The organism is Streptomyces sp. NPDC029674, assembly GCF_044903205.1.
In the GTDB taxonomy this organism is placed as follows: domain Bacteria; phylum Actinomycetota; class Actinomycetes; order Streptomycetales; family Streptomycetaceae; genus Streptomyces.
On the sequence record NZ_JBJDPY010000004.1, the window covers coordinates 298148 to 354090 of the forward strand.

Annotated in this window: 51 protein-coding genes and 4 pseudogenes (1 of these 55 cut by a window edge); 31 read left to right on the forward strand and 24 right to left on the reverse strand. The window is 71.4% G+C overall.

The genetic code is table 11. The features are described 5' to 3' along the window. Positions 1–223 precede the first annotated feature (223 nt). The gene (locus ACI2L3_RS11880) at positions 224–889 is read left to right on the forward strand and encodes an ArsR/SmtB family transcription factor (RefSeq protein ID WP_404752198.1); all 666 of its coding nucleotides are present in this window, start codon (positions 224–226) and stop codon (positions 887–889) included. Beyond that, positions 886–2223 (forward strand): MFS transporter, encoded by a 1338-nt coding sequence (locus tag ACI2L3_RS11885; protein ID WP_404752199.1) that lies wholly within the window; start codon positions 886–888, stop codon positions 2221–2223. The genes ACI2L3_RS11880 and ACI2L3_RS11885 overlap by 4 nt, the downstream gene beginning before the upstream one ends. Positions 2224–2250: 27 nt before the next feature. Here the strand turns inward: ACI2L3_RS11885 and ACI2L3_RS11890 are convergent, their stop codons facing one another. After that, positions 2251–2760 carry a hypothetical protein gene (locus tag ACI2L3_RS11890; RefSeq protein WP_404752200.1) on the reverse strand — a complete coding sequence of 170 codons (510 nt, stop codon included), beginning with the start codon at positions 2758–2760 and terminating at the stop codon, positions 2251–2253. A gap of 61 nt (positions 2761–2821) precedes the next feature. Beyond that, positions 2822–3603: pseudogene (locus ACI2L3_RS11895) on the reverse strand (alpha/beta fold hydrolase). Between the two features lie 118 nt (positions 3604–3721). Between ACI2L3_RS11895 and ACI2L3_RS11900 the strand changes: the two are divergent. The 6 genes and pseudogenes from ACI2L3_RS11900 to ACI2L3_RS11925 all read left to right on the forward strand — a co-directional run bounded on the left by ACI2L3_RS11900 (position 3722) and on the right by ACI2L3_RS11925 (position 8350). Beyond that, entirely contained in the window at positions 3722–4627 is a 906-nt protein-coding gene (locus tag ACI2L3_RS11900; RefSeq protein WP_404752506.1) for a helix-turn-helix domain-containing protein, read from the forward strand. A gap of 227 nt (positions 4628–4854) precedes the next feature. After that, a complete protein-coding gene (locus ACI2L3_RS11905; RefSeq protein WP_404752201.1) occupies positions 4855–5562 on the forward strand; it encodes a methyltransferase domain-containing protein in 708 nt (235 codons plus the stop codon). 141 nt (positions 5563–5703) lie between these two features. Further along, a complete protein-coding gene (locus tag ACI2L3_RS11910) occupies positions 5704–6033 on the forward strand; it encodes a sigma factor (protein WP_404752202.1) in 330 nt (109 codons plus the stop codon). Next, entirely contained in the window at positions 6002–6454 is a 453-nt protein-coding gene (locus tag ACI2L3_RS11915) for a hypothetical protein (protein WP_404752203.1), read from the forward strand. Before ACI2L3_RS11910 ends, ACI2L3_RS11915 begins: the two co-directional genes overlap by 32 nt. Positions 6455–6527: 73 nt before the next feature. Next, the gene (locus ACI2L3_RS11920) at positions 6528–7682 is read left to right on the forward strand and encodes an NAD(P)/FAD-dependent oxidoreductase (protein ID WP_404752204.1); all 1155 of its coding nucleotides are present in this window, start codon (positions 6528–6530) and stop codon (positions 7680–7682) included. Between the two features lie 230 nt (positions 7683–7912). Beyond that, a pseudogene (locus ACI2L3_RS11925) lies at positions 7913–8350 on the forward strand (glutaredoxin domain-containing protein). A 116-nt stretch (positions 8351–8466) separates the two neighbouring features. Here ACI2L3_RS11925 and ACI2L3_RS11930 read toward each other — a convergent pair. Together ACI2L3_RS11930 and ACI2L3_RS11935 are read right to left on the reverse strand one after the other, a co-directional pair. Continuing rightward, positions 8467–8862, reverse strand: a complete 396-nt coding sequence (locus tag ACI2L3_RS11930) for a GNAT family N-acetyltransferase (RefSeq protein WP_404752205.1) — start codon at positions 8860–8862, stop codon at positions 8467–8469. A 218-nt stretch (positions 8863–9080) separates the two neighbouring features. Continuing rightward, on the reverse strand, positions 9081–9671 hold the full coding sequence (locus tag ACI2L3_RS11935) for a hypothetical protein (protein WP_404752206.1): 591 nt from the start codon (positions 9669–9671) through the stop codon (positions 9081–9083). A gap of 113 nt (positions 9672–9784) precedes the next feature. Between ACI2L3_RS11935 and ACI2L3_RS11940 the strand changes: the two genes are divergently transcribed. Then, positions 9785–11998: a DUF262 domain-containing protein gene (locus ACI2L3_RS11940; protein ID WP_404752207.1), complete on the forward strand. Its 2214-nt coding sequence runs from the start codon at positions 9785–9787 to the stop codon at positions 11996–11998. A 44-nt stretch (positions 11999–12042) separates the two neighbouring features. Here the strand turns inward: ACI2L3_RS11940 and ACI2L3_RS11945 are convergent, their stop codons facing one another. The 3 genes from ACI2L3_RS11945 to ACI2L3_RS11955 all read right to left on the reverse strand — a co-directional run bounded on the left by ACI2L3_RS11945 (position 12043) and on the right by ACI2L3_RS11955 (position 14985). After that, the gene (locus ACI2L3_RS11945) at positions 12043–13056 is read right to left on the reverse strand and encodes a glutathione S-transferase family protein (protein WP_404752208.1); all 1014 of its coding nucleotides are present in this window, start codon (positions 13054–13056) and stop codon (positions 12043–12045) included. Further along, positions 13053–13361 (reverse strand): hypothetical protein, encoded by a 309-nt coding sequence (locus tag ACI2L3_RS11950; protein ID WP_404752209.1) that lies wholly within the window; start codon positions 13359–13361, stop codon positions 13053–13055. Before ACI2L3_RS11950 ends, ACI2L3_RS11945 begins: the two co-directional genes overlap by 4 nt. 85 nt (positions 13362–13446) lie before the next feature. After that, a complete protein-coding gene (locus ACI2L3_RS11955; RefSeq protein ID WP_404752210.1) occupies positions 13447–14985 on the reverse strand; it encodes a cytochrome P450 in 1539 nt (512 codons plus the stop codon). Between the two features lie 108 nt (positions 14986–15093). Here ACI2L3_RS11955 and ACI2L3_RS11960 point away from each other — a divergent pair, with 108 nt between their 5' ends. Continuing rightward, the gene (locus ACI2L3_RS11960; protein ID WP_404752211.1) at positions 15094–15702 is read left to right on the forward strand and encodes a TetR/AcrR family transcriptional regulator; all 609 of its coding nucleotides are present in this window, start codon (positions 15094–15096) and stop codon (positions 15700–15702) included. On the opposite strand, the gene ACI2L3_RS11965 is transcribed toward ACI2L3_RS11960, so the two are convergent. After that, positions 15692–16381 carry an HAD family hydrolase gene (locus ACI2L3_RS11965; RefSeq protein ID WP_404752212.1) on the reverse strand — a complete coding sequence of 230 codons (690 nt, stop codon included), beginning with the start codon at positions 16379–16381 and terminating at the stop codon, positions 15692–15694. The two genes, ACI2L3_RS11960 and ACI2L3_RS11965, sit on opposite strands and share 11 nt — an antisense overlap. A 4-nt stretch (positions 16382–16385) precedes the next feature. Then, on the reverse strand, positions 16386–17144 hold the full coding sequence (locus tag ACI2L3_RS11970; RefSeq protein ID WP_404752213.1) for a DeoR/GlpR family DNA-binding transcription regulator: 759 nt from the start codon (positions 17142–17144) through the stop codon (positions 16386–16388). Positions 17145–17217: 73 nt separating this feature from the next. Between ACI2L3_RS11970 and ACI2L3_RS11975 the strand changes: the two genes are divergently transcribed. Together ACI2L3_RS11975 and murJ are read left to right on the forward strand one after the other, a co-directional pair. After that, positions 17218–18459 carry an MFS transporter gene (locus ACI2L3_RS11975; RefSeq protein ID WP_404752214.1) on the forward strand — a complete coding sequence of 414 codons (1242 nt, stop codon included), beginning with the start codon at positions 17218–17220 and terminating at the stop codon, positions 18457–18459. 94 nt (positions 18460–18553) lie between these two features. Further along, a pseudogene (murJ, locus tag ACI2L3_RS11980) lies at positions 18554–20137 on the forward strand (murein biosynthesis integral membrane protein MurJ); the annotation flags it as partial. A gap of 72 nt (positions 20138–20209) precedes the next feature. On the opposite strand, the gene ACI2L3_RS11985 reads toward murJ, so the two are convergent. The 3 genes and pseudogenes from ACI2L3_RS11985 to ACI2L3_RS11995 form a co-directional block, all read right to left on the reverse strand. Beyond that, positions 20210–20809, reverse strand: coding sequence for a DinB family protein (locus ACI2L3_RS11985; protein ID WP_404752215.1), 600 nt, complete (start codon positions 20807–20809; stop codon positions 20210–20212). Between the two features lie 67 nt (positions 20810–20876). Further along, a pseudogene (locus ACI2L3_RS11990) lies at positions 20877–21182 on the reverse strand (hypothetical protein); the annotation flags it as partial. Between the two features lie 23 nt (positions 21183–21205). Then, positions 21206–21625 carry a VOC family protein gene (locus ACI2L3_RS11995; RefSeq protein WP_404752507.1) on the reverse strand — a complete coding sequence of 140 codons (420 nt, stop codon included), beginning with the start codon at positions 21623–21625 and terminating at the stop codon, positions 21206–21208. A gap of 122 nt (positions 21626–21747) precedes the next feature. Between ACI2L3_RS11995 and ACI2L3_RS12000 the strand changes: the two genes are divergently transcribed. Next, positions 21748–22674, forward strand: coding sequence for a LysR family transcriptional regulator (locus ACI2L3_RS12000; protein WP_404752216.1), 927 nt, complete (start codon positions 21748–21750; stop codon positions 22672–22674). Positions 22675–22771: 97 nt separating this feature from the next. Here the strand turns inward: ACI2L3_RS12000 and ACI2L3_RS12005 are convergent, their stop codons facing one another. Next, entirely contained in the window at positions 22772–24847 is a 2076-nt protein-coding gene (locus tag ACI2L3_RS12005; RefSeq protein ID WP_404752217.1) for an ATP-binding protein, read from the reverse strand. A 334-nt stretch (positions 24848–25181) separates the two neighbouring features. Here ACI2L3_RS12005 and ACI2L3_RS12010 point away from each other — a divergent pair, with 334 nt between their 5' ends. From ACI2L3_RS12010 to ACI2L3_RS12020, 3 genes are all read left to right on the forward strand, one after another. Then, positions 25182–26966 (forward strand): ABC transporter ATP-binding protein, encoded by a 1785-nt coding sequence (locus ACI2L3_RS12010; protein WP_404752508.1) that lies wholly within the window; start codon positions 25182–25184, stop codon positions 26964–26966. A 113-nt stretch (positions 26967–27079) separates the two neighbouring features. Then, positions 27080–27892, forward strand: a complete 813-nt coding sequence (locus ACI2L3_RS12015) for a maleylpyruvate isomerase family mycothiol-dependent enzyme (RefSeq protein WP_404752218.1) — start codon at positions 27080–27082, stop codon at positions 27890–27892. Between the two features lie 396 nt (positions 27893–28288). Continuing rightward, positions 28289–29458, forward strand: a complete 1170-nt coding sequence (locus tag ACI2L3_RS12020; RefSeq protein ID WP_404752219.1) for a serine hydrolase domain-containing protein — start codon at positions 28289–28291, stop codon at positions 29456–29458. Positions 29459–29482: 24 nt separating this feature from the next. Here ACI2L3_RS12020 and ACI2L3_RS12025 read toward each other — a convergent pair whose 3' ends face one another. Then, positions 29483–30403, reverse strand: a complete 921-nt coding sequence (locus ACI2L3_RS12025) for an NADP-dependent oxidoreductase (protein WP_404752220.1) — start codon at positions 30401–30403, stop codon at positions 29483–29485. A gap of 30 nt (positions 30404–30433) precedes the next feature. Beyond that, the gene (locus ACI2L3_RS12030) at positions 30434–31063 is read right to left on the reverse strand and encodes an NADPH-dependent FMN reductase (protein WP_404752221.1); all 630 of its coding nucleotides are present in this window, start codon (positions 31061–31063) and stop codon (positions 30434–30436) included. 261 nt (positions 31064–31324) lie between these two features. Between ACI2L3_RS12030 and ACI2L3_RS12035 the strand changes: the two genes are divergently transcribed. Further along, positions 31325–32188 carry an ABC transporter substrate-binding protein gene (locus ACI2L3_RS12035; protein WP_404752222.1) on the forward strand — a complete coding sequence of 288 codons (864 nt, stop codon included), beginning with the start codon at positions 31325–31327 and terminating at the stop codon, positions 32186–32188. Between the two features lie 26 nt (positions 32189–32214). Here the strand turns inward: ACI2L3_RS12035 and ACI2L3_RS12040 are convergent, their stop codons facing one another. After that, positions 32215–32961 (reverse strand): MerR family DNA-binding transcriptional regulator, encoded by a 747-nt coding sequence (locus ACI2L3_RS12040; RefSeq protein WP_404752223.1) that lies wholly within the window; start codon positions 32959–32961, stop codon positions 32215–32217. A gap of 145 nt (positions 32962–33106) precedes the next feature. Between ACI2L3_RS12040 and ACI2L3_RS12045 the strand changes: the two genes are divergently transcribed. Then, on the forward strand, positions 33107–33493 hold the full coding sequence (locus tag ACI2L3_RS12045; protein ID WP_404752224.1) for a PPOX class F420-dependent oxidoreductase: 387 nt from the start codon (positions 33107–33109) through the stop codon (positions 33491–33493). Here ACI2L3_RS12045 and ACI2L3_RS12050 read toward each other — a convergent pair. Next, complete coding sequence (locus ACI2L3_RS12050) at positions 33483–34520, reverse strand: tetratricopeptide repeat protein (protein WP_404752225.1); 1038 nt, start codon at positions 34518–34520, stop codon at positions 33483–33485. The two genes, ACI2L3_RS12045 and ACI2L3_RS12050, sit on opposite strands and share 11 nt — an antisense overlap. A 175-nt stretch (positions 34521–34695) precedes the next feature. Then, the gene (locus ACI2L3_RS12055; protein WP_404752226.1) at positions 34696–35868 is read right to left on the reverse strand and encodes a hypothetical protein; all 1173 of its coding nucleotides are present in this window, start codon (positions 35866–35868) and stop codon (positions 34696–34698) included. Between the two features lie 143 nt (positions 35869–36011). On the opposite strand from ACI2L3_RS12055, the gene ACI2L3_RS12060 reads away from it, so the two are divergent. Then, positions 36012–37979, forward strand: coding sequence for a M13 family metallopeptidase (locus tag ACI2L3_RS12060; protein WP_404752227.1), 1968 nt, complete (start codon positions 36012–36014; stop codon positions 37977–37979). Positions 37980–38037: 58 nt separating this feature from the next. Here the strand turns inward: ACI2L3_RS12060 and ACI2L3_RS12065 are convergent, their stop codons facing one another. Beyond that, the gene (locus ACI2L3_RS12065) at positions 38038–38895 is read right to left on the reverse strand and encodes an alpha/beta fold hydrolase (protein ID WP_404752228.1); all 858 of its coding nucleotides are present in this window, start codon (positions 38893–38895) and stop codon (positions 38038–38040) included. 80 nt (positions 38896–38975) lie between these two features. Beyond that, entirely contained in the window at positions 38976–39740 is a 765-nt protein-coding gene (locus tag ACI2L3_RS12070; protein WP_404752229.1) for a PIG-L deacetylase family protein, read from the reverse strand. A 379-nt stretch (positions 39741–40119) separates the two neighbouring features. Here ACI2L3_RS12070 and ACI2L3_RS12075 point away from each other — a divergent pair, with 379 nt between their 5' ends. From ACI2L3_RS12075 to ACI2L3_RS12085, 3 genes are all read left to right on the forward strand, one after another. Continuing rightward, positions 40120–41007: a VOC family protein gene (locus tag ACI2L3_RS12075; RefSeq protein WP_404752230.1), complete on the forward strand. Its 888-nt coding sequence runs from the start codon at positions 40120–40122 to the stop codon at positions 41005–41007. 92 nt (positions 41008–41099) lie between these two features. Then, the gene (locus ACI2L3_RS12080; protein ID WP_404752231.1) at positions 41100–41972 is read left to right on the forward strand and encodes a SigB/SigF/SigG family RNA polymerase sigma factor; all 873 of its coding nucleotides are present in this window, start codon (positions 41100–41102) and stop codon (positions 41970–41972) included. A 169-nt stretch (positions 41973–42141) separates the two neighbouring features. Further along, the gene (locus ACI2L3_RS12085) at positions 42142–43824 is read left to right on the forward strand and encodes a metallophosphoesterase (RefSeq protein WP_404752232.1); all 1683 of its coding nucleotides are present in this window, start codon (positions 42142–42144) and stop codon (positions 43822–43824) included. Here the strand turns inward: ACI2L3_RS12085 and ACI2L3_RS12090 are convergent. Beyond that, a complete protein-coding gene (locus ACI2L3_RS12090) occupies positions 43814–44428 on the reverse strand; it encodes a TetR/AcrR family transcriptional regulator (RefSeq protein WP_404752233.1) in 615 nt (204 codons plus the stop codon). The two genes, ACI2L3_RS12085 and ACI2L3_RS12090, sit on opposite strands and share 11 nt — an antisense overlap. Before the next feature lie 103 nt (positions 44429–44531). Between ACI2L3_RS12090 and ACI2L3_RS12095 the strand changes: the two genes are divergently transcribed. After that, positions 44532–44729 (forward strand): hypothetical protein, encoded by a 198-nt coding sequence (locus ACI2L3_RS12095; RefSeq protein WP_404752234.1) that lies wholly within the window; start codon positions 44532–44534, stop codon positions 44727–44729. Beyond that, positions 44726–45625 (forward strand): SDR family oxidoreductase, encoded by a 900-nt coding sequence (locus ACI2L3_RS12100; protein ID WP_404752235.1) that lies wholly within the window; start codon positions 44726–44728, stop codon positions 45623–45625. Before ACI2L3_RS12095 ends, ACI2L3_RS12100 begins: the two co-directional genes overlap by 4 nt. 27 nt (positions 45626–45652) lie before the next feature. On the opposite strand, the gene ACI2L3_RS12105 is transcribed toward ACI2L3_RS12100, so the two are convergent. Further along, the gene (locus ACI2L3_RS12105) at positions 45653–46258 is read right to left on the reverse strand and encodes a Dps family protein (protein ID WP_404752236.1); all 606 of its coding nucleotides are present in this window, start codon (positions 46256–46258) and stop codon (positions 45653–45655) included. Between the two features lie 239 nt (positions 46259–46497). Between ACI2L3_RS12105 and ACI2L3_RS12110 the strand changes: the two genes are divergently transcribed. After that, positions 46498–47898 carry a dihydrolipoyl dehydrogenase family protein gene (locus tag ACI2L3_RS12110; protein ID WP_404752237.1) on the forward strand — a complete coding sequence of 467 codons (1401 nt, stop codon included), beginning with the start codon at positions 46498–46500 and terminating at the stop codon, positions 47896–47898. 5 nt (positions 47899–47903) lie between these two features. Further along, entirely contained in the window at positions 47904–49049 is a 1146-nt protein-coding gene (locus tag ACI2L3_RS12115) for a low temperature requirement protein A (protein WP_404752238.1), read from the forward strand. A gap of 85 nt (positions 49050–49134) precedes the next feature. Here the strand turns inward: ACI2L3_RS12115 and ACI2L3_RS12120 are convergent, their stop codons facing one another. Next, complete coding sequence (locus ACI2L3_RS12120; protein WP_404752239.1) at positions 49135–49857, reverse strand: alpha/beta fold hydrolase; 723 nt, start codon at positions 49855–49857, stop codon at positions 49135–49137. Between the two features lie 68 nt (positions 49858–49925). Beyond that, a complete protein-coding gene (locus ACI2L3_RS12125; RefSeq protein ID WP_404752240.1) occupies positions 49926–50921 on the reverse strand; it encodes an alpha/beta hydrolase in 996 nt (331 codons plus the stop codon). Positions 50922–51221: 300 nt separating this feature from the next. Between ACI2L3_RS12125 and ACI2L3_RS12130 the strand changes: the two genes are divergently transcribed. The 5 genes from ACI2L3_RS12130 to ACI2L3_RS12150 all read left to right on the forward strand — a co-directional run. Next, positions 51222–53147 carry an amidohydrolase gene (locus ACI2L3_RS12130; protein WP_404752241.1) on the forward strand — a complete coding sequence of 642 codons (1926 nt, stop codon included), beginning with the start codon at positions 51222–51224 and terminating at the stop codon, positions 53145–53147. An 82-nt stretch (positions 53148–53229) separates the two neighbouring features. Then, positions 53230–53892, forward strand: a complete 663-nt coding sequence (locus ACI2L3_RS12135; protein WP_404752242.1) for a hydrolase — start codon at positions 53230–53232, stop codon at positions 53890–53892. Between the two features lie 10 nt (positions 53893–53902). Then, positions 53903–54433, forward strand: a complete 531-nt coding sequence (locus tag ACI2L3_RS12140) for a DoxX family membrane protein (protein ID WP_404752243.1) — start codon at positions 53903–53905, stop codon at positions 54431–54433. Next, positions 54414–55151, forward strand: a complete 738-nt coding sequence (locus ACI2L3_RS12145) for a YoaK family protein (protein ID WP_404752244.1) — start codon at positions 54414–54416, stop codon at positions 55149–55151. The genes ACI2L3_RS12140 and ACI2L3_RS12145 overlap by 20 nt, the downstream gene beginning before the upstream one ends. Before the next feature lie 74 nt (positions 55152–55225). Then, positions 55226–55943, forward strand: the 5' portion of a protein-coding gene (locus ACI2L3_RS12150; RefSeq protein ID WP_404752509.1) for a pirin family protein. 188 nt of this gene lie beyond the right edge of the window; 718 of the gene's 906 nt are visible here — the first part of the coding sequence; it begins with the start codon at positions 55226–55228; its stop codon lies beyond the right edge, outside the window.

Here is a 55943-nt window from a genome sequence, read left to right on the forward strand (position 1 = left end):
CGCCCACCGGCCGGGCAACTGCCAGCGGCAGCCCGGCCCCGGGGCCGCGGAGTCGTGAGGCCCGGCCCAGCCTTGAAGCTCTCGTTGACGGAGGGCGTCGAGGCGATGGCTGGGGGGGCGTAGATGAGCAGTGGCACAGGGAAGGCCAATAGGGCCTGGACCGCCAAGAGTTGTTCGCAAAGAGACCTTTGCGAACAACTCTTGGCGGTCTAGGGTGCTCGGCATGACTGATCCGAACGTGAGGCCGGACGGCCCGCAAACCGAAGCTGACTCTGTTGTTCTGGATGCCAAGGGGCTGCGTGCCCTGGCGCATCCCGTGCGCGTGCAGTTGGTGGGGCTGCTGCGGAAGTACGGCCCGTCGACGGCCACCCGCCTCGCGGAGCGGCTGGGCGTGAATTCCGGTACGGCCAGCTACCACCTCCGGCAGTTGGGCGCGGCCGGCTTCGTCGAGGAGGACACCGAACGCGGCAACGCGCGAGAACGCTGGTGGCGGACGGTGCACCGGACGACCTGGTTCAACGATCCGGAGCTGGCCGAGCGGGAGCCCGAGGCCGCACTGGCTTACCAGCAGTCCATCGCCGCCCTCTACACCCTGCGCACGCAGCAGACCCTGAGCGGGCTTCAGACGATGCCCCGCGCATGGCGGAACACCTTCGACATGAGCGACTGGGCCCTGCGGCTCACGCCCGAGGAAACCGCCGCCCTGTACCGGGAGTTGGCGGAAGTCATCGCGCGCTACCGACGAGACGCGCCGGAGACGGCGGCAAGCGCCCCCGAGGGAGCCGAGCGGGTCGCCGTGATCACGCAGATCCTGCCCGAACTGGATGCGCCCGCCGGGCCGTCGCTCCCTTCCGGCTCTCAGAAAGAGGAAGGAGGCCCGACGCCGTGACCGCCGACGCCTCAGAGTCCGACGGCATACCCGGCAAGAGGTCCTTACGGCCGCTCGGCGGGGTGCTGGCGGCCATGGCCGTGTCGCTGACCGGCACGCGGATCTCCGTGGTGGCACTGCCCTGGTTCGTCCTCGTCACCACCGGCAGCGCCACGCAGACCGGACTGGTCGCCTTCTGCGAGATGGCTCCCTACGTGGTCGTCAAGGCGTTCACCGGACCGCTGGTGGACCGGGTCGGCCCGCGAGCCGTTTCCTGGACCACCGATCTGGTCAGCGCCACCGCCGCCGCCGCGGTTCCACTGCTCCACGCCCTGGACCTGCTCCACCTTCCCTTGCTTCTACTCCTCGTCGCGCTGATCGGCGCAGCCCGAGGCCCCGGCGACCTGGCCAAGGAGGTGATGGTCCCGGAGGCGGCCGAGCGCGGCCGGGTGCCGCTGGAGCGGGCCACCGGCCTGTCCGGCGTGATCGAGCGACTCGCGTCCACCGTCGGCCTGGCGGTCGGCGGATCCCTGGTGGCGCTGCTCGGCCCCCTGACAGGGCTCGCCGTCAACGCGGGATGCTTCGCCCTCGGGTCGGTGATCATCAAACTCGCGCTGCCTCGAGGCATGGGCCACGCGGTCGGGGAAACCCCCTCGCCTGCCGGAGCGCAGAAACCGGGTTACTGGCGGCGGTTCGGCGAGGGCTTCACCTTCCTGCGTGGCGACCCACTGCTGATCACCGTCATCGTCATGGTCGGCATCACCAACCTGCTGGACGCGGCGTTCAGCTCGGTGCTCATACCCATCTGGGCCAGAGAGTCCGGTAACGGGCCGGCCGTGATCGGCTTGATGGGCAGCGTCATGGGGGCAGCGGCGGTCGGCGGAAGCCTGATCGCCGCGGTGGCCGCGCACCGGCTGCGGCGACGGGTGGTGGTCCTCACCGGGTTCCTGCTGGCAGGGGCACCGAGGTTCCTGATCCTCGCCCTCGACGCCCCGCTCGGGGCGGTACTGGCCGTCTTCGCGATCAGCGGGTTCGGTGCCGGCTTCGTCAACCCGGTGCTGGGAGCCGTCCTCGTCGAGCGGGTGCCGCGCCGGATGCTGGGCCGGGTCAACGCGCTCGGTGACTCGCTGGCCTGGGCCGGTATCCCTCTCGGCGGGCTGCTCGCCGGGGCGGCGGTGACTGTCGCCGGACTCGTGCCGGTGCTGCTCGCCTGCGGCGTCGCGTACTTCCTCACCACGAATCTGGCCGGACTGCGGCCGGAATGGCGCGAGATGGACCGTACGCGGGGACGGGGCGCCCTGAAGTCGCAGTCCGAGGAACACGCCTCACGAGACAGCGCGAGCGTAGTGACATGACCCTCCCGGGGGAGGGCGCACGACGGGTCAAGTGCGAAGCAGCGAGGCGTGGATGCGGGCGATGGCCCGCAGTACCTCGTCGCGGTTCTTGGCTTGCTGCATCCATGCGGGCAGGCGGGCGAGCACGGTCATCCTTCGGCCGTTGTCGTGCCAGGGAATCCCTTCACGCAGCGATGCCTGGACGAATCGTCTGATGACGTCCAGGTGTTGCAGGTTGTAGGCCCACACCCACCCGTGCCGGGTCTCGGTCTGTAGCCACAGAGGGAGATTGAAATACGGGTCTGTGGCCGGCGCGTACCAGTCCCGGTGCAAGGACACACATCCACCGCCCCATTCCTTCGACGTCCCGCAGTTCGGGCAGACGAGACGCCTTGGCGCGAAGAGGCCCTGGCCCTCGGGCACTCTGTCCGGGTCCCGTGCTGTTTCGACGTGCGCGGCCTTCTCGCAACCGGGGCAGCACACGAGGACAGGATCGAGGAAGTCGTACTTCGTGCTGCGCGGGTCCCGGAACCGGGAGGCCGGGGAGTTCGGACTCATCAGTCCAGTATGCGAGGAGTGAACCGGGAAGCCGGGTGCAGCGTCGTCTAGCCGCGGATAGTCAGGCTGTTGACGCGAAGGCGAAGGCCGTGAGGGCGTCGGCGAGGTCGGTCGGAGCCTCCAGCGGGATCAGGTGACCGGTGTGCGGGATCACCATGAAGTCGGCTCGGGAGAGATAGGGCACCAGGTTGCGACGGAGCACATCGACAGGCTCGACCTGATCGTTCTCTCCGGCGACCACGAGGGCGGGAACGTCGACCATGCGCGTGTGTTCGGTGATGTCCTGAGCGATGCCGCGCAGCGGCCACTCGGTGCGGGCGGCTTCGGCGACGGTCCGCGAGTCGGTCACGATCTGTGCCTTGACCGACGCGGGCAACTCGGTCGCGGTGAGGATGTGGTCCCGTGCCCCGGCGACGGACTCGGTGGAGTCGTAGGCGTGGGAAAGAGCTTCCCGGTACTCGGCGGTGATCTGTGCGGCGGGCTTCGCCGGACCGGAGCCGACCAGGACGATGCCGCGCAGGCCGGCGGGCCTGGTGGCCGCGACCAGCTGTGCGACCTTGCCGCCCATCGAGTGCCCCACCAGGACGTAGTCGGTGACCCCGCGTCGGTCAGCACGGCGAGCGTGTCGTCGGCGAGTTGACCGAGCGTGTAGGGGCCGGGCAGACCGCTCGACCGGCTCCATCCGCGGAAGTCGACTGTGAGCGTGTCACGGCCGGTGAGACGGTCGACGACGAGCTCCCAGGTGCGGGCGGAACCACCCCAGTAGTGCAGGAACACAAGGGTCGGCCCGGTCCCGGGCCGGTGATCGTAAGCGGGCAGGTGCGTCTGCTGCGTCATGTTCACAGTGAGCTCTTCCGGTCGGCGTGCTGGGCGATTGCCCCTTGTGTTCATCGAACTCTCCGTACCGGGGCAGGGCATCGGCGCGACTGGTCCCCTGATGGTGAAAAATGGACTCGTGAGCGTGAGCGTGATCCGGCAGATGACCTATCAGCCCTCGGGGCACGGCGCCGCCGCAGTCGAGACGATGACGTTCGACCGCCTCCGCGAGCTGAACGACGGCGGCACACAACGTGCCGACTTCCATGTCCTCGCCGTCGTCGACGCCGGGCGAGGCACGGTCACGGTGGACTTCCTCCAACACCCGCTCAAAGAGCGGTCCGCGGTATGGATTCCACCCGGCGCGGTGCACCGGTGGGACGACATCGCCGATGTGGCGGGACACCTCGTGCTCTTCGTGCCGACCGCACCGGTCACCCACGCCACCCGGGAACTCGTCGCGTCCCCGGACCTCGTCGCGCACTGGAGCGTCTCCGACGCCGACTGGCCCTTCGTCGAAACGGCGCGCGACCATCTCCTCCTGGAGGCGTCCGCCCCACCCGAGAACGCCCCGACGGAGCTGCCCCAGATCCTGCTCTCCGCGCTCATCGCCCGGCTGCGGCCACCGCACGCCCAAGCACGGTCCACCCACCCGGTGTTCCTGCTGTTCCGCTCCAGCGTCGAAGCGCACTTCCGGGAGCACCACGCCGTCGGCTACTACGCCCGTACCTTGGGATACGCGCCCCGCACCCTTTCACGAGCCGTGCAGCAGGTCACCGGCCGCACCGCGAAGGCGTACATCGTCGACCGGATCGTCCTGGAGGCCAAACGACTCCTCGCACACGACCACCTCACCGCGGCTCGCTGCGCCGCCACGCTCGGCTTCCCCGACGCGTCGAACTTCTCGGTGTTCTTCCGCAAGGCGACAGGCATGCGCCCGGGTGCGTGGCAGACGGCGAGACGGCCCGGGTCAGTCCCACCAGAGCACGACGAGGAGGTGCCGTTGCGACGCACCCCGGTAGAAGTCGCGCATCGCGTTGAAGTGCCGTAGCAGGTACTTCTTCGGGCCGCCGACGATCCTGTCTGCGCCGTTGCCCAGCAAGGAGGCGGCCTCTGCTTCGTCCGTCGGGAGGCCCTACTGGGTCTTCTCGGTGGGGTTCAACCAGCGACAGAGCCATGCCCCGACCGACGCCCGCCGGGGCATGGCCATGGCACACGGCCGGGTGAGGTCGACCGAAACCATCCCGACGCCGGCCCGCACCCGCCAAGCTGGTGCGGATGACAGCCACGGCAGACCTCTGGCACCACTACGGCCGCACCCGCGCCGAGCGCGACCGCGCTGTCCCCGATGCCTTCCACTGGGCCTGGAGTCAGGACGGCGGCCCCGGCTGCGAAGTGCTGGGGGATCTGACGGGACGAGTGGTCGGTGACCTCGGTGCCGGAGCCGCCCGGCATGCCGCACATCTAGCCGTCCACCACGAGCCCGCCGTAATCGTCGCCGTCGATGCCTCTCCCGCACAGTACGAGATGGCCACCGACTTGTTCGGCCACCTCGCCCCACGCCTGCGTATCGCATCGTCCGACGCCGTGCCCCACCTCCAGGCGGCGAAGGGGGCGAAGGCGACGAAGAGCGGCTACGACGTGCTGTACAGCGTGTTCGGAGCCGTCGATTTCACTGATCCGCGCGAGCTGCTGCCGGCAGCAGCCGCCGCGCTGAAGCCGGGCGGGCGACTGGTCTTCTCCACCTTGGCCCATTACGCGAACGGCGCTGCGCCGCAACCGGACTTGGTGGCAGCCGACGTCCCCGCGAAAACCCCCGAGGGCGAGACGGCCTCGCTGCGTCGCTGGGTCCTCCAAGAGCAGGTATGGGTGAAAGCCCTCGACGAGGCCGGATTCACCAACATCGCCGTTGACAGGCTTCCAGCGAGGTCCAACGGGCCGCGAGCGGCGGTCACGCTGCTCGTGACCGCTGACCGGCAGCGCTGACCTGTTCGGCTGTTGGAGCCGAACCTTGTACGGCCGCTCCGGGTCGGCCGTTCCGCTCGGGGGCCGTTCCGCTCAGCCAGCAGATCGGTTCTGTCTAGAGTTGACGGCCGATGACGGTGCCGAGGCGGCTGGAGGCCGCGAATGGTGCTGACTGGCATGTTGGCGGAGGCGGACTGGGAAACGCATCGCCCTGCGGTATTCGGGGCGGCCTACCGGATCCTCGGCTCTGTGGTCGAGGCCGAGGACGTGGCGCAGGAGGTCTGGTTGCGCGCCGCCGGCGCCGACCTGTCCGAGGTGCGGGATTTGCGGGCCTGGCTGGTGACTTTGGCCGCCCGGATGTCCTACAACGTATTGAAAATCCGCGCGGGTACGGCACGAAACCTATGTCGGGCCCTGGCTGCCCGAACCACTGCTGACCGGGCCCGACGCTTCGGCCGAGGTGCTCGGCAACACGTCCGCTGCCAGCCGTAAGCTCGCCTCTCGGGCGCGAGCGCGGGTCGCCGGGGCCGAGGATCCGCCCGGCGCCTCCCGGGCCGAGGCCAAACGTGTGCTTGAGGCGTTCAAGGCGGCCGCCGATGCGGGGGACGTCGCCGGGCTCGTCGAGCTCCTGCACCCCGGGGCCGTCTATGTCGGCGATGGCGGCGGCAAGACGACGGCCGCGCGCAGGCCGGTGCACGGCGCGGAGGCGATTGCCCTGCTGATGATCCGGCAGGTCCAGATCAGGTGCCCCGACGCGTTCCGGATCATCGAGGTGAACGGGCGGCCGACGCTGGCCACTTACCGCGGCGGCGAACTGGTCTGGCTCGACACCGTTGAGATCGCCGCTGGGCGGACCACGACGTACAGGCGGCTGGTCAATCCTGAGAAGCTCGCCGGTCTTGGTCACGTCTGAGCCTGCCGTCTTGTCTCCCTGTCGCCTCCTCCGATGCCCGGAGGGGGCGGAGTCGGAAAGAGAGGCAGACACGATGGCGCACGTTGTGATCGTCGGAGGCGGTTTCGCGGGTGTGTGGAGCGCGGCGGGAGCATCACTGGCGCGCGGGGATGCGGGTGTGGATACGGATACGGATGCGGATGCGGACCTGCGCATCACGCTCATAGCGCCGAACGAGCACCTGGTGCTGCGGCCGCGCCTGTACGAGCCGGAGCCGGATCTGGCCAAGGTGGAACTCAGGAGAATCCTGGAGCCGATCGGCGTCGGGCATCTGCGGGCTTCGGTGAGCACGATCGAGACCGGCCGCCGCGTGGTGGTGGCCGACGGCGAGGAGATCGGTTACGACCGGCTGGTGCTGGCGGCGGGCAGCAAGCTCGTTCGGCCCCGAAGCCTGCCCGAGGCCGAACGGCTCTTCAATATCGACACCCTGGACGGGGCCCGGCGGCTCACCGACCACCTGCGTGAACGGGACAACTATCGTGCCGTGGTGGTCGGCGCCGGGTTCGTTGGCCTGGAGGCCGCGACCGCACTGGCCGCCCGGGGTCGGGTGCTGCTGGTGGACCGGTCGGAAGTGGTCGCGGACCAGCTCGGTCCGGGGCCACGCCGGGAGATCGAGGCGGCGCTGGAGGAGTTGGGCGTGGAAACCCGCCTCGGGACAACGGTGACGGAGGTCGGTGACGGATACGCCGTCCTCTCCGGCGGCGCCAGGGTCGAGGCGGACGCTGTCGTCTGGTGCGCGGGGATCGAGGCCAGTGACCTCACCCGGCAGATCTCCGACGAGCTCGACTCCCTGGGCCGGGTGCCGGTGGACCGGCGGCTGCGCGCCCTGCCCGACGTGTTCGTCGCCGGAGACACGGCCGCGGCGGCATTCGACGCCGAGCACACGGTTATGCAGTCCTGCCAACACGCCACCCCCCTCGGCTATGGCCGGGTACAACGCGGCGGCCGATTTGCTCGACGTGCCGCTGCGCGACTTCACGCCCGGCCCCTACGTCACCTGCCTGGACCTGGGAGGCGCCGGTGCGGTCTTCACCCGGGGCTGGGACCGCAGGGTGATGGCCTCGGGCGCCGACGGCGCGGAGGTCAAGAAACGGATCAACCACCACATTCATCCACCGGTCGACGACGCCCCGAAGATCCTCGCCGCCGCCGACCGCGTCCACATCGAGCTCCCGTTCTTGCCTCGTAACGAGAGGATGGCGGCCCCTGTTGAGCAGGGCTGACAGAGAAACCCGCCCAGGGCAGCGGTAAGCGTGCCCGTGCGATCGGGGCTGCGGCGTGGCGGCGGCCCCGTTGCGCAGGTGGCGCTCCGCCCGCCACGTGCGGCAGGACCGCGCACGCCCTGCGCGTGGAGACTGCCACATCAGAAGCTCCGCCTGGCTCGAGGAGTATGTCGACTCCTCGATAGCCTGCGTCACCATGATGCGCGCTTGGATCCTGCCGACACTGCTTGCTCTCTGCGGCTCAGCCGTCGCAGCCGGACTGACCTTCGAGGGCAGCCCCGGCACAGCCGCGGTGCTCCTGTCGGCGTTCTTGACCCTCGCCTGCGTGCACTCGCCCCTGATCTTCCCGAGGTCGATCGGCGCGCAGGAGGCACAACGCCGCAGCGCGGTCGACGGCCGGCCGGTCGTCTTCTGGCGGCCGGGTTGCAAGTACTGCATACGACTGCGCATCCGACTGGGGCACAACGCCCGCCGGCTGCACTGGGTCAACATCTAACGAGACCCGGCAGCAGCCGCGGCAGTGAGGGCGTCCAACGACGGCAACGAAACCGTGCCGACCGTCGTCGTAGCGGGCCAGCCACACATCAATCCGGAACCTCTATGGGTCGGCGAACAGCTCTTCCCTTCCGCGTGATCAGAAGTCACGCTCTACCGAAGAGGCACCCGCACGAGCGTCGCGGCGATCCGCAGCTGCCGAAGCGGCGGGGCCGGGCGGGCCCACGTCGTCATGGCTGACTCACCGTGCTCGTGCTACAGCGCGATCAGTCCGGCCGTCGTCTCCTTGAAGCCGCAGGCGTCGAAGTAGAACGAACGAAGGTGTTCCTCGAAGTCGACGTGGAACCACTCGCACTTGGCGGCACGAGCTTCGCGAGCCGCAGTTGCGACCAGCGTGCTACCAACACTGCTCCGCTTGCGATGCTGGGCGACCACCGTGTCCAGGATGAAGGCGTGAACCCCACCGTCCCAGGCCACGTTGACGAAGCCGATCAGCGAGCCGTCTTCCCATGCGCAGACCCAGCCGAGACTGTGGCGTTCAAGTCGTTCTCGCCAGTCAGTCCGAGCAACCGGGTGACCGAAGCCGTCAGCGTGCAGCGCGTTGAGGGCGGCGTTGTCGAAGTCGGCCCGCCACTCGTACTCGATCGTCACTTCTCAACCGTAAGGTCCGGGCCAGGTTCAGCAATCAGATTACGGAGCGAGGAGAACTCGCTTGCGGAAAAGTTGCAGGGCTGCGTGAGGCCGGCGGTGACGGCATCGAGGTCGCGTTCGAGGCGCGGCACGACCCCCGGCGGTCCTTGAGCGCCTGAGAAAGGGGGCCGGCCGTGGTGCTCGCCGCCCCGCTCCACAGCCTGGTGGCCTCAGGTGATCTACATCCCTGCCGGGTTCTTGAACGTCCAGACATATCGAGGCTCGCCCTCCTTGGGCGCCCAGTGCACGGCGATCTCTTCGGCTTCCTTGGGGACCATGTATGTCTGGCATATGACATGGCTTCGTCCAGGCTCCCAGTTCACGATGTCCATGTCCTTCTCGCAACCAGGGGCGTCATCCTGGGCGTCTCCCAGGTTGGCACCGGGAGCGCCGTCCGCGTAGATCTCGACGACGTCGCCGACATCCGGATAGGAGTTCACAACGACGCCGCCCCGGCTCGTGTATTTCACGTGCGCAACGACAGTGACGAAGCCCTTGACCTGCTCCGGATGGAGCGCGAGGGCGGCGTCCGCCTTCGTTCCGACAGTCACCTTCTGCGCTATGGCGGTATACGTGATCTCTCCATCGGCCTCCTCGAAGGTCGCGGTGACGCTGTCGCCGGCACTCAGGTGGCGATAGCCAGCCTTGCTGGCGGGACCCTCGGGCTTGCTGTCGCTCTCCCCGTCGACTCCCGTGCAGGCGGTCAGGGCCATGGCCAAGATGGGCACGGGGGCGGCCGCGCGGAGCCAAAGCCGCTTCCGGTTCTGCATGGTTCGGCCTCCGCCGACGATGTGTTCCCCGGGCGAGTCGCACGCTGTCTGTACGGCCGCCAGGGGCAGCTGGGAGCATAAGGCCATACGCCGGGCAGGTGGGGAGTGGTGTCATGGGGTCGGACGAGATCAGGTCTCAGGGCTTCTGCCTCAAGGAACTGTTCCGTGACGTGACCTATGAGATCGACTACTACCAGCGCGACTACACCTGGGGCGAGGGTGAAGTCCGCATGCTGCTGCGGGATCTGTGCGGATCGTTCAGGAACTGGTCGGCCAACCCTTCCTACCTGCGTCGGCCGTACACCGCACCGCAGTACTTCCTGGGGCCGTTCGTCTACTACGAGCCCTCCAAGAACCGGCGTTACCTCGTCGACGGGCAGCAGCGGTTCGTCACGCTGCACCTGCTCTTCCTGCAACTGCGCCTGGCGGCGCAGGAGCGCGCGGACTCCCGGGCCGTCGACCGGCTCAACCGGGTCATCACGACCGACGGCGAGCACTTCTCGCTCGGGATCACCGATCACGAGCCAGTCCTGCGAGCGGTGAGCCAGGCCCGCCGTTACGAGACTGGCGTGGGGGATTCCCTCTCCCGCCGCAACCTGTGGGCGCGCAGTCAGCAGATCGAGGCCCAACTCGCGGAAGAGCTCGACGCGGAGAGTCTCCACCGGTTCACCGAGTGGCTGCTGGACCGGGTCGTCCTGGTCGGGATCCGCGCGGCCAGCCCCGACCATGGCTACCGGATGTTCGAGACGATGAACGACCGCGGCGCCCGCCTCACCGCCGTGGATCTCCTCAAGAGCCACCTGCTCTCCCACGTCGGTGAGAACGAAGACCAGCTGAACACCCAATGGCACGACATGCTGCGGGAACTGGTGACCGACCGGGAGGACTCCACAGCGGCCTCCCGCTTCATCAAGGCACTCCTGCTGGCCCGTTACGCACGCGAGGGTCTCGCCGAGGACCGCGCGCAGATCGACAACAATCTCAACGTCTGGGTCAGGCAGCATGCCGAGCATCTGAAACTGGTGCCCGAACGCCCCGCCAACTTCCTGCACTTCGTGCAGGACCTGCTGAAGACGGCCAGGCTGTACAGGCCCTTCCTCGCCGCCGGCCGCGGGCTCAAGACGGGTGGCGACCGTCTCGAGGCGGTCCTCTTCAATGAACACAACGGACTCGCCTGCCAGGCAGTCGCCATCCTCGCCGCCATCGACCCCGACGACCAGCCGTCCGACGCCAAGGACAAGGGTCGCCTCGTCGCCGACTACATGGACCGCTGGTATGCCCTGAGGGTCCTTCAGGACCTGCCCGTGCAGTCGGCCGACGCTGACGCCCTGGCCCACGAGACGCTCGTCCCCCTTCTGCGCGGGTGCCGCACCGTCGCCGATGTCGCAGCCGCGCTCGGCGACCTCATCACCCAGGAAGCAGGCGTGATACGCGACGCGGTCACGCTCGGGCTGCGCGGCAACAACGCCCATCAGATCCGTTACCTGCTGGCCCGGGCGACCGCCTACGTAGAGGACGCCTGCCAGCGACCCCACGACGTGCTCGCCTACCTGGACCGGGACCGGTTCCACATCGAGCACTTGTGGGCCAACCACCATCACCGCGTGAAGGAGGACATCCCCGATCCCGTCGTCTTCCGCAGCCGCCGCAACCAACTGGGCGGTCTGGGCCTGCTCATGGGGCGCGAGAACTCCAGCATCAACGACCTGCCCCTGAACGAGAAGGCCGGCTACTACGCCCGCAGCAACGTCCTGCTGGGCATCATCGCCCCCGGCTACGACCAGCGGAACCCGCTGCTGCGAGAGTTCATCAGAACCCACAAGCTCGGCAAGATCCTCAGGCCGTTCGGCCCCCGGGAGACGATGACCTCCGTCGTCCAAACCCGCCAGGAGCTGTATCTGTGCCTGTTCGAACACATCTGGAATCCTGAGCGCCTGGGCTTGCCGACCGCCCTGCCCGGTAAGCAGGGCGGCGCCGACGCGCCGTCGGCCCGGACGTCCGCGCCCGCGGCGCGGCGCAGGCCGGCTGCCAGGCGCCGTCGTACCGACGTCGCCCGCATGGTCGCGGCCAAGATCCTCTCGGGCGGTACACGGATCGTGCTCACCTACCGTTCCACGGATCACTGGGCCACCATCGATGAAGACGGTGGCATCGTCCTCACCGCGACCGGTGGCACGCCCTACGGCCGGGTCGACGAAGCCGGTGCTGTCGCCCGTGGTACGAAGACCTGCCAAGGCATGAGCGAATGGCACATCGAAGAGCAGACAGGGGCACGTATCAGTCTGCGAACCCTGCGTGATCGCGCTGTGGCCTCCGGCGCCCTGTAGCCATCGCCGTGATGTAGGGCGCCGCTTCGGCCACCGGGGCGGAATCAAGGGCGGCCCGTCGGCACCTCCTCCCCGGCGGGCGCGGGCCCCGGAGGCGTGCCGTCGCCGAAGGGGCGGCCGTCCAGCTGCTCCCGGTGGTGCGGTGTCAGCCAGCCGGAGAGGTCCGGGCCCAGCGGCACGATGCCGGTCGGGTTGATGCCTGTGTGCACTTCGTAGTAGTGCCGCTTGATGTGGTCGAAGTCGATGGTGTCGCCGAAGCCGGGGGTCTGGAACAGATCGCGCGCGTACGCCCACAGTACCGGGTCCTCGGCCAGCTTCCAGCGGTTGCACTTGAAGTGGCCGTGGTAGACCGCGTCGAACCGCACCAGCGTGCTGAACAGCCGGATGTCCGCCTCGGTGATCGTGTCGCCGACGAGATAGCGGCGGCTCGCCAGGCGCTCGGAGGTGAGCTCCAGACGGCGGAACACGTCGCGGCACGCGGTTTCGTACGTGGACTGGTCCGGGGCGAAACCGGAGCGGTACACGCCGTTGTTGACGTCGCGGTAGATGCCCTCCATGACGGTGTCGATCTCGTCGCGGAGCGGCTCGGGATACAGGTCCGGGGCTCCCTCGCGGTGCAGGGCCGTCCACTCCGTGGCGAAGTCCAGCGTGATCTGCTGGAAGTCGTTCGTGACGAGCTTGCCGCTCGGTACGTCCACGATCGCGGGGACGCTGACGCCGCCGGGATACCCGCTCTCCCGGGCCTCGTACGCCTCACTGAGGAAGCGGATGCCGAGGACCGGGTCGCGGTCGTCCGGATCCAGCGTGAACCGCCAGCTCCGGTCGTCCTGGATCGGGTCGGTGACGGCCAGGGAGAGCGCGCTCTCCAGGCCGAGCAGCCGGCGGGCGATGAGCGCCCGGCCGGCCCAGGGGCAGGCCCGGCTCACCACCAGGCGGTAACGGCCCGCCTCCACGGGCCAGCCGTCCCTGCCGTCCGCGGTGACGCGGTCGGCGAAGTGGCTCTTGGAACGCTTGAACTCCTTGTGCCCGTACGAGGCGTTGCCCTCCTCGGCGCTCACGACTGGCTCCCTTCTCGTGTGCGGGAACGGGGCATCGGGGTCCGCTCAGCAGCCGGACGGCGGGCCGGATCGGCGGCTCGCGGGGGCGGCGCGAGGTCGTAGATCCGGTCGAGCAGCATCGCTTCGTTGCCCGCGAGACCCGCGCGGCGCAGCGCCTCGTCGGCCTCCGCCATCGGTCCCGCGAGCAGCGTCGCCGCGGCCACGGGGGAGACCGACGCGGAGTCGGAGAGCGTGGCGCGCGCCGTGTGCAGCAGGCGCAAGCAGGCCTGGGCGGCGAGCAGTTCCTCGGACGTCGTGCCGGTCATGTCGAGCGACTCCTCTGCGCTGGATGCGTGGTCGGCATCGTGGGATGCCAACTCCACTCTCGCGCACGGGTCTGACAATGGCGCCCTACGCGGCCCGGGCGCGGCGCGTGAGCCGCAGGGTGAGGCCGTCGGGCATGAGGGTGAGACGCTCGGCGACGCGCAGTCGGTAGGCCGGGTCGGCGTGCAGGTCGTAGCGGCGCAGCAGCAGGCCGAGCACCAAGGTCGCTTCGTGCAGCGCGAACTGACGTCCGATACAGGCGCGCGCTCCGGTGCCGAACGGTTTGAAGACGTGGGCGGGCCGGCCGTGTACGGCCGAAGGGGCGAACCGGTCGGGGTCGAACTCCTCGGGACGCTCACCCCAGGCCGCCGGATCGCGGTGCAGCATCGTCGCGAGGACCAGCGCCCACGCGCCGCGGCGCATCGGATGGACGCCCCCGAGCACGGTGTCGTCGCGGGCCTCGCGGGCGAACCCCGGAGCGGTCGGCCACAGCCGCAGCGACTCGTCGAGCACCCGGCGCACGTACCGCAGCTTGGCCACCTGTTCGTACGCGGGCTCCTCCTCGGCGCCCCAGACCTCGTCGGCCTCGGCCCGCGCGCGGGCGAGCACTTCCGGGGAGCGTGACAAGTAGTGCAGCGCGAACGACAGCGCGCCGGACGTCGTCTCGTGCCCGGCGACCAGGAACGTGATGACCTGGCGGCGGATGTTCTCCGGAGTGAGCCGCTCCCCGGTCTCCGGGTGGGCGACCTCCAGCATGCGGTCGAGCAGATCGCCCTGACCGCCCTGCCCGCCCCGACCGCCCGGCCCGGTCCCGGCGCGGCGAGCCGCGATCACCGCGTCGACCGTGCGGTTGAGGTAGGCCATGTCCGCGTCGTTGCGCCGGTCGGCGCCGCGCAGCACCAGCGGGCTCAGCAGGGGTGGAACCACGTTGCGGCGCTGGGCGAAGGAGAGCGTGCCCACCATCGCCGACACGAACGGGTGCGGCGCCGACCGTTCGAAGGAGCCGAAGTCGTGCCCGAAACCGGTGCGGGCGATCGTCTCCAGCGTCAGCTTCGTCATGTCGCCCGGCACGTCCACCGCCCGCCCCGCCGTCTCCCGTTCGTCCCAGCGGGCCGTCAGCTGCCGCGCCACGTCCAGCATCAGCGGGTGGTAGCCCGCCATCGCCTCGCGGCTGAACCCCGGCGCGAGTATGTCGTGCGCGAGCTGCCAGTTGGGCTCGTGGTTGTACGCCGTGAAGAGCCCGTCGCCCGCCACCGGGCGGAGGTTGGCCACGCCGAGGCCCACGTGCTTGGCGAACCTCGACTCGTCCGCCATGTCCGCGGCGAGCTCGGCGCCCCACACGAAGACGAACTCCTTGCCGAAGGCCTTGCGCCGGAAGATGGGGCCCAGCCTGCGGGCGAGCTTCATCGAGTCCTGCAGCGGCGTGCGGACGTTCGCCCCCAGGATGTCGCCGAGCAGCGGCAGGCGGCGCGGCGGGTGCGGGATGCGGTGCAGCTCGGGCCAGCCGAGCTCGGCGCTGCGGAACCCCTTCGGGGGAGTGGCGGGTGTGGATCCCTCCGGGGGAGTGGCGGGTACGGGCCGTCCTTCAGGACTGTCCGCCGCCGCGGACCGCGTCGTCTGCGCCATGCGCCCATCTCCCTTGTCCGACGGGCCCGTTGGGCCTGTTGTACGTGGATTCAACAACGGATCCCAGTCTGGTGCCGCTATTGAATTCGCGTCAAGTAAGGTGCCCGCATGGCCGCGAATCCCCAGGAGCGCACACGCCGCAGGCTGAGCACCGAGGAGCGGCGTGAGCAGCTGCTCTCGGTCGGGGCGCGGCTCTTCGCGCAGAAGCCCTACGACGACGTGTGGATCGAGCGGGTCGCCGAGATCGCCGGCGTCTCGCGGGGGCTCCTGTACCACTACTTCCCGACCAAACGGGACTTCTTCGCCGCCGTCGTGCACCGGGAGAGCGAGCGCATGCTGCGCCTGACGGCGGCCGTTCCCGGGCTGCCGGTGCACGAGCAGATCAGCGCCGGCCTCGACGCGTTCCTCGGCTACGTGGAGAGTCACGCACAGGGCTTCCGCGCCTTCCACCGGGCCGAGGCCGCGGGCGACCCGCTGGTCCGCGAGGTCTACCGCAACGGCCTCGCGGCCCAGGAGCGGCAGATCCTCGCGGCCCTCGCCGCCGACCCGGGCGGCGCGGACATCACCCAGGACCTGCCCGCGCTGCGCCTCGCGGTCCGGGGCTGGCTCGCCTTCCTGGTGGCGGTGTGCCTGGAGTGGCTGGAGGAGCCCGGCCTGACGCGGGAACAGGTGCGGGATCTGTGCGCCAAAGCGCTGCTGGGCGCGATCACGCGCTGAGGCGGAGCACCTCGCGCAGGCGGGCGGCGGACGTGAAGAGGTGGCCGCGCACGCCGACGGCCTCGGCGGCGCGGATGTTCTCCTCGCGGTCGTCGACGAAGAGGACACGGCCCGGCTCGACGCCCAGGGCGCCCAGGGCGTCCAGGCACCACTGGTAGGCGCCGGATTCGGGCTTGGCGTGGCCGATGCGGCAGGAGAAGGCGCACACCTGGAAGTGCTTGAGCCACAAATGCCGCTCTTCGTAGTGGGCGGCCAACTCCTCCGGGATGTTGGAGAGCAGCGCGACCGGCCGGCCCGCGTCCGTGAGCTCCTCGATGAGCGCCACCATGGTGCCGTCGACGGCGCTCCAGCTGGCGAGGTCCGCCTCGACGAGCCGCGCGACCCGGGCGTCGTCGAAGTCGGTGCCGAGCGCGGCGGCCACCTGCCCCCAGTACTCGGCGCCGGTCACGTCCCCGCGGTCGTACAGCCGGCGCAGCCCCCAGTAGGCGTCCCAGAATGCCCCTTCGGGCCCGCCTGCTATGGCGGCCAGCCGGTTCTTGCCGTCCTCGGACTGGTGGTGCGCGATGACGCCGAACATGTCGAAGAGCACGACGGAGGATGCGGGTGCGGGGGCAGTGGCGGTAGCAGCGGTGGTAGTGGCGGCCTCGGGCCGGTCGGTGGGGCGGGGGCTGTGGTTCATGGGTTCATACCTTTCGTACGGTCATGCCCGCGGCGGCCAGCGCGTCGGTCTCCTCGTCGGGTGCCGCGTCGTCCGTGACGACGGCGTGCAGGTTGGTGGCGGGGGCGACGAAGGCCAGGGCGGTGCGGGAGAGTTTGGCGGCGTCCGCGACGGCGATGACGCGGCGGGACGAGCCGATGGCGGCGCGCTTGACCGCGGCGTCGTCCAGGTCGTAGGCGGTCAGGCCGTCCGCCGCGGTCAGCCCGCAGCAGCCGATCACGGCCGTGTCGAAGCGCAGCGCGGCCAGGGACGCCGTGGTCAGCGGGCCGGTGAGGGCCAGTTCACCGGGGCGGGGCCGGCCGCCGGGCACCAGCAGCGTCACGTCCGGCGCGCCCGTGAGCGCGTTCACGGCGTGCAGCGACAGCGGCATCACGGTCAGGCGGCGGTGTTCCAGGGCGCGGGCGACCTCCAGGCAGGTCGTGCCGCTGTCCAGGACGACGGACTCGCCGTCGGCGATCAGCCCGGCCACCGCGGCGGCGATGCGCCGTTTTACCGCCAGGCCCTCCTGCTCCCGCAGCGCGAAAGGCGGCTCCTCGCCGCGCAGCAGCAGACTCCTGGCGCCACCGCGGTAGCGCTCGAGCACGCCCTGCTCGGCCAGGGCCTCCAGGTCGCGGCGGATGGTCATCTCGGAGGCGCCGGTGAGACCGGCGAGTTCCGCGACGCCGATCCGCCCCGCCTCGCGCACGGCATCGGTGATCTGTCTCAGTCGCTCTGTACTGGCCACGCACACATCAAACAGGCTGTCTGTTCGATAATCAAGCTTCCGAACATCGCTCTTGTTCGTTATGTTCGAAGGCATGGACAGAACACTGCGAGCCGGCCGAGTGGCCACCTTCGCCTACTTCGTGCTGAACGGCTTCCTGATGGGCATGTGGATCGTCCACATCCCCGCCGTGGAGGACCGCGCGGGGATCAGCCACGCCGTGCTCGGCTGGCTCCTGCTGCTGCTCGGTGCGGGCGCGTTCGCCGGCATGCAGATCGTCGGCCCGCTCACCGACCGGCTCGGCGCCCGCACCGTCGTACCGGTCAGCGCGGCCCTGTGCGCGGCGGCACTGGTCCTGCCGGGGCTCGCCGCGAACGTGTGGACGCTGGGCGCGGCACTGCTGGCGCTGGGGTTCGGCAACGGCTGTCTGGACGTCAGCATGAACGCGCACGCCGTACAGGTCGAACGGAACTACCGACGGCCCGTCATGTCCGCCTTCCACGCCGCGTTCTCCATCGGCGGTGTCCTCGCCGCCCTGGTCGGCGCCCGCACGCTCAGCTGGGACTGGAGCCCGGCGGAGACGCTCGGCGCGGTGGCGCTGCTCGGCGTCGCGGCCGCCGTACTGTCCGCTCCCGCGCTGCTGCGACCCGAGCCCAGCCGCGTGCCGACGCCCGGACACGTATCGGCGCAAGAGGCGCAAGAGGCGCAAGAGGCGCCCGCCACGTCACGGCGCCGTACGCCCCGACGGATCTGGGCACTCGCCGCGCTCGCCTTGATGCTCATGCTCTGCGAGGGCGTGGCCAACGACTGGAGTGTGCTGCACCTGCGCGACGTCCTCGACGCACCCGCCGCGACCGCGGCGCTCGCCTACGGAGCGTTCGCCACGGCCATGACCGTCGGCCGTCTGCTCGCCGACCGGGTGGCCGCGCGGTTCGGCCCGGTGGCCATCCTCCGGTACGGCGCGACCGTGGCCGCGCTCGGCCTGACAGTGGCGGCCCTGGCTCCCTGGATCCCGCTGGCCCTGATCGGCTGGACCGTGTTCGGCGCCGGGCTCTCCGGCTGCATCCCGCAGCTCTTCAGCGCCGCGGGCCACGCGGACCACGACGCGGCGGGGGCCAACGTCTCGCGCGTGGCGGGCCTCGGCTACCTCGGCATGCTCGCGGGCCCCGCGGTCATCGGCCCGCTGACCCACCTCATGCCGCTCAACCTCACGTTCTTCCTGCCGGTGGCGTTCTGCGTGATCGCCGCCTGCACGGCGGGCGTCCTGCGGGACCGGGGGAGCGAGCGGGGCGCGGGGCGGGAGCGGGAGGGGGCGGCGAAGCCCGTCCCGAAGTGATCCCCGAACTGCGGGCCACGGTCTCGCTGTCAGAGGCCCGTGCGACGATCAAGCGCATGGAATTCGGATTTGAGGTGCCGCTGACGTGGTGACCCTCGCACGCTCTTCGCTTCTCATGGCCTTCGGAACCGTGGTCTCCCGCGCCACGGGTCTGATCCGGCAGGTCCTCCAGGGCGCAGCCCTCGGTACCGGTCTCCTGGCCACCACGTACAACACCGCCAATACGGTCCCCACCAGCCTCTACACACTGCTGATCGGCGGCGCGCTGAACGCCGTCCTGGTGCCCCAGCTGGTGCGCGCCCGGGCGACCGACGCCGACGGAGGCACCGCCTTCGAGCAGCGCCTCATCACCCTGGTCGTCTGTGTGCTCGGCGTCGGCACGGCCCTCGCGGTGTGGGCGGCCCCGCAGATCGTCGCCCTCTACATGCGGGACAACGCCGCCAACCACGAGGCGTTCCAGCTCACCGTGGTCTTCGCGCGGTTCCTGCTGCCGCAGATCTTCTTCTACGGGCTCTTCGGCATGCTCGGCCAAGTCCTGAACGCCCGCGAGAAGTTCGGGGCGATGATGTGGACCCCGGTCCTGAACAACATCGTGCTCGTCGCCATGTTCGGCGCCTACCTGGGCCTGATGACCGTGCCCGAGGACGTCGGCGACATCACCGCCGCCCAGGTCAGGCTCCTCGGTATCGGCACCACCTGCGGCATCGCCCTGCAGGCCCTGGCGCTCGTGCCGTTCGTGCGCGCCGCGGGCCTGCGCCTCCGGCCACGCTTCGACTGGCGCGGCACCGGCCTGGGCAAGAGCGCCAGGGCCGCCCGCTGGACACTGCTGCTCGTCCTCGCCAACCAGGTCGCGCTGACCGTCGTCACGAACTACGCCAACGCCGCCGACCAGCGCCTGCCGCACGCCGGCGTCGGCTACACGGCGTACTCGTACGCACAGACCATCTGGCTCCTGCCGCAGTCCATCGTCACCGTCTCCCTCGTGACCGCGCTGCTGCCCAGGATGAGCAAGGCTGCGGCGGAGGGCCGCACCGCCGACCTGCGCGGCGAACTGTCCCGCGCGCTGCGCGTCACCGGCACGGTGATCGTCCCGGCCGGCTTCTTCTTCCTCGCCTTCGGACCGCAGACCGCCGAACTGCTCTTCGCCCACGGCGCGTCCGACGCCGCGGCCACCGAACCGCTCGGCCACATGCTCCAGGCGTTCGGCCTCGGCCTCATCCCCTTCTCCGCGCAGTACCTCCTTCTCCGCGGCTTCTACGCCTACGAGGACACCCGCACCCCGTTCTGGATGGCGGTCTGGGTGGCGGGCGTCAACATAGCCCTGGCCACCGCCTGCCATCTGCTGCTGCCCGCGCGCTGGGCCGTCACCGGCATGGCCGCCGCCTACACGCTCTCGTACGCCGTGGGGCTGCTCCTCACCGCCCGGCTGATGCGCCGACGCCTCGGTGGTTACCTGGACGGACGCCGACTGGCGCGCACCTACGGCAAGTTGACCCTGGCCTCCGCCCTGGCCGGAGCCCTCGGCTGGGCGGCCGCCCGCGCGGGCGGCGAGACCTCACTCACCGGCACGGCGGCAACGGCCCTGGGCCTGGCCGCCGGCGGTGTGACGATGGTGGTGGGCTACGTCCTGCTCGCCCGGCTGCTGAGGATAGGAGAGCTGCGCTTGCTGCGCCGGTGACTCCGACCAGAGGCAACTGTCACGCTGAGCTCGTGAAGCCGGCGGTGGCAGGGCGGCGGTGGCAGGGCGAGGTCAGTCGTCACCGACTGCCCGCGCCACGCGCTCCAGTCGGCTCCGGTGGCTCTCCCACCATGCCTGATCACCTGGTGCCATGTTGTCCTTGCCCTGCAGATACCCGACGGAACCGTCGATGAGCTCTCGTACGATGTCGGCGTGGCCGGCGTGCCGCTGGGTCTCGGAGATGATGCGCACCAGGATGTGGTGCAGTGTCACCTCCCGGCGTTCCTCCGGCCACCACGGGACGTGACCGATCGCATCAAGCGTCAGCGTCGCGATCGTGCTGTCGGAGTGCTCCCACGCCTGGTGATACAGCCCCACGATCTCTTCGCGCGACTCGTCCGCGGTGGCCCACATGTCAGCTTCGGGTTCTGCGTCCTCCGTATACCACCAGGGCGGCGGCTCTTCGCCGAAGAACGGCCGCCCGAACGTGTCGCCGAAGTACCCCAGCTCCACACCGGCGACATGCTTGACCAGCCCCAACAGGTTCGCTCCCGTGTGGGTCAGGGGGCGTCGGATGTCGTATTCCGAGAGCCCGTCGAGCTTCCACAGCAGCGCGTCACGCGCCTCTTGCAGGTACCGGAGCAGGTCCGCTTTCGGATTCGGTTCGATCATGCCGGGCAGTGTTCCACGCGGCACTGACAGCGTCTGCCGGTGCGCGAATCGCGGCCGACGGCCGCAATCACCTGACCAACGGCTCGGCCAAGAGGACGACTCGGTCGGCCGCGATGTCGAAGCCGAGCACCGGATGGCCGTAAGCGCCCTCCGGATCCATCAGCACCGGCTTGCCCAAGCGCCGCCGTCGGCAGTCGGCCAGACCCGCAGGTTCGGGCACTCGGCGTCCGTTGGGCGGGACAGCACGGTCTCCGCCCGAGGCAACGGCAGCACTGTCCCCTTCGGAGTACTGGTACTGCCAACCTCTCTCCTCCACAAGATCGAGGACCGCCTGCCAGTCCTCCACCGGGGCGTCCGGGACACGTACGTCCGGCGCCCTCCGAGGGACCCTCTTCCTCAGTTCTCGTTCTCGCTCTCGCCCGCCGTCTCGTCCATCCACATGATCTCCCAGGTGTGGCCGTCCAGGTCGTCGAAGGAACGGCCGTACATGAAGCCGTGGTCCTGAGGCTCACCGGTGACCGTGCCGCCCGCCGCGACCGCTCTCTCCACCAGCTCGTCGACCTTCTCGCGGCTCTCCGCGCTCAGCGCGAGCAGCACCTCGCTGGATCTGGTTGAGTCCGCGATCGGCTTCTTCGTGAACTCGGCGTACTTCTGGCGGGTGTGCAGCATCACCACGATCGTCTCGCCGAGCGGGATCGAGGCCGTCGTCTCGTCGCTGAACTCGTCGTTGATCGCATAGCCGAGCTCGGTGAAGAACTTCTTCGACGCGTCGAGGTCGTTGGTGGCCAGGTTCACGAAGATCATCTGCTGGTACATGGCTGTCCTCTTCCATTCCAAAATGTCGCGCTGTGCGTGCCCGTCCATGCTGGCGGGCCCTCCCGCGGGGGACTAGATCGTCAAATGACCAATTACATCGCCGAGTTGATAACGTCGAATCTATGAGCCCTGGTGGGAAGAGCCGTCGCCTCGCGAGTGAGCCAAGCCTGCGGCAACTGCGCCTGCTCCTCGCCGTGGCGGAGGAGCGGCACTTCGGCCGGGCGGCCGCCCGTTCGTTCATCTCGCAGCCCGCCCTCAGCCAGCAGATCCGTACGCTGGAAGAACGCCTGGGCGTCCGCCTGATCGAGCGCGGCCCGGGCGGCGTACGCCTGACTCCCGCCGGAGAGGCGGTCGCCGAGGAGGCCAGGGCGACCCTGGACGCCTTTCAGCGGCTGCTCCACGTCTCCGACGCACACGCGGGGGCGGTCCGGGGACTCCTGCGCGTCGGCTCGCTCGGCGCCGAAGCGGCGATGCCGCACGCCAGGGCCGTCCTCACCCACACCCGGGAACACCACCCCCACCTGGACATCGAGATCCACAACCTCAACTTCCTCCAGCAGTTCGACGCGCTGGCCGTCGGCGAGGTGGACGCCGCCTTTCTCCGCGCACCGCTGCCCACCGGCTTCCAGACATGCCGTCTGGCGACCGAATCGCGGGTGGTCTGCCTGCCGGCCGATGACCCCTTGGCGCGGGAGGAAACCCTCACCCTGGCTCAGCTCGCCGACCGCACGGTGGTCGACATGCCCCGTGAGGTTCCCCGCACATGGTGGGATCACCTCACGGTCAACCCCCGACCTGACGGAACCCCGGTCCGGTACGGGCCCGTGGTGCGCGACACCGAAGCCATGGTGCTGGCCGTGCTGCAGCGGCAGGCCATCACCTTCCTGCCTGCGGCCGCCCGCGATCTCTACCCCCGCCCCGGACTCGTCTACGTGGACGTCCCCGAGCTCGGGAACTCGGAGTCCGTCCTGGCGTGGCTCCCGGAGAAGCGGGACGTGCCCGCCGTACGCGCCTTACGGGAAGCGGCCCGCGTCGCAGAGCTCGGGTGAGCTGGGGGCCAGGGGCTTTGCGGCTCAGGGGCTCAGGGGTTCAGGGGCTTTGCGGGTGACGGGGATGACCACTCGGAGCCGTGCGGACTTCTGGACGCTACCCCCGGCGCGACCGGCACGGCCGGCATGAGCAACCCGTTCCGGCGCCTGTTCGCCGCCGCGCCTCCCCGGGCCGTGGACCCGCCGCCTCGATCTCCGCGATCAGCTGATGGATGACGGCGGCGCGAGGTGGCCCCGCCATGGCGGCGAGGGCCGGGACCTCGGCCGCTCCGACGACTCCGGCGGCTCCCGCGAGTGCCTTGTGGGCCCGGCGCCAGGCCCGGCTGCGGCGCCCGCGCAAGTGGTCGACGACGGCCTGCGCGTACTGCGTCATGGAACGTGTCCACAGGTCGTGCCGCGGCTGCGGACCCGCCGATGCGCGGCGGACGCTGCGCCACGCGTCGCCGGGGCTGACCCCGGCCTGTGCCACGGCCAGCAGCGCCCAGCTGACGGCGGCGGGCGGACCGTGCTCGGCGTGCACGGGAATCGTTTCGGCGGCCTCCCGCAGATGGGCGATGGCCCGCTCGGTGCTGCCGGCCTCCAGGGCGAGCGCGCCCAGCACGTGCGAGACGCGCCCCACGGTGGCGTCGTCACCCGCGAGCACGGCCACGCGCCAGGCCTGGCCGAGGAGTTCGACGGCCTCCGGAGAGCCGGTGCACACGGCGAGCCAGCCGCACAGCCACAGCGCCTGTCCGTACAGCCGGGTGCCGGACCGGGCGGGCGGCAGCAGCCGGTTCAGCAGTACGCGCCCCTCCTCGGCGTGACCGCAGACCGCCCACCAGAACCACAGGTCCACGGCCAGCGAGAGCATCGTCGACGCCTCGTCGGTGCCGCTTGGCTCCCTGTCGAGTGCGGCACGCAGGTCGGGTTCCTCGTCACGGACGAGTGCGACGGCCCGTCCGTGCGTCCCGATGCTCCACAAGTGGTGGGCGGTGGAGGCGACATGGGCGTACCAGTAGAGGTGGCGGCTGACGGCCGCGGCCGTCTCTCCGGCCGACTGCAGCCGCTCGGCGCCGAAGCCGCGGGCCGCGGCGGGCATCCGGTAGCGCGGAGTGAGAACGCCGCCGGGATCGCGGACCGGCTCCAGGACGGAGGCAAGGACGAGGCGGGCCAGCGCGGCCGGCACGTCCTGGGCGTCGAGCCCGCCGCCCGAGCACACGTAGACGGCCGCGTCCTCGTCGAAGCTCCCGGCGAACACGCTCAGCCGGGCCCACACGGTCCGCTCCGCCGTCCCGCACAGCGCGTACCCCGCGCCCACGGCGGCGCGCAGCGACCGGTGCCTGCGCAGCGGGGCGTCCGGCCTGCCGAGCCAGCCCTGCGAGGACTCCAGCATCCTGGCGAGCTGCGCCAGCGGATACCGCGCCGCCTGGGCCGCCGCCAACTCGACCGCCAGCGGTACGCCGTCGAGCAGCCGGCAGATGTCGTGGGCCAGCTGCGGCTCGTCGGCCCGGTCCTCGGGGGTAGGGCGGTTACGTCCGTGCGGCGGAGTGCCGTGTTCCGCGCGGTGGCGGGCGGCGTGCAGCCGTTCCAGGAACAGTGTCACGGCGGGTCCGACGGTAGGCTCTGACTCTGAGCTGGCGGTGGTGTCCGCGCCTATGCCTACCTCTGCTGTGCCTGTGCCTGTGCCTGTGTCTGCGGTTTCGGCTTCCCCTGTACATGTGTCTGTTCGCAACGGTCCCAGGCGCAGCACCGCCTCCTCACCGAGGCCCAGCGGATGCCGCCCGGCCGTCAGCACCCGTACCTCGGGGGCCACGTCGAGGAGCGCCCGTACGAGCCGTACGCACTCACCCCGCACCGGATCGAAGTCGTCGAGCAGCAACAGCATGCGCCGGGACCGCAGCCGCGCCGCGAGCTCTGCGACCCCGACGGACGCACCCGGCCCCTCCTCCCCGCCGTCCGCCGCCTCGGCCACCGCCTGCGCGACCGACCGCCGGCGCGGGGGAGTGCCGTCCCACCACCGCACCCGCACCACGCCGTCCGCCATCGAACTCCCCACCGCGGCGGCCGCGTGCTCGGCGAGGAGGCTCTTGCCGACCCCCGCGCCGCCCACCACCGTGACCAGCCTCCCCCGGGCGAGCATGCCGCGGAGCATCCCCAGCTCCTCGGTCCGCCCGACCAGACCCCGTACTCGCACACCCATCCACTCCTGCTCGCCTGCCGCATCACCGCGAGCCTCACTGCCCGCCCCGTGCCACCGTCCCCGTGCAGAATCGTCACTGCACCGGATCCGGCTGACCGGCTAACTCCCCTTCGCTGCCCGGGGTAGTGAAGCGCCGGGCCGAATCACGCGGGACAGCGACTCATCGCATTCCTGTACGGGTGCGATACGCGTACGTCGCACGTAAGCGACACACGGCACCTCTGTCAGGTGGATCACGCCGCGCTGCGTCCTGCCAGACGTGACCGACGCAGCCCCCATCCCAAGACCCACGCCCGCCGGGACCAAGGACGCCGACAAACCCGAGCGGCTGCCCGCGAAGGAGACCTGGAGCGCCCTCTACCGGCACTTCCGCCCGCACCGCGGCGCCGTCGCCCTGGGCGCCTTCCTGACGTTGATCGGCTCGGCGACCGGGCTGGCGCAGCCGCTGGCGGCCAAGTCGCTCGTGGACCGGCTCGGCGGTGACGACTCCATCGCAGGCATCCTGCTGCTCCTCACCGCGCTGGTGGTGCTCGGCACCGCGATCGAGTCCGTCGGCGCGTACGTCCTGGAGCGCACCGCCGAGTCCGTCGTACTGGCGGCCCGACGCACCCTCATCGGGCGGCTGTTGCGGCTGCGCCTCGCGGAGGTGGAGCGGACCCAGCCGGGCGATCTGATGTCGCGCGTCACCTCGGACACCACACTGCTGCGGGCCGTGACGACGCAGTCGGTGGTCTCCGCCGCCTCCGGCGGTCTCACCTTCCTCGCGACGATCGTGATGATGGGGCTGATGGACCCCGTGCTGCTCGGCGTCACGCTCGGCGTGATCGTGCTGATCGGCGGCGCGGTGGCTCTGGTGATGCCGAAGATCGCACGGGCGACACAGCGTGCGCAGGAGGCGGTGGGCACGATATCGACCGCTCTGGAGCGGGCGTTCGGCGCCTTCCGGACGGTGAAGGCCTCCGGCGCCGAGCAGCGTGAGGCGGCCGTGGTGGAGGCGGCCGCGCAGGACGCGTGGCGGCACGGTGTGCGTTCCGCGAAGTGGCAGTCGGTGGCGTGGAGTTCGGTCGGTCTCGCCGTGCAGGTGTCGTTCCTCGCGGTGCTCGGGATCGGCGGCGCGCGGGTCGCGTCGGGCGAGATCTCCGTCTCGACGCTGGTGGCGTTCCTGCTCTTCCTCTTCTACCTGATCGACCCGGTGTCACGCCTGGTCGAGGCGGCGTCGCAGTACCAGGTGGGCTCGGCGGCGATCGCCCGGATCGTACAGGCGGAACGCCTTGAGACGGAGGAGACGGAGGAGCGGGAGGGTGCGGAGGAGACGGAGGGCTCGGAGAGTGTGGTGGGGCGGCGGCTCGCGGGCGGTTCCGTAGCGGACGGCGCGGCCTCGGTGGCCTTCGACGACGTGACCTTCCGCTACCGCGACGATCTCCCGTACGTCCATCACGGCGTGAGCTTCGACGTGCCCGGCCCGGGCATGACGGCTTTCGTCGGACCGTCGGGCGCGGGCAAGACGACCGTGTTCGGCCTGATCGAGCGGTTCTACGAGGCGACGGGCGGCCGGGTCCTGGTCGACGGCAGGGACGTGCGGGAGTGGCCGCTCGCCGAACTGCGGGGCGCGATCGGGTACGTGGAGCAGGACGCCCCCGTCCTCGCGGGCACCCTGCGTGAGAACCTCCTCTTCGCCGCGCCCGACGCCACCGACTCCGACGTACGGGACGTTCTCGTACGTGCCCGGCTCGACGCCGTGGTCGAGCGCCTGCCCGAGGGCCTGGACACGGTGGTCGGCCACCGGGGCTCCAAGCTGTCAGGCGGCGAACGGCAGCGGGTGGCGATCGCCAGGGCCTTGCTCAGGAAACCCCGGCTGCTGCTGCTCGACGAGGCGACGTCACAGCTCGACGCGGTCAACGAACTCGCGCTGCGGGACGTGGTGGCCGAGGTGTCCCGCGAGGTCACGGTCCTGGTGGTGGCGCACCGCCTGTCGACGGTGACGCTGGCCGACCGGATCGTGGTGATGGACGCGGGGAAGGTACGGGCGGTGGGCACGCACTCCGAACTGGTCGCTGCGGACCCGTTGTACGGAGAACTGGCGGCGACGCAGTTCCTGGCGACGTCGACATGACGGACAACGGGACGCCCTCGACTTCCCGCACACAGTCGACACCACTCCCCACCGTGTTCACCAGCCCCTGGTTCGTGCCGAGCACCCTGCAAGCTGTGGATTACCGTGTCGACATGACGCGTCCCAGCCTTCGCGCGGTTCACGACCGCTACGCCGATCGAATCGTCGACCAGACAGCGCTGTTGGCCTCGGCCATCGCCGGTGCGGATGCCACCGTGCCTGTGCCGGGGTGTCCCGGCTGGACCCTCGCCCACCTGCTGCGGCACGTGGGCGGCACGCACCGTTGGGCCGAGACGGTCGTCCGGACCCGGGCCACCGGCCCCGTACCGGACGAGCAGGTCAACCTCGTCACGCCCGAGGCGGACGACGACGTTCCGGCGCTGTCCGCCTGGCTCGTGGAGGGAGCCGCCCAATTCGCGGACACACTGCGGGAGGCGGGGCCCGAGGCCGAGGTGTGGACCGTGGCGCCGGGTGGCACCCCGCTCTTCTGGGCGCGCCGCATGACGTACGAAACGGTCGTCCACCGCTTCGACGCGACCGCGGCGGTCGGCGGAACGTACACCCTCGACGCGGACGTCGCCCTCGACGGCCTCGAAGAGTGGATGGAGTTCAGCACGCTGCCCCAGGCCTACGAGTCGGAGGCCGCGCTTCACGCCCTGCTGGGGCCCGGCCGCACGCTCCACCTCCACGCGACGGACGCGCCCGAGGGGGCGGGGGAGTGGCTGATCGACCTCACTGAGGCGCCGGTCACCTGGACCCACGCGCACGAGAAGGCGACCACCGCCGTACGCGGGACGCTCACGGATCTCCTGCTCCTCCTGTACCGGCGCCGCACCCCGACCCCGGCCGACGGCATCGAAGTATTCGGCGACGAGGCCCTGTTCGGGGAGTGGGTCAGCGGCGCGGGCGACTGGCTGCGAAGGTGACGTACGGTGCCGCAATGGCCCTCTGACTTGATGTGGCCCCACCATCCGGTGGGGCCACATCACTTACCGCCGCCGACAACGTCACGCACCTGATCGGGACGCTGGAACGGGCCAAGCGGAACGGGCCGGTGATTCTCGTCTCGCACAGAGACCTACGTACGTCTGGCCGGCGACGCGAGTCTGCCGCCGGCCCTCCAGGACCGCCTGATCCGCGAGGGGGTGGGGTTCTCCGCACCCCCTTCAGGGGGACTCCTCCATGGTCGTCAGCTGCCCTCCCATGGGTCAATGATCTTGGGACGGGGCGCATTGCCCGGTCGCCCGGCGATACAGCAACCCCCCGCACGTGTAGGGGAGTTGTGCGCCGCCGTACGTCTTACAGCGATGTGAGGTACCACCATGACGCAGCTGCGAACCCTGGGAACCCTGACGGCGCTCGCCGTCACGGCGACGCTGGCGATACCGGTCTCCACCGCCTGGGCCCGGTCCGACGCGGGAACCTCCGGCCACGGACGGGCGGATGTGCAGCGAGGCCTGGACGACATCGTCCGCAAGGACGGGGTGGTGGGCGCCCAGGCCACCCTGGTGAACGGTGACCAACGCCGCTTCGTGCGCAGCGGCACCGCCGAGCGCGGCACCGACCGGCCGATGCCGCGCCAGGGCTACTTCCGGATGGGCAGCAACACCAAGACCTTCGTGTCGACCGTCGTGCTGCAACTCGTCGGCGAAGGCCGGCTGCGGCTCGACGACACCGTCGACCGGTGGCTGCCGGGAGTGGTCGATGCCAACGGCAACGACGGCAGCCGGATCACCGTACGCCAGCTGCTGCAGCACACCAGCGGGCTGCCGGACTATGCCGCCAGTCTTCCCGTCATCAACGAGAACGGGTTCCAGGAGCACCGCTTCGACCACTACGAGCCGCGCGAACTGGTCGACCTCGCCCTGCGGAACCCGCCCCTCTTCGAGCCGGGCAAGGGCTGGAGCTACTCCAACACCGGCTACATACTGGCCGGGATGATCATCGAGAAGGTGACGGGCCGGCACTGGAGCGACGAGGTGCGCAACCGGATCATCAAGCCCCTCGGACTCAAGCACACATTCTCCGCGGGCAGGCGGACCGGCCTTCCCCAGCCGCACGCCAAGTCGTACCAGCAGTTCAAGCCCGGGGGCCGCCTTGTCGAGAGCACCGAGGTGAACATGTCCTGGGGTGGCTCGGCGGGCGATCTCATCACCACACCGAACGACCTCGCGCGCTTCTGGCAGAGCCTCCTCGGCGGCGAACTGCTCCAGCCACGGCAGCTGGCACAGATGCTCAAGACGGTGCTGGCCCCTCGGGAGGACGGCGGGAAAAGGGTGGAGAAGGCGGGCCTCGGCATCCTGTGGACCCAGCTCAGCTGCGGAGGCGGCTACTGGGGCCACGGCGGGACCACCCTCGGCCACCGGAACACCAACGGCTTCGTCGACAAGGGCAGGAAGGGAGTCATAGTGATGCGCTCGACCAACGTGGCCGCGGAGGACTGGGACGACCGCACCGACCAACTCGTCGACGACGCCCTGTGCGAGAAGTAGCAGGGGGCCCGACCGGTCGGCCCTTCAGCCGACCGTGAGGACCACTTTGCCGCGGCCGTGCCGCGTGGCCACGAGGCGGTGGGCGTCCGCCGCACGCTCCAGCGGGAACGTCGCGCGCAAGTGCACGTCCACCGCACCCTTCTCGTACAGCGCGGTGAGTTCGGCGAGGCGCGCCGCCGAGCGGGTGCCGCCCCAGTCGGGCAGCCCGAGCCGTGCCGCCTCCTCCATGGCGACCATGGTGATGACGCGGGCGCGGTCCTTGGTCACGGCCACGGCGGCCCGCAGTCCCTCCGGTCCGGCCGCGTCGAGCGCCGCGTCGACACCGTCGGGCGCGATGGCCCGGATCCGGTCGACGAGCCCCTCGCCGTACGTCACCGGGACCGCGCCGAGTGCCCGCAGATGGTCGTGGTTGCGCTCGCCGGCCGTCCCGATGACGGTCGTGGCGCCCCAGGCCCGGGCCAGCTGTACGGAGAACGTGCCGAGCGCGCCGGCCGCCGCGCCGATCAGGACGGTGTCGCCGGGGCGTATCCGCAGGTGGGAGAGGGCCAGATGGGCGCCCTGGCCGTTGCCGGAGAAGCCGCCCGCGACCGTCCACGGCATCGCGGCCGGCTTGTGCACCAGCTGGTCCGCGGGCACCGCCGCGTACTGCGCGTACCCGCCGAGGAGGGAGTAGCCGAGCACCTCGTCGCCGGGCGCGAAGTCTGCGACGCCCTCGCCGAGCCGGTCCACGACGCCCGCGAACTCGTTGCCGGGCACGACCGGGAAGCCCGGCTCGGCGCCCGGCGGCACCCAGCCCTCCCGCACCCGCAGATCGAACGGCTGCACCCCGGCGGCCCTGATCCGGACCCGCACCTCACCGGGGCCCGGCTCGGGGACGTCGAGTTCCGTCGGCCGCAGCACTTCCGGCGGACCGTAGGCGGTCAGCGCCGCCGCGATCATCTTCATGGCAACTCCTTCGTTCAAGTGGGGGGCGAGTCAGGCGGCGTAGGGGCGGACGGTCTTGCCCTCGCGCAGGGTCCGGCCCCACCAGGCCAGCTGGTCGAGCATCGTCTTGGCCGCCGTCTCCGGGCCGGTCAGGTCGAGCGGCTCGCCGGACGCGTCGAAGCGGTCCCACACGTCGTGGAAGCTGACGGTGTCGCGCACCGTCACCGCGTGCAGCTCCGCGAAGACCTGCCGCAGATGCTCGACGGCACGCAGCCCGCCCGACAGTCCGCCGTAGCTGACGAAGCCCACCGGTTTGGCGCGCCACTCCTTGTAGTGCCAGTCGATCGCGGTCTTCAGCGGGGCGGGGAAGCTGTGGTTGTACTCGGGCGTGATGACGACGAACGCGTCGGCCGCTTCGACGCGCCGGGTGACTTCGCCGACCTCGGGCCCCGGACGCCTGGACAGCGCCTCGGGCAGGCGTACCTCGGCCAGGTCGATCACGTCGACGTCCAGGTCGGCGCGGCGTGCGGCCTGCCCGGTGAACCAGTCGGCGATGGTGGGCGCGAAGCGGCCCTCCCGGGTGCTCGCGACGATGACGGCCAGCTTCAGGGGCTCGTCGCCGTCCGTGCCGTGTCCCGTGCCGACCGGCTCGTTCGTGGTGGTCCGCTGGTTGCCGCTCATGTCCGCCTCCTGGTGGGGTGCTTGTTTCCGACCCCGCTGACGTTACGAAGGCGCGCCCCGCCCCCACATCTGTCGCGCGACCGGGATCAGTACCTGCGCAGGGACTAGGTCGACCGGCGGAGACCGTGCGACGCGGGCCGGTGGCCGACTCCGCGCGCGGTCGCCGGCCCGTGTACTCCGGCGTGCGCCCGGGCAGGTAGCAGCGGGACGGCCACGGCAGGAACAGGCCACGGCACGGGACGGCAGGAGGAGTCGGACATCATGGCACAACACACCGCCCAGGAATGGGAGTTCACCGACGACCGGGACCACCTGGTGAGGACCGCGAGCCGCCCGTCCCGGCCGGTCGCCTACGTGCCGACCGGCGCGGCGCTGCACGACCACGGCATACGGCCCGCCGGCCTCTTCGGCTCCGCGCACGACGACCCGGCCGTGCCCGATCCGGCCAAGACGGGCAGCCTCCCCGTCGCCGACCTCCCCTACTTCGGCGCGGGCTCCGCACTCGACCTGGCCGCCCTCCTGGCCTCGGAGCCCGACCTGGTCGTGGCGCTGACCTACGGCGGCGGCCAGGTCTACGGCATCGACCCGGAGGCCGCCAAGCACTTGGAGGAGCAGGTCCCGCTCGTCGTCCTCGACGTCGGCGGTGGCCGCGGTCTCGCCGGGATCAGGGACCGCCTCACCGCCCTCGCCCGCAGCCTGGGCGCCGCTCCACAACCCGACGCGGACGCCGAACTCACCGCAGCGGAGGCCCGGTTGACCGTCGCGGCTGCCGGTCCCGTACGTTCCCGCGTGCTCGCCCTCTCCCCGGCAGGACCCGACTCCGTCCACCTGGCGAGGCCCTACGCCTGGCCCGACCTGGCCGCGCTCGCCGGGTTCGGCGTCGGCCTCGTGGACCCGGCGCCCGGGCAGGGCGCCAACTGGTCCACGACGAACTGGACCGAGGCGGCCGCACTAAATCCTGACCTCGTCCTCACCGACGTACGCGGCAACGCGGCGGCGCTCGGCGACGCCCTTGGAGCTGACGTCCGCACTCTGCCGTGGAACCCCGAACTCCCGCCCAGCGCAAGGCAGCACGCACGATTCCTCACCGCGGTCGCCGAAGCCCTGGAGGCCGCAGGCCCTTGACTCGGCGACGCCACCCGGGCCGGCGTCTACGCACCGTCCGCCAGATAGCGGTGCAGGTGGGCCGCGCCCTCCAGCATCGCCCGCGCCCGCAGGTCCAGCGCCGCCGCGCGGTCCGCGAGGGCCGTGCGCAGCGCGCCGACGCTGCCGCTGCGGCGCAGGTCGTCCAGGACAGGGCCGATCTGCGCAAGGAGGTAGTGGCTCTGCCGGAGCATGTGGACGATGCGTGCGTCCCGGACGTCGGCGGGGGAGTAGGAGCGGTAGTGCGTCACCGGATCGCGTGACGGTGTCAGGAGTCCGGCGGCCTCCCAGACCCGCAGGGCCGACGTGCGCACGCCCAGGTGGGCGGCCACCTCACCGATGCGCAGCCGCGACCGGGGCAGCGCGGGGGCGGCGGGCCCGCCCTCCGCGACGGCCGCCAGCGCCTCACCCGTCGTCCGCAGGGAGTTCCGCTGCTCGTGCAGCGCGGCGTGCCCGGCGTCGACGAGGGCGAGCGCCCCCGGCACGTCACCGGCGTGCACGGCCAGCATGACCGCCCGGGCCGCGCCCGGCCCGTGGCCACGGGCCAGGGCCCGGTAGGCGAGCAGCGCCCGCCGGTGCCCGGAGTCGAACCTGCGGTAGCCGGCGGGGGAGCGGGGCGCGGGCGGCAGGATGCCCGCGTCGGCGTAGTTCCGGATCTGCTGCGGGGAGACGCCGGCCGCGCGCGCCAGATCGACGGGGCGGAGCGCGGGGCCCCCGGCTGCCTCTTCGGCGCCCTTCGCCGTCCCCTTCTCCATGCCCTCTCCCACGTGCCGGTGGCTGTCGAGGGCCTCGCGGACCTCCTGAGCTGAACGGCGACAGCCGGGAACGCGCCGCGGCCCTGCCGACCGGACGGACGCCCGGTTACGGAAGATGATCCCCGCGGAGCCCTAGACTCTCGGCATGGTCGACACCCTGCTGACGCAGCTCAGCGCCGGAAAGTACCTGCTGGTCAGCAGCGCCCGCAAGGACGGCACGCTGGTGCCCACCCCCGTGTGGGTCGTCGCGGACGGCGACGCCCTCGGGATCTGGACGGCCGCGGACTCGTGGAAGGTGAAGCGGATCCGCGCGTGCGCGGAGGTCACCGTCGGCCCGTGCGACCGGCGGGGCAACCCCACGGGCGAGCAGGTGCCCGCCACCGCCGAGATCTGCCCGCCGGACGTCACCGCCGCCTACCGCACCCGCATCCTCCACAAGTACGGCGTGGCCGGCTTCCTCACGCTGCTCGGCAGCAGGATCCGCCGCGGCCTGAAGGGCACGGTCGGGATCCGCATCACGCTCACGCGCTGACGGCGGGTGCACTGACGGCCGCTGTCTCGGCCCGGAAGGCGACGACCGCGTCGCGGGCCTGCCGTAGCCCCATGCGGCCGAAGTCGGCTTCCAGTACGTCCAGTTCGGCGAGCGTCGCCTCCGGGTCCCGCCCGAGACGCGCGCGGCACTTGACGAGGCCGAGCCGCGCCAGCGCGGTGCCGCGCGGCTCGCGCATCGCGGTGAACTCCTCGAGGGCGACGGCGTACGTCTCTCGCGCCGCCGCGTAACGCCCGGCGCGGTACAGGACGTTGCCGCGCATCTTGTGGTTGTAGGCGAGGGCGCTCGCCAGGTCCATGGCCCGGCACACGCCCTCCGCCTCGGAGAGCAGCTCCAGCGCCCGGTCCGGCTCGCCCCGCAGGGACAGTACGTCGGCCACGCCCCGCAGCGACCAGGCGCGCCCCCGCGCGTCGTCCGCCTCGGTGGCGATCCGCACCGACTCCTCGAACAGCTCCAGCGCCTTGGCGTGCGCGCCGCGGTTGCGGTGCATCTGAGCTATCCCGGTCATCGCCCAGACCATGTGCCGCGCCTCGCCGTGCGCCCGCCCCTGTGCGAGCAGCTCCTCGTGGAGGGCGGCGACGGACGCGTAGTCGCCCTGGATGCGGCCCGTCTCGGCGAGGCCCGCCAGCGCGTACCCGTGCGCGAGACGGTCGCCGCCGGCCGCGGCCAGCTCCACGGAGTGGGCGAGCAGCCGCCGGGCGAGCGGCAGCGCCCCGCACTGTCGCGCGAGGGTTCCGCCGCTCCACAGCGCCCAGGCCATCGCCCCGGTCTCCCCGGCGGCGCGGGCGCTGCGGTAGCTCTGGCGCCACGCGTCGCCCGCGTCGTCGACCCGGCCGAGCCGTCGGCTCGCCTCGGCCAGCGCGAGCGCGGCGCGTGCCCGCTCGGCCGCGCCGCCCGCCCGGGAGAGCGCCCGGTCGGCCGTCGCGCGCACGTCCTCGTAGGAGGAGTTCACGCTCAGCTCCGAGCCGAGCTCGCCCTGGTACTCCGGGGCGAATGCCTTGACGTACATGGATCCGGTGCCTCTCGATCGTTCAGCGATGTGACGTGATCAAGAAGCTACGAGCCGGGGCCGGGGCCGCGAATCCCTCCCGGTAGGGGTCATCGCGTACGACTGGAGTGCCACGGGCCGGGCCGTGGTCAGCCTCGGGATGTACGGGACGTGCGGGACGTATGAGAGGGGAGGGTCAGGACGCGTCCCACTCGTCGGGCAGGCTCTCGACCTGGTCGGCCTCGCTGATCTGGCCGGCCGGCGTCTCCGGCGTCTCCTGGGCGGTCGGCGTGGCCGTCGCCGTCCGGAGAGCCGTGATGCACGCGCCGATGGCCTGCTGCAGGTCCTCGAGGCGCTTCACCATGTCGTCCTCGTAGATGTCGCGGATCTCCTCGGCGGCGGCGACGTCGTCGAAGGTCAGCTCCTCGAAGACCTTCGTGGCCTTCTGCAGGCTGCTGTAGAACTTCGCGCGCCGCTCCTGCACCCGCAGCTCCGGGTCGCTCTGGACGGTCTGCGCCACCATGTCCCGCACCGTGTCGTACGCCTCGCGCGCCCACTCGCCGGACTCCTCGCCGTCGTCCAGCTCGTCGATGAGGGACAGGTGGCGCTCGGCCTCCTCGCGCAGCTCGGCGGGCGCGTCGATCATCTGCCCGGCGGGTGTCTTGACCTGGCCCTTCTCCACGATCTGGCGGACGTAGTCGACCCGGTCGCCCGCCTTGGACTCGGCCGCCACGGCCTTCTTGAGGTCGTCGGCGCGGACGATGTCGCGGACCAGCTCGGTGCGCAGCGCCGGGTCCTCGCCGAGACGGTCCATGAGGGCCTTCCGCGCGGCTTCCGCGGTGCCGGGGTCGGCGAGGATCGCGGCGCGCAGCGCGGTCGGGTTCTCGGCGACCTCCAGAGCCTTGGTGGGGCGGATGCCCTCGGCCTCGGCCGCCTCGGTGATCGCCTCGCCGCGCTGGGTGAGGGCGCTGGAGCGGGCGCTGTAGTACGACAGCCAGACGTCGGCGTCCGGGAGTTCGACCTCCATGCCGGGGGAGAGCGCCTCGAAGTGCGGCACCATCCCGTCGTCGGCGGCCTTGTCCCAGGCCTTGTAGTAGCGCATGACGCGGTCGGCGGAGCAGCCCGCCAGCTCGGCGAACTCCTTGGCGGAGATCTTCGGCGTCTCGCCGGCGCTCTGGCCGCCCGGCCGGACACTGCGGGCGACCTTGAGGCCGAAGGCCCAGCCGCCGGTGCGGGCGTAGACCCCGAACGCGCGGGCGTCCTCGGCCACCAGCGCCGCCGCGTCGGCGGTGGGGGAGGCGGCCTCCTCAGGAGCGACTGCCTCCTCGGCGGAGGCGGCTTCCTGGGACGGGACGATGGCTACGCTCACGGATGGGCTCCCTGGGTGTCACAGGCGTACAAAGGTTGACGCGATACTTTATCGCTCCTAATGAGATGGTTTGCGCGCGAGTTGACGCGGCGGCCGGCGGTGGACGGCCCGGAGCCCGGCGGCCGCTCGCATAGGCTGCCTGGATGAGCATTCTGGATGACGCCCGCCCGGGCATGAACCCCGAGATCCGGCCGCAGGACGACCTCTTCGGTCACGTCAACGGCGCCTGGCTCGACACCGAGAAGATCCCCGAGGACCGCTCCAGCTGGGGCCCCTTCGTGCAGCTGGCCGACACCGCGGAGCAGCAGGTCAAGACGATCATCCAGGAACTGGCGGAGCGGGCCTCCGCCGATCCGGGCGCCACCTCCGAGGACGCCCGCAAGATCGCCGCCCTGTACGCCTCCTTCATGGACGAGGAGACCATCGCCGCCCGCGGCCTCGCGCCCGCCCAGCCGCTGCTCGACGAGGTCGCGGGCCTGCGTGACACCCGGGAGCTCGCGGCCTTCCTCGGCCGCTTCGAGCGGATCGGCGGCTCCGGCCTCTTCGGCTCGTACGTCGACTCGGACGACCGCGACTCCGACCGCTACCTCTTCAACATCCTCCAGGGCGGGCTCGGCCTCCCCGACGAGTCCTACTACCGCGACGAGAAGTTCGCCGAGATCCGCGACAAGTACGTCGCCCACCTCACCGAGCTGCTCACCCTCGGCAAGCACACGGACCCGGCGGCCGCCGCGCGGACCGTCCTCGCCCTGGAGACGAAGCTCGCCGCGGGCCACTGGGAGCGGGCCGAGACCCGCGACGTCCTGAAGACCTACAACCTCACCACCCTGGACGAACTGACCGCGCTGTGCCCCGAGTTCGACTGGCGCGGCTATGCCGCCGCGCTCGGCGGCTCGGACGCCACCATCGCGGAGACCTGCGTCCGCCAGCCGTCCTACCTCACCCACCTCTCCGCGGTCCTCGCCGAGGTGCCGGTCGAGCAGTGGCGCGACTGGGCGACGGTCCGCGTGCTGCGCGCGTGCTCGCCGTATCTGCCGGACGAGTTCGTGCGGAACAACTTCGAGTTCTACGGCCGCACCCTCAACGGCACCCCGGAGCTCCGCGCCCGCTGGAAGCGCGCGGTCGCGTTCGTGGAGGGCTCCATCGGCGAGGCCGTCGGCAAGGAGTACGTCGCGCGGCACTTCCCGCCGTCGTCCAAGGCGATGATGGACGACCTCGTCGCCAACCTCCTCGAGGCCTACCGCCAGTCGATCGCCCGCCTCGACTGGATGACCGACGACACGAAGGAGCGGGCGTACGAGAAGCTCGCCACGTTCCGGCCCAAGATCGGCTACCCCGACACCTTCCGCGACTACTCCGCGCTCCAGGTCTCGGCCGACGACCTCCTCGGCAACGCGCAGGCGGCGGCCGCCTTCGAGTCCGACCGGGAGCTCGCCAAGATCGGCGCGCCGGTCGACCGCGACGAGTGGTTCATGCTGCCGCAGACCGTCAACGCGTACTACAACCCGGGCACCAACGAGATCTGCTTCCCGGCGGGCATCCTCCAGAAGCCGTTCTTCTCGCCCGACGCCGACCCGGCGGAGAACTACGGCGGCATCGGCGCGGTCATCGGCCACGAGATCGGCCACGGCTTCGACGACCAGGGCGCGCAGTACGACGGCGCGGGCAACCTCAACGACTGGTGGACCGCCGCCGACAAGACCGCCTTCGAGGGCAAGTCGAAGGCGCTCGTCAAGCAGTACGACGGGTTCTCGCCCCGCAACCTCCCCGGCGAGTTCGTCAACGGCTCGCTGACCGTCGGCGAGAACATCGGCGACCTGGGCGGCCTCACCATCGGGCACACCGCGTACCTCATCGCGCTCGACGGCGCGCCGATGCCCGAGGCCGACGGCCTGACCGGCTCACAGCGGCTCTTCATGAACTGGGCGTACTGCTGGCGCACCAAGCGCCGCAAGGAGCAGGAGCAGCAGTACCTCACCATCGACCCGCACTCGCCCCCGGAGTTCCGCGCCAACATCGTCCGCAACCTCGACGAGTTCCACGAGGCGTTCGGCACGGCGGAGGGCGACGGGCTGTGGCTCGACCCGTCGGAGCGCGTCCGGATCTGGTGACGCCGGGCGACCCGGCCGGGGGAGAGGCGGTGCGGCCGTGGGCGGCTGCGCGCGGCTGTCAGGCGAGGAACGCCGCCGTGGCCGCCACGAACCCGGCCGGGTCGTACAGCCACGGGAAGTGGCCTGCACCGGGCTGCACGACGAGCCGCGCGTGCGGGAACAGCCCGGCGACCTCCGCCACCGCGGGCGGCGGCGAGTTGAGGTCGCCCTCTCCGGCCAGCGCAAGGACCGGCGCCCCGAGCCGTGCCAGCGCGGCCCGCGTGGCATCCGGGTCGTAGGCGCCCTCGGCACCGTAGGCGGCCGCGGCCGTGTCGTTGCGCTGCACGTCCTCGGCCGCCCGGTGGGCCCGCGCCGCCTCGTCCCACCGGCCGTACGCGAAGGGAGCGATGGCCTCGAAGGCATCGGCCGTCGCCCGGCCCGCCACGATCTCCTCCAGGGCCGCGAAAGCCGTGGGGAACCACGGCTCGTCCCGGCGCAGCAGCGCCGTCTCACGCCGCACGGAGCCGTCAACGGAGACCCCCACGGCCATGACGCTCGGCGTGATCAGCGCCAGCTTCCCGACCCGCTCGGGATGGCGGGCCGCGTACAGCACCGCCAGATTCGTGCCGCCGGAGTGCGCGAGAAGGTCCACCGTGTCGAGCCCGAGGTGCACGCGCAGGGCCTCCACGTCGTCCACCAGCCGGTCGCAGCGGTACGAGGCGGGGTCCTCCGGCACCGCGGAGTCACCGGTGCCCCGGAGGTCCAGCATGAGCAACGGGCGGTGCGCGGCGAGCCCGCCGAGGTCACCGAGGTAGGCGGAGGCCTGCATGGGGCCTCCGGGCAGGCAGACCACCGGAGGGACGCCGCGGGCGCCCGCGTCGTCCTGGCGGACGTGGTAGGCGAGCTCGGTTCCGTCCGGCGCGGAGAAGGTAGACATGGCCGTGACCTTGTCAGCGGCGCGGGGCGGGAGCAACCGAGTTCCTGGAACGGTGGGCCGGGGCCGCCCGCCGGGTGGCCTCAGCAGGCGGTGAGCTGCCTCTGACGCCCCGCCGCCGGGGCGAGGTCGTGGCGGATGAACCACTCCGTGGCGAACAACCGCTCCCGGAGTTCCCCCGGCAGCGCGGCGACCAGACCGGGCAGCGCGCCCCGCTCCACCTCGCTCCGGTGCGCCAGGACCGCCTCGACCTTGTGCTCCAGCCAGGGGCTGACGTCGACGGTCGCGGTGATCTCCTCGTCCGGGACGCTGTGCACGGCCTTGCGCGCCCAGGGCAGGTCGCCGAGCGCCGCGACGGCGGATTCCGGGTACGTGGCCAGATAGAGGGCGCTCGGCCGCCAAGGGACACCGGCGTCCGGATAGAGCTGTCCGAGCCCGGCGGCCCCGGCGGCGAGCACGGTGATCCGGTGGGTGTGGACGTGGTCGGGATGGCCGGTCGGACCGCCGTAGGCGTCGTGGGTGACCAGCACCCGCGGGCGGAACGCACGGATGTGTGCCACGAGCCGCCGCACGGCCTCGTCGAGCGGCGCGTCGCACAGGCGCGGCTCTCCGGGGGCCGACTCCGGCACGCGCGCGTCGGCGTATCCGAGCAGCCGCGGGCGGCCCGCCCCGAGAACGCGCAGCGCCTCCGCCAGCTCGGCGGCCCGCACCGTCCCCGCGGCCCAGGTCGCCGTGACGACAGCGGTCCTGGCCCCCGCGGCCGCGTGCCGCGCGAGCACGCCGCCCGCTGCCAGGGACTCGTCGTCCGGGTGGGCGAAGACGCCCAGCAGGCTCGGCTCGTCAGCCACGGTCGAAACTCCTCCCTGACAGGCACACGGCGCCGTAGAGCACGCGTCGGACGCGCCTGATGGTTCGCACGACTGGATTCCCTTCGTATTCATGGTTGCCCGGATGTACTGAAGGCCGCAGCGATTGCCTCACGACCGCGGCGATTGCCCTGAATGCCCAGCGGACCGTCCTCGTACCGGGACCAAAGTCCCTATCTCGCGTGGCGCCGGGCCTTTCGAGCCGTCGAGCCGGGCCCTTGGCCCCTGAAGTCGGTGAGGAAGGTCCCGGTATTCGACCTGCTCTCGGCGGAATCACCACTTCGCGAGACCGCGTGAACCGAGACCGCATGAACCGAGACCGCACGTCCCGCGTGTGCGAAGCGAGTGAGATGAGGGTGCCGTGACTGTGCCGAGGGAGACACGACGCGTATGGGCCGGCGACAGGCCCGCGCGCAGGGGTGGCGGAACGCGCCTGATACCCGCCCGCGACCGGACGGCGGCCGCGTCCGCCGGGAACCCGCCCAGGGACACCCTGGACAAGGCCCGCGGGGCGCCGTGCTGGCTGAGCCTGGCCACCCGGGACCTCCGTGGCGCCGAGGAGTTCTACGGCCGGGTCCTCGGCTGGTGCCACGTCCCGCTGCTCGGCTCGCCGCGCAGGCCGCGCTCCCTGGCCGTGCGGGCCGGGGCGCCGGTGGGAACCATCAGCGAGACGACGTGCGACCTGGGGGGCCTCGCGGGCTGGACACCGTACTTCGCCGTCGACGACGTGGACGGCGCGGTGACCCGGTTCCGTGAGCGCGGCGCCACCGTGGCGGTCGGCCCGCTGGTGACCAGCGCCGGGCGGATCGCCGTGGTGGCGGGCCCCGAGGGCGCGGTGTTCGGTCTGCGTCAGCAGGCCCCCGACCCGAACTGGAGGGTGGGGGACGGGCCGATCGCCCGGCTCGAACTGCACACCCGGGACATCTTCGCCGCGGCCCTGTTCTACGGCGGCGCACTCGGCTGGGCCGACGGGTCGGGTGACTCCTGCGAGGTGGAGTACGCCCACGGACAGATCCAGGTGCGTGACGGACTGCGCACGGTCGCCGCGCTCAGTGACGGAACGCCGCCGGGCTCCGAGGGCCGTCACCGCTGGCACGCGTGCTTCCGCGTGGCCGACGCCGACGCGGCCGCCGCCGCGGCCGTGGTCTGGGGCGGCCGGGTCGTCTCACCGCCGCAAGGGCCCGCACACCGGCGCGAGGCCGTGCTGGAGGACCGCGAAGGGATCCCCTTCACGGTGGTCGCGAGCTGAGCTCGCGCAGCAGAAACAGAAGCAGAAAAAGAAGCAGTAGCAGTAACAGGTAAGTCGAGAACGTTGGGAATCAGAGGATGTTTCCAGGGGCAATGGCCGCCGACACCACCGTCGAGCCGGTCCAGCCGTCGCGGGACGAGGTCATCGGGCTGCCGCAGATCGAGGAAGCGGGCCAGGTCGCGCCCAAGGACGCCCGGGAGCTGTCCAAGCTCTTCTTCGAGCGGCTCCAGACGCTCGAGGAGGGCTCGCCCGACTACCTGTACGCGCGGAACACCCTGATCGAGATGAACCTCTCGCTGGTGCACTACGTGGCGGGCCGGTTCCGCAACCGCGGCAACGGTCACATGGAGGACATCGTCCAGGTCGGCGTCGTGGGCCTGATCAAGGCGATCGACCGGTTCGACGTAAGCCGCGGATTCGAGTTCGTGTCGTTCGCCGTCCCCTGCATCCTCGGCGAGATCAAGCGCCACTTCCGCGACACCAGCTGGGCCGTGCACGTGCCGCGCCGGCTGAAGGAGCTCCGCTCCGAACTGGTCAAGTCCCGCGAGCAGTTGTTCGCCACGCTCGGCCGCGAACCGACGGTCAACGAACTCGCGGCCGACCTCGAGGTGACCCAGGAGCAGGTCCTCGAAGTGCTCGTGGCCGCCAACGGTTACGCGGCCGGGTCCCTGGACTCCCAGCACGGCGGGAGCGACGACGGCGAGACGAACCGCAGTAGCCGCTCGCTCGCCGACGTCATGGGCGAGCCGGACTCCGCCATCGAGGTCTTCGAGAACATCCACGCCCTGGGTCCCCTCCTGGCGCAGCTCGACGAACGGGAGCGCCGCATCATCGAGATGCGCTTCGGCCAGGAGATGACCCAGGCCGAGATCGGGACGGTGCTGGGGATCTCGCAGATGCATGTGTCCCGGCTGCTCTCCCGTACGTTGGCCCGTCTGCGCACGGGTCTGCTGGCCCACGAATAGGCGAAGGGGCACGGAGGGCCGTCGACGGCGTCAGCGGTTCACGAGCGGGTCACCGGAAGATAACTGGTCTGGCCTCGTTACCTCACCAACGGGATCTAGCGTCACGGGAGTTCACGCCGGGCCGCACGCACGGCAGAGACCCGGCCAGAGGCAAGGACCGAAGAACCCCGTGAGACCCACACGACCCACGCAACGCACACGACGCACCCCCTTCGTCATCACCGCCGCATGCGTGGCGCTGCTGCTCCCGGCCGCCGCGGCCCAGGCAGCCCAGGCGGCGCACGCGGAGGCGACTTCGCGAACCACCCCCGAGCCCCCCGCCTTCAGCAGCGCGGGCGGCCGCTACGAGCGTCCCGTCTCCCTGACCCTGCGGGCCGAGCGCGGCACCACGATCCGCTACACGCTGGACGGCACGACACCCACGCGCGCGAGCCGTGCGTTCGTGCCGGGCCGTCCACTGCGCGTGGCGAAGGACACCAACGTCACGGCTGTCGCGTTCCGCGGCGGCCGGGCGAGCGTTCCGGTGTCGGCCGGGTACCTCGTCAGAACCGCCGAGAAGCCCCTCGCGCGCCTCGTGGTCATGTCCGACGTACACATCGGGGACCACAAGAACAACGACAAGAAGTACGAGAGCTTCTTCGACACCATCGCGTCGGTCTTCCCCGAGCCCGACGCGATCCTCTCCAACGGCGACATGATCAACGACAACGGTGACGGCCGCGGCGCCGACCACCGCATCGTCTCGGAGATCTTCCGGGCCAACCTGGCGCGCAAGGGCATGGACGACACACAGGTCCTGCTCTCCAACGGCAACCACGACGCGAGCCTCGCCGACATCCGCGCGCACTACCCGCGCGACTGGTTCCCCGACTCCGGCGGCGGCTACTACGAGTCGACGGTGCGGGGCCTGCACCTGTTCACCGTCAACACGGAAACGTACAACTCCAGCCCCGCGCAGCGCTCCTGGCTGAAGAAGCGGCTCGCCGAGCTCACCGCCGACCCGGCGAACGCGCGCACGCCGATCCTCGTGCAGGGCCACCGGCCCGCGCCCGGCACCGCGATGGACGGCCAGCAGGCGTCCAATCCCCGGCTCACCGAGGACCTGAGCGGCTACCCGCAGGTGATCTACTTCTCCGGCCACTCGCACCTCAACATCAACGACGAACGCTCCGTCCACCAGCGCGACTTCACCGCCGTCAACGACGGATCGATGTCGTACGTCGAGATGGACCACGGTTATCAGGCGGTCACGGAGTCGGGCCTGGCGGACCGCTTCGAGGCCCCGACCGCGCAGGCCCTCTTCGTCGAGGTGTACCGCGACCGCACGGAGATCGCGCGCGTCAACATGGCGGCGGACAAGCACGACATCTACACCGGCGGCCAGTGGTCCGCCAATTGGCAGCCCCCGTACGCCAGCGCGGGCACACTCAGCGGACCGACCTGGACCGTACGCCTGAAGGGGAGTACTCCCCAGCAGATCAAGGACGGCTTCACGTACACGGACGCGCGGCGCAACACGACCGCGCCCCGGTTCACCACGCGATCCCCGCTCGACGTGGTCGGCGGGGATCGCGCTCCCGGGGGCGGGGAAGGCGGCCGGACGCTGCGTCTCCAGCAGGCCCACGACGACCAGATGGTGCACCACTACCGCGTCGACATCGAGTCCACGGCGACCGGCGCGAAGCTGCTCACGACGAAGGTCCTCGCCGAGTACTACTTCATGCCGCGCCCCAACTCCCTGGACATCCCGCTGCCGGCGACGGAGGACGGCGCCCGGTACGTGGCGCGGGTGCGCGCGGTCGACGCGTACGGGAACGCGTCGCCGGAGGCGCAGCTCGCGTTCACGGGCTGACCGGGGGCTGATCGCGCGCGGCGTCGTCCGCCAGCGTCGCGCGCGCGAGCGCGGCCACCCCGTCGTGGATCCGCCGCGGCGGCATACCGTTCGCGCACAGGTGCTCGATGAGGTCGCTGCGCACGGCGGCGAGCAGGGCGTGCGCGAGGAAGTCGGCGTCCCGCTCGCCGCGCGCCTCGGTGAGCAGCGCGGTGAGTTCGGCATGCCAGAGCGTGTAGGTGCCGTTGCGGTACGGGCTGCCGCTGCCGGCGCTCTCCAGGGCGAGCATCAGCGGGCGGGTGTCGAGTTTCAGGCGCAGCAGGGCGTCGAGGAGGGCGAGGGCGCGTACGTCGGCGGTGGCGCCGGGGCCCAGGGGCGGGGGGCCGGAGACGACGTCGGCCCGGAGCTGTTCGGTGCGCTGCTCGACGAGCGCCTTGACGAGCCCGACGCGGTCGCCGAAGCGGCGGAAGAGGGTGCCCTTGCCGACCCCGGCGGCGGCCGCGATGTCGTCCATGGAGACGCGGTCGGGGTCGCCGCGCTCGACGAACAGCCGCTCGGCGGCGGCCAGTACGGCCTCGCGGTTGCGCTGGGCGTCGGCCCGCTCCTTGCGCGGGGGTGGTGTCACGGTGCCTCCACTGGAAAAACGGACCGGCAGTCCGTATCGTCGATCCGGACCGATGGTCCGCATATTAGCGCGGGCCGGACCACAGCCGTGGAAGGGCACCACCATGCACACCACCATGCAGGCCACCGCCATGTCGGACGTGACGGCACCGGACAGCACGCCCGCGGGTGTCTTCCGGCGAGGACTCGAACTGATCCGGGCCAAGGACTTCGCGGGCTGGATCGGCCTCTACTGGAACCCCCTGATCGCCCTGGAGATCGCCGGCGGCACCGACGCGCCGTTCGCGGGCGGTGCGCGTTGAGCGCCGCGGGGACGGACGAGCTGGTCCTGGTGACCGGTGGCACCGGCAACACCGGCCGCCGCGTCGCCGCGCGCCTGCTCGCGCGGGGCCACCGGGCCCGGGCGGCGAGCCGACGCCCGGAGGCACGAACGGACGCTACCGCCCGCTCCCAGGATTCCCAGGCCCCCCGTTTTGAGTCGGTCCGTTTCGACTGGGACGACACCGCGACCCACGACCCCGCCCTCGACGGCGTACGCCGCCTCTACCTTGTTCCGCCGACCGCCGTCCCCGATCCCGCCGCGCACCTGCTCCCGTTCCTCGACCGGGCGCTCCGCGCGGGGGTCGACCGGGTCGTGCTGCTCGGCTCGTCGGCCATCGCGGAGACGGATGACGGGCTCGGCGAGGTGTACCGCGCGGTCCGTGAGCGGTTTCCGCAGTGGGCGGTGCTGCGGCCCTCGTGGTTCATGCAGAACTTCACCGGCGACCACCCGCACGCCCACGGCCTCCGGGGGAGCGGTGAGATCGTGACCGCCACCGGGGACGGCCGTGTCGCGTTCGTGGACGCCGAGGACATCGCCGAGGTCGGCGTGCGGGCCCTGACGGACGAGCGCCCGCACAACACGGCCCACCTCATCACCGGCCCCCAGGCGCTGAGTTACGCCGACGTCGCCGCGGAGATCTCCCGTGTCGCCGACCGGCAGGTCAGCCACCGGCCCGTCTCGCGTGCGGCGATGCGGGAGCGGCTGGCCGCCACCGGCATGCCGGTGCGGTTCGCCGAACTGCTCGCGGGCATGGACGAGGCGATCGCGGCGGGCGCGGAGGACCGTACGAGCACGACGGTGGAACGCGTCACGGGCCGCACGCCGCGCTCGTTCGCCGCCCACGCCGCGGCACACGCGACCGTGTGGCGGCGGTGACGCGACGGACGCGGGGGCCGGTACCGCTCAGGCGCGGACGAGCGGGGTGTCGACGAGGTGCTCGGCCAGGAACCAGGACTGCAGTTCACCGGTCCTGATCACCTGGGACACCAGCAGGTCGTTCGTGCCGTCGTCGCCCAGCTCGGCGGTCCGGGCGGCGGCGTCGTGCGCCTGCACGAGGATCGTCTCGTGGGCCTCCAGCAGCCGCGACAGCATGGCGGGCACTTCCTCCACGCCGTCCGGCGGGCGCGGAATCGACGTGAGCTCCGCGACGTGCCGGGGGTCGCCCACTGCGACGCCGCCGAGCGACTGGACGCGCTCGGCGATGGTGTCGACGAGTTCGAGCTGGTCACCGGCGTGCTTGTCCAGGACCAGGTGGAGTTGGTAGAACGTGGCGCCGCGCATGAGCCAGTGGTGCTTCTTGTAGAGGCCGTAGAGGATCTGCGTGTCCGCGAGGACCCTGTTCAGACGCTGGCAGGAGTACATCCGCGCCTCGTACGACAGGCCGATCGGGAACTGCTTCACCGTGCCGTACTCCTGGATCACCTTCCCCTTCTGGTGCAGCCACGGCTGGCTGTCGCCGTTCAGCGGGGGGTGGGAACTGCTGCTCGTGGCGGCGGTCTTGTCGGTCATGCGTGCCTCCTGCGGCGACGTGCTGTGTGTGCCAGAGGGACGTTAGGTGCGTCGGCGCGGCCCTTCTTGACCGGCAGCGCACACATTGCTGCCGGTCAGCGCACTGGTGGTGACCCGCGCTCGCACCGTTCGCTCTCGGGCCCGCATCCGTGCACTGACGGGCAGAGGGCCGGCCCCGGCCGACCTAGCCTCGGCCGCACCGCCCCGACCGTGGGGCGCCGAGCGGAGAAGAGGCAGGCATGGGAGACGAGTCGGGCGTGCAGGGGTCAGGCGGGCACGGGCAGGAGTGGGCCGACGTCGTGGTGGTCGGGCTGGGACCGGGCGGCGAGCACGTCGCCGGGACACTCGCCGAAGCGGGGCTCGACGTGGTGGGGGTCGAGGCGGAGCTCGTCGGAGGGGAGTGCCCCTACTGGGGGTGCGTCCCCAGCAAGATGATGATCCGGGCCGGTGACCTGCTCGCCGAGGTGGGCCGGGTGCCCGCCCTGGCCGGTACGGCGGCCGTGACCCCGGACTGGGGCAGAGTCGCCGCACGCATCCACGACGAGGCCACCGACGGCTGGAACGACCGCGTGGCGGCCGACCGCCTCACGGCGAAGGGCGGCCGCCTCGTACGCGGCACCGGTCGCCTCGCCGGGCCCCGCCGCGTGACCGTCGGCGACCGCACGATCGAGGCACGGCGCGGCGTCGTACTCGCCACCGGCACCCGGCCCCGCATCCCGTCGGTGCCCGGACTCCGGGAAACCCCCTACTGGACGAACCGCGACGCCATGGCGGCCAAGGAACTGCCCGAGTCGATGGCCGTGCTCGGCGGCGGTGCCATCGGCGTCGAACTGGCCCAGGTCTTCGCCCGGTTCGGCTGCGCGGTCACCGTGATCGAGGGCCAGGACCGGCTGCTGTCGCAGGAGGAGCCCGAAGCGGGAGAGCTGGCTGCCGCGGCACTGCGGGCGGACGGCGTCACCGTGCTGACGGGCGCTCGGGTCCGGGAAGTCGGCCACGCCGACGACCTGTTCACCGTCCACCTGGAAGGCGGCACCGAGCCGCTGCGCGCCGAACGGCTCCTCGTGGCCACCGGGCGCATGGCAGATCTGGGCGCCCTCGCCGTCGACACGGTGGGGCTCGACCCGACGGCCCGGGCCGTGGCCACGGACGGACAGTTGCGGGCTGCCGAGGGGCTGTGGGCGGTCGGCGACATCACGGGCCGCGGCGCCTTCACCCACGTATCGATGTACCAGGCACAGATAGCCGTCCGGGACATCCTCGGTGAGCCCGGCCCCGACGCCGACTACCGGGCACTGCCCCGCGTCACCTTCACCGACCCGGAGATAGGCGCCGTCGGCCTGACGGAGCGGCAGGCGCGGGAGCGGGGACTGCGGGTGCGCACCAGCGTGCTGCCCCTCTCCTCCTCCACCCGCGGCTGGATCCACGGCCCGGGCGGCGCGGGCTTCGTCAAACTCGTCGAGGACGCGGACCGCGGCGTGCTGGTCGGCGCCACCTCGGCGGGCCCGGCGGGAGGAGAGGTGCTCTACGGACTGAACGTCGCCGTCCACGCCGAAGTGCCCGTCCACACCCTGCGCCACATGATCTACACCTACCCCACCTTCCACCGCACGGTCGAGGCCGCGCTCGGAGCGCTCCGCTGAGCGCGATGCGGGGCCGCGACCCCGAAGAGCGGCACCGGACCGCCACTTCGCTGGAACTCCTCTTCGACCTGTGCTTCGTCATCGCGGTGGCGCAGGCCTCCGAGAGCCTGCACGAGGCCCTGATCCACGGGACGTCCGCCACCGGAGTCCTGCGCTTCGCGCTGGTCTTCTTCACCGTCTGGTGGGCGTGGATGAACTTCACCTGGTTCGCCTCCGCCTACGACCCGGACGACATCCCGTACCGGCTGACGGTGCTCGTCCAGATCACCGGGTCCCTCGTGCTCGCCGCAGGTGTCCCCGATGCGTTCGCGGAGGGGGACCTGCGGGTCATCACCATCGGATACGTCGTGCTGCGCACCGCGCTGGCCGCCCTCTGGCTGCGCGCGGCCCGCTCCGACCCCGCACGCCGGACGACCGCACTCCGCTTCGCCGCCGGTGTGACGCTGTGCCAGGCCGGCTGGGTGGGCCTGCTCGTCCTGCCCGGCCCGGCCCGGCTGCCCGGCATCGTCGTGCTGATCGCCGCCGAGCTCTCCGTACCGGTATGGGCCCAGTCCGCCGGGATGACACCGTGGCACCCCCGTCACATCGCCGAGCGCTACGAACTCTTCACCCTCATCGTCCTCGGCGAATCCGTCGCGGCCGCCACCGTCGCCGTCCGGAGCGCCTTCGACCGGCACCAGAGCACGGGAGCGCTGTACGCGACGGCGGCGGGCGGCCTCCTGACGGCCTTCGCCCTGTGGTGGCTGTACTTCGCCAGACCCGCGCACACCCTGCTCGCCACCACGCACCGCGCGCACCGCCGCCGGTTCGGGTGGGCCTACGGCCACTACCTGATCTTCGCGTCGGCAGCCGCCGAGGGCGCGGGTCTGGCCGCGTACGCCGATCACCTCACCGGCCACGCGGACACCTCGTCCACGGCGGCCGGCGCGGCGGTCACCGTCCCGGCGGCGGTCTTCCTGCTGACCGTCTGGGCCGTACACCTGCGGCCCCACCTCAAGTCCGCGGCCGAGCGCGCTCCGTACCCGGTCGCCGCCCTCGCGCTGCTCGGAGCCACCTGGTCCCCGGCGCCCGCCCTCGCGGCAGGTGCGGTGCTGACGGTGCTCGCCGTGCTGGTCACGGCGCCGGCGCCCACCGCGGCGCCGCGCCGGTGACGAGGCGCAAGCGCCGACGGAGGGACGCGAGAACGCCCCGACCGTGTCCGTCCGTGCGGACACCGTCGGGGCGTTCTGCCGTACGTCAGCTCGTGGCGCGCACCGCGTCACGGATCAGGTCGGCGACCTCCTTGGGCCGGGACACGGCGACGGCGTGCGACGCGCCGTCGACCTCGACGACCGTCGCACCGGCCCGCCGCGCGCCGAACCGCTGGACATCGGGGTTGATCGCCTGGTCCGCGCCGGCGACGAGCGCCCACGAAGGCTTCGTCTGCCACGCGGCGGTCGCGGCCTTCTCCGTGAACGCGGCGGCCGCCAGCGGGCGTTGGGCCACGGCGAGCACCTCGGTGACGGCGGCCGGGACATCGGCGGCGAAGATCTCCGGGAAGGCCTCGGCCTTGACGGTGAACTCGACCGCGGGCTCCTCGCCTTCGGCGGGGTACGTCCACTTCGCCAGGTTGCTGCCGAGCGGCGAGAGCGGGTAGCGGTCCTGCAACTCGCCGAGGCTCTCGCCCTCCTCGGTGACGTAGGCGGCGACGTAGACGAGGCCGGTCACGTTCTCGGCGGCACCGGCCACGGAGATGACCGCGCCGCCGTACGAGTGCCCGACGAGCACGACCGGGCCGTCGAGCTGGCCGGCCACGGAAGCGATGTACGCGGCGTCGGACGCGAGGCCGCGCAGCGGGTTGGGCGGGGCGATGACGGGGATGCCGTCGTTCTTGAGTTCCTTGATGACGCCGGCCCAGCTGGACGCGTCGGCGAACGCGCCGTGTACGAGCAGGACGGTCGGGGTGGTCGGGGTGGGCATGACGGGGTCTCCTCGTCGGCTGTGCGGCTGTGAGTCTGCGCGGTTGTGAATCTTTGATGCGGATGTCGTCAGGCGTCAGCGCGGTGCAGAGCCGCCCGCAGGGTGCCCGTGGCCAGCGTGATCGCGGCCTCAGCGGCATGCGTCTCGCGCAGGGCGTTGAGCATGACGAAGTCGTGGATGATGCCCTGGAAACGGACGGCGGTGACCGGAACGCCCGCCTCACGCAGCTTGTTGGCGTACGCCTCGCCCTCGTCGCGCAGCACGTCGGCCTCGCCGGTGATGACCAGCGCGGGCGGCAGCCCGGTCAGCTGCTCGGTGGTGGCCCGCAGCGGTGACGCGGTGATCTGGGCGCGCTCGGCCTCGTCGGTCGTGTACTGGTCCCAGAACCACTGCATGCCGTCGCGGCGCAGGAAGTACCCCGTGGCGAACTGCTGGTAGGAACCGGTGTCGAAGCGCGCGTCGGTGACCGGGTAGAACAGCACCTGCTGCACCAGCGGCACGTCACCGCGCTGCTTCGCCATCAGCGTCAGCGCCGCGCTCATGTTGCCGCCGACGGAGTCACCGGCCACGGCGAGCCGGGCGCCGTCCAGGCCCTTGGCCGAACCTTCCTGGACGATCCAGCGGGCCACGGTGTAGTTCTGCTCGATGGCCACCGGGTAGCGGGCCTCGGGGGAGAGGTCGTACTCGGGGAAGACCACCGCCGCGTGCGCGCCCACGGCGAGCTCACGGACCAGGCGGTCATGGGTGTGGGCGTTGCCGAACACCCAGCCCGCGCCGTGGATGTAGAGGATCACCGGCAGCGTCCCTTGTGCCCCGGCCGGCTTCACTATGCGGGTCCGGACGCCGCCCGTGGGACCGCCGGGGACGGTGATCCACTCCTCCTCGACCTCCGGCTTCGCAATGTCGCCGGACTGCACCTCGTCGACCGCCTTGCGGCCCTCGGCGGGCGGCAGTTCGAAGAGGTAGGGCGGCTGGGCGGTGGCTTCGGCGAATGCGGCGGCCGCCGGTTCCAGGACCGGCTGCGGCGGCTGGACCGGCTTGAGGGGCTCGACGACGTCGGACATGTGGTTCTCCTGAGTGTCATGTGATGCGCCGGTTTCTCCGGCGGAACTCCGCGGACAAGCTCTGCGGGGCTGTCGTTCCACACGCTAAAAGCGGCCGTCCGACGTCAATTGACCGCCAGCGCACCAGCACTGACCTGACAGCGCACGACCGGAATCGGAATGCGGGAACCAGCGTGTTTCGCGGCAGTGCACTGTCGGACCGAGAACAGTGCACTGCTGGAAAACACGGCGGAATCCGCCCGCCATAACGTGGCGGCGAAGCGATGGAGCGGTGCCGAGATATCAGGAGGTTGTCGAAAGGTGTCCAAGATGCCGGTCGGTGGGCTGGTCCCCAGCACCACGGACAACGCGACGCGCCATGCCGCCGACCACGCCGGGGAGTTCGCCGCGGATCTCGTCGTCCGGAACGCGAAGATCCACACCGGGGACCCCGGCCGCCCCCGGGCCGAGGCCCTGGCCGTACGGAACGGCGTGATCACTGCCGTCGGCGACGACAAGGACATGGCCACCCGGGTCGGCCCGGCCACGAGGGTGGTCGACGCCCTCGGCCGCCGGCTGATCCCCGGCCTCAACGACTCGCACCTGCACGTGATCCGGGGCGGCCTCAACTACGTGCTGGAGCTGCGCTGGGACGGCGTACCCACCCTGCGCCAGGGACTGGCGATGCTGCGCGAACAGGCCGCCCGCACCCCGAAGGGCCAGTGGGTGCGAGTGGTCGGGGGCTGGTCGGCCGAGCAGTTCGCCGAGCGGCGGCTGCCCACCGTCGCCGAGCTCAACGCCGCCGCTCCGGACACCCCGGTTTTCGTCCTGCACCTGTACCAGTCGGCCGTCCTGAACCGCGCCGCGGTCAAGGCCGCCGGCTACACCCGGGACACCCCCGACCCCCGGGGCGGCCAGATCGTACGGGGCCGGGACGGCGACCCCACCGGCATGCTGCTCGCCGCGCCCAGCGCCCTCGTCCTCTACTCGACCCTCGCCAAGGCGCCGGTCCTGGAAGGCGAGGACAAGAGGACATCGACCCGTCACTTCCTGCGCGAACTGAACCGCTTCGGCCTCACCTCGGCGATCGACGCGGCCGGCGGATTCCAGAACTTCCCGGAGAACTACAGCACGGTCGCCGAACTCGCCGAGGCCGGCGAGTTGTCACTGCGCATCGCCTATCACCTCTTTCCCCAGACGGCCGGGCAGGAAATCGCCGACCTGAAACGCTGGATCGACATGGCCCGCCCCGAGGACGGGGACGAATGGCTGCGTCTCAACGGCGCGGGCGAGAACCTCACCTGGGCGGCGGCGGATTTCGAGAACTTCGCCCAGCCGCGCCCGGAACTCACCCCCGACTACGAAACGGAATTCGAGACCGCCGTACGCCTGCTCATGGCGAACGGCTGGGGATTCCGGCTGCACGCCACCTATGACGAGACGATCAGACGCGATCTCGCGGTGTTCGAGAAACTCGCCGCGGAAGGGCTCTTCCCGGCCGGCAACCGCTGGCTGTTCGACCACGCGGAGACCGTCTCCGCCGACAGCCTCGACCGCGTCGCCGCCCTCGGCGGAGCCATGTCCGTGCAGAACCGGCTCTCCTTCCAGGGCGAGGCGTTCGTACGCCGCTACGGCCCCGGAGCCGCCGCGGACGCCCCGCCGATCCGCGCCATGCTGGAGCGCGGCCTGACCGTCGGCGCCGGCACCGACGCCACCCGCGTCTCCACCTACAACCCCTGGATCGCCCTGCACTGGCTGATCACCGGCCGCACCGTCGGCGACCTGGTGGTCCGCCCGCCCCACAACCGCGTCGACCGGCACACCGCGCTCGCGATGTTCACCGAGGCGGGCGCCGCACTCACCGGCGAGCAAGACATCAAGGGCGTCCTGCGACCGGGCTGCCTCGGCGACTTCGCGGTCCTGTCCGAGGACTACTTCACCGTTCCCGAGCCGGACATCCCCCACATCGAGGCCCTGCTGACGGTCGTCGGCGGGCGGATCGTCTACGCCGCCGCGGAGTACGAGGGCATCGACGAGGAACTGCCGCCGGTCAGCCCGGAGTGGAGCCCGGTCGCGCACTTCGGCGGCTACCAGTCCGTACCCCGTACGGGCATTTCGGGAGCCCGCCAGGCCGAGCTGCTCGGCCAGGCCGTCGCCGAGTCCGAGCAGCACCGGCAGTGGCGCGCGCGGCGCGGCCTGGCCCCGGAGACGGAGAACCCGGTCTTCGACCCCTGCTTCAGCCTCTGACCCCGACCCGCAACGGGTCTCCACCACCACGTCGCGGACGCCCGTCCGCGGTCACCTCACACCCGCCAGGAAAGGCACACTCATGATGGACATCTCCCAGGTCACCCCCGCGCCAGGACCCGACCTGCTGACCCCCGACAACTGCGCCGTCCTGTTCATCGACCACCAGCCGCAGATGTTCTTCGGCACCGGCAGCGGCGACCGCACCTCGATCATCAACTCGACCGTGGGACTCGCGAAGGCCGCCAAGGTCTTCGACGTCCCGGTCGTCCTCAGCACGGTGGCCGCCGACTCCTTCTCCGGCCCGATCCTGCCGCAGCTCGCCGCGGTCTTCCCGGACCGGGAAGTCATCGACCGCACCTCGATGAACGCCTGGGAGGACGCCCCCTTCGTCGAGGCCGTCAAGGCCACCGGCCGCAAGAAGCTCGTCATCGCCGGGCTCTGGACCGAGGTCTGCGTCGTTCTCCCCACGCTCTCCGCCATCGCCCAGGGCTACGAGGTGTACGTCGTCACGGACGCCTCCGGCGGCGTCAGCCCGCAGGCGCACGAGCACGCCGTCCAGCGCATGATCCAGGGCGGGGCGATCCCGGTGACCTGGGTGCAGGTGCTCCTGGAGCTCCAGCGCGACTGGGCCCGTACGGAGACGTACGTCCCCGTCACCGACGTGGTGAAGGAGCACGCCGGCGCCTACGGCCTCGGCATCGTCTACGCCCAGGCCGTCATCGGCGCCCACGCGGCGGGCTGATCCCCACACCATGGACAACGGACTGTTGGTCCTCCGGCTGGTGGTGGGCCTCCTCATCGCCGGACACGGAGTACAGAAGGTCAGCTTCCGGCTGGGAGGCCACGGCCTGGCGGGCGGCACGGAGGAGTTCCGCCACGACGGCTTCCGCGGCGGCCGGCTCACCGCGCTCGCCGCGGGCGGCAGCCAGATCGGCGCCGGCCTGTTCCTGGCAGCCGGCGCCCTCACCCCCGCGGCGGCGATGGCCGCCATGGGCGTGATGACGGTCGCGGGCACCGTCAAGTGGCGCAACGGGCTGTGGGTGCAGAACGACGGCTACGAGTATCCGCTGGTGCTCGTGGCGGCCGCGGCGGTCCTGGTGCTCACCGGGCCCGGCCGCTGGTCGGCCGACCACGCCCTGGGGCTGACCCCTTGGCCGCACTGGGTGCAGGCCACGGCACTAGTGGTCGGCCCGGCGAGCGGACTGCTCACCCGCGCGGTACTGCACCGCCCGCGCACCGCCGGAGCCGAAGGGAGGGATTCCTATGCGCGCGCTGCTGACTGACGCGGCCCACACCCTGTTGCCGCCGAAGGGCGACCGGCACGGTCCGCTGCCGCCGCTCCTGCTGGTGCTGACCGTGGTGACCGGCCTGGTGGACGCGGTGAGCTATCTGGCGCTCGGCCACGTCTTCGTGGCCAACATGACCGGCAACGTCGTCTTCCTGGGATTCGCCCTGGCGGGCGCCGAGGGCCTCTCCGTGCTCGCTTCCATCGTCTCGATGGCCGCGTTCCTCGCGGGCGCGCTGGCGGGCGGGCGGCTCGGCACCCGCTTCGCGGCCCACCGCGGGCGGTTGCTCGCCCTCACCATGGCGGTGCAGGCGGCGCTCGTCGCGGTGGCCCTGGGCGCGGCCGCGCTCGCGCACGGCCGGGTGACGACCCCGGTCCAGTACACCCTGATCGTCCTTCTCGGCCTCGCCATGGGGCTGCAGAACGCGGTCGCCCGCCGCCTGGGCGTCCCGGACCTGACCACGACGGTGCTGACCCTGACCCTGACGGGCCTCGCCGCGGACTCCGCACCGGCCGGCGGCGCGGCGCCCCGGCCCGGCCGCCGGATCCTGTCGGTGCTGGCCATATTCGCCGGGGCGTTCGCCGGAGCGGTACTCCTCGCGCATGCCGAACTCCCCCTCACCCTGGGCCTGATCCTGGCCGCACTCCTGGTGTCGGCGGTGGTCGTTCGGCGCCTGTCGCCCCCAGGGGCGAGCTGGGCCGGGCGCCCGGGATGAGGGAAACTCCGCAGCCGTATCATCTGTGTCCGCGTTGTTCGTTGAAAGTCAAATTACCTTAAGTGAGTGATGCCATGAAGGCCGACGTCCTGTCCGCCCGTGCTGTCCCGCTGGGCGGCCCGCGCTCGATGACGGTGCGTCGCACGCTGCCGCAGCGGGCCCGCAGCCTGATCGGCGCCTGGTGCTTCGTCGACCACTACGGGCCCGACGACGTCGCCGAAACGGGCGGCATGGACGTCGCGCCCCACCCGCACACCGGCCTCCAGACGGTGAGCTGGCTGTTCACCGGGGAGATCGAGCACCGGGACAGCCTGGGCACCCACGCGTTCGTCCGCCCCGGCGAACTGAACCTCATGACCGGCGGACACGGCATCAGCCACACCGAGGTCTCCACGCCACACACCACCGTCCTCCACGGCGTCCAGCTGTGGGTGGCGCTCCCCGACGAACACCGGCACGCCGCCCGCGACTTCCAGCACTACACCCCGCCCCCGGTCGAGGTGTCCGGCGCCGAAGTCCGCGTATTCCTGGGCGAGTTGGCGGGCACGGCCTCCCCGGTGCGGACCTTCACACCGCTGCTGGGCGCCGAACTAGTCCTGCAGCCGCACGCGACGACCACGCTCGCCGTGGACACCCGTTTCGAACACGGCCTCCTCGTCGACCAGGGCCGGGTCACCATGGCCGGAACCCCCCTGAACCCGGCAGAACTCGGCTACCTCGCCCCCGGACACGACACCCTGACCCTCACGAACGACACGGACACCGCCGCGCGGCTGATCCTGCTGGGCGGCA

Excerpts from the sequence above, each read along its gene's own strand:
- ACI2L3_RS11880 (WP_404752198.1), top strand. The coding sequence starts at position 224 with ATGACTGATCCGAACGTGAGGCCGGACGGCCCGCAAACCGAAGCTGAC.
- ACI2L3_RS11890 (WP_404752200.1), bottom strand. The coding sequence starts at position 2,760 with ATGAGTCCGAACTCCCCGGCCTCCCGGTTCCGGGACCCGCGCAGCACG.
- ACI2L3_RS11905 (WP_404752201.1), top strand. The coding sequence starts at position 4,855 with ATGACAGCCACGGCAGACCTCTGGCACCACTACGGCCGCACCCGCGCC.
- ACI2L3_RS11910 (WP_404752202.1), top strand. The coding sequence starts at position 5,704 with ATGGTGCTGACTGGCATGTTGGCGGAGGCGGACTGGGAAACGCATCGC.
- ACI2L3_RS11920 (WP_404752204.1), top strand. The coding sequence starts at position 6,528 with ATGGCGCACGTTGTGATCGTCGGAGGCGGTTTCGCGGGTGTGTGGAGC.
- ACI2L3_RS11935 (WP_404752206.1), bottom strand. The coding sequence starts at position 9,671 with ATGCAGAACCGGAAGCGGCTTTGGCTCCGCGCGGCCGCCCCCGTGCCC.
- ACI2L3_RS11940 (WP_404752207.1), top strand. The coding sequence starts at position 9,785 with ATGGGGTCGGACGAGATCAGGTCTCAGGGCTTCTGCCTCAAGGAACTG.
- ACI2L3_RS11950 (WP_404752209.1), bottom strand. The coding sequence starts at position 13,361 with ATGACCGGCACGACGTCCGAGGAACTGCTCGCCGCCCAGGCCTGCTTG.
- ACI2L3_RS11955 (WP_404752210.1), bottom strand. The coding sequence starts at position 14,985 with ATGGCGCAGACGACGCGGTCCGCGGCGGCGGACAGTCCTGAAGGACGG.
- ACI2L3_RS11960 (WP_404752211.1), top strand. The coding sequence starts at position 15,094 with ATGGCCGCGAATCCCCAGGAGCGCACACGCCGCAGGCTGAGCACCGAG.
- ACI2L3_RS11965 (WP_404752212.1), bottom strand. The coding sequence starts at position 16,381 with ATGAACCACAGCCCCCGCCCCACCGACCGGCCCGAGGCCGCCACTACC.
- ACI2L3_RS11975 (WP_404752214.1), top strand. The coding sequence starts at position 17,218 with ATGGACAGAACACTGCGAGCCGGCCGAGTGGCCACCTTCGCCTACTTC.
- ACI2L3_RS11985 (WP_404752215.1), bottom strand. The coding sequence starts at position 20,809 with ATGATCGAACCGAATCCGAAAGCGGACCTGCTCCGGTACCTGCAAGAG.
- ACI2L3_RS11995 (WP_404752507.1), bottom strand. The coding sequence starts at position 21,625 with ATGTACCAGCAGATGATCTTCGTGAACCTGGCCACCAACGACCTCGAC.
- ACI2L3_RS12000 (WP_404752216.1), top strand. The coding sequence starts at position 21,748 with ATGAGCCCTGGTGGGAAGAGCCGTCGCCTCGCGAGTGAGCCAAGCCTG.
- ACI2L3_RS12015 (WP_404752218.1), top strand. The coding sequence starts at position 27,080 with ATGACGCGTCCCAGCCTTCGCGCGGTTCACGACCGCTACGCCGATCGA.
- ACI2L3_RS12020 (WP_404752219.1), top strand. The coding sequence starts at position 28,289 with ATGACGCAGCTGCGAACCCTGGGAACCCTGACGGCGCTCGCCGTCACG.
- ACI2L3_RS12025 (WP_404752220.1), bottom strand. The coding sequence starts at position 30,403 with ATGAAGATGATCGCGGCGGCGCTGACCGCCTACGGTCCGCCGGAAGTG.
- ACI2L3_RS12030 (WP_404752221.1), bottom strand. The coding sequence starts at position 31,063 with ATGAGCGGCAACCAGCGGACCACCACGAACGAGCCGGTCGGCACGGGA.
- ACI2L3_RS12035 (WP_404752222.1), top strand. The coding sequence starts at position 31,325 with ATGGCACAACACACCGCCCAGGAATGGGAGTTCACCGACGACCGGGAC.
- ACI2L3_RS12040 (WP_404752223.1), bottom strand. The coding sequence starts at position 32,961 with ATGGAGAAGGGGACGGCGAAGGGCGCCGAAGAGGCAGCCGGGGGCCCC.
- ACI2L3_RS12045 (WP_404752224.1), top strand. The coding sequence starts at position 33,107 with ATGGTCGACACCCTGCTGACGCAGCTCAGCGCCGGAAAGTACCTGCTG.
- ACI2L3_RS12050 (WP_404752225.1), bottom strand. The coding sequence starts at position 34,520 with ATGTACGTCAAGGCATTCGCCCCGGAGTACCAGGGCGAGCTCGGCTCG.
- ACI2L3_RS12060 (WP_404752227.1), top strand. The coding sequence starts at position 36,012 with ATGAGCATTCTGGATGACGCCCGCCCGGGCATGAACCCCGAGATCCGG.
- ACI2L3_RS12065 (WP_404752228.1), bottom strand. The coding sequence starts at position 38,895 with ATGTCTACCTTCTCCGCGCCGGACGGAACCGAGCTCGCCTACCACGTC.
- ACI2L3_RS12080 (WP_404752231.1), top strand. The coding sequence starts at position 41,100 with ATGGCCGCCGACACCACCGTCGAGCCGGTCCAGCCGTCGCGGGACGAG.
- ACI2L3_RS12095 (WP_404752234.1), top strand. The coding sequence starts at position 44,532 with ATGCACACCACCATGCAGGCCACCGCCATGTCGGACGTGACGGCACCG.
- ACI2L3_RS12105 (WP_404752236.1), bottom strand. The coding sequence starts at position 46,258 with ATGACCGACAAGACCGCCGCCACGAGCAGCAGTTCCCACCCCCCGCTG.
- ACI2L3_RS12110 (WP_404752237.1), top strand. The coding sequence starts at position 46,498 with ATGGGAGACGAGTCGGGCGTGCAGGGGTCAGGCGGGCACGGGCAGGAG.
- ACI2L3_RS12115 (WP_404752238.1), top strand. The coding sequence starts at position 47,904 with ATGCGGGGCCGCGACCCCGAAGAGCGGCACCGGACCGCCACTTCGCTG.
- ACI2L3_RS12120 (WP_404752239.1), bottom strand. The coding sequence starts at position 49,857 with ATGCCCACCCCGACCACCCCGACCGTCCTGCTCGTACACGGCGCGTTC.
- ACI2L3_RS12125 (WP_404752240.1), bottom strand. The coding sequence starts at position 50,921 with ATGTCCGACGTCGTCGAGCCCCTCAAGCCGGTCCAGCCGCCGCAGCCG.
- ACI2L3_RS12135 (WP_404752242.1), top strand. The coding sequence starts at position 53,230 with ATGATGGACATCTCCCAGGTCACCCCCGCGCCAGGACCCGACCTGCTG.
- ACI2L3_RS12140 (WP_404752243.1), top strand. The coding sequence starts at position 53,903 with ATGGACAACGGACTGTTGGTCCTCCGGCTGGTGGTGGGCCTCCTCATC.
- ACI2L3_RS12145 (WP_404752244.1), top strand. The coding sequence starts at position 54,414 with ATGCGCGCGCTGCTGACTGACGCGGCCCACACCCTGTTGCCGCCGAAG.